At 37.7% G+C, this 49,404-nt stretch carries 51 protein-coding genes and 1 pseudogene; 36 read left to right on the forward strand and 16 right to left on the reverse strand.

Annotated elements, in window-relative coordinates:
• The 7 genes from BUC45_RS01620 to BUC45_RS01650 form a co-directional block, all read left to right on the forward strand.
• Positions 1-676 (forward strand): phage/plasmid primase, P4 family (locus tag BUC45_RS01620; RefSeq protein WP_296969825.1); only part of this gene is annotated, 676 nt, incomplete at its 5' end.
• A 273-nt stretch (positions 677-949) separates the two neighbouring features.
• A complete protein-coding gene (locus tag BUC45_RS01625) occupies positions 950-1,849 on the forward strand; it encodes a phage major capsid protein (RefSeq protein ID WP_296969827.1) in 900 nt (299 codons plus the stop codon).
• Between the two features lie 75 nt (positions 1,850-1,924).
• On the forward strand, positions 1,925-2,128 hold the full coding sequence (locus tag BUC45_RS01630; protein ID WP_071441617.1) for a transposon-encoded TnpW family protein: 204 nt from the start codon (positions 1,925-1,927) through the stop codon (positions 2,126-2,128).
• A gap of 57 nt (positions 2,129-2,185) precedes the next feature.
• Positions 2,186-3,838 (forward strand): DUF4368 domain-containing protein, encoded by a 1,653-nt coding sequence (locus BUC45_RS01635; RefSeq protein ID WP_296969830.1) that lies wholly within the window; start codon positions 2,186-2,188, stop codon positions 3,836-3,838.
• A gap of 353 nt (positions 3,839-4,191) precedes the next feature.
• Positions 4,192-6,045: a sigma 54-interacting transcriptional regulator gene (locus tag BUC45_RS01640; RefSeq protein WP_296969832.1), complete on the forward strand. Its 1,854-nt coding sequence runs from the start codon at positions 4,192-4,194 to the stop codon at positions 6,043-6,045.
• A 104-nt stretch (positions 6,046-6,149) separates the two neighbouring features.
• Positions 6,150-8,267, forward strand: coding sequence for a DUF3794 domain-containing protein (locus tag BUC45_RS01645; RefSeq protein WP_296969834.1), 2,118 nt, complete (start codon positions 6,150-6,152; stop codon positions 8,265-8,267).
• On the forward strand, positions 8,239-8,706 hold the full coding sequence (locus BUC45_RS01650) for a hypothetical protein (protein ID WP_296969836.1): 468 nt from the start codon (positions 8,239-8,241) through the stop codon (positions 8,704-8,706). Before BUC45_RS01645 ends, BUC45_RS01650 begins: the two co-directional genes overlap by 29 nt.
• Before the next feature lie 51 nt (positions 8,707-8,757).
• Here BUC45_RS01650 and BUC45_RS01655 read toward each other — a convergent pair whose 3' ends face one another.
• The 7 genes from BUC45_RS01655 to BUC45_RS01685 all read right to left on the reverse strand — a co-directional run bounded on the left by BUC45_RS01655 (position 8,758) and on the right by BUC45_RS01685 (position 15,842).
• The gene (locus BUC45_RS01655; protein WP_296969838.1) at positions 8,758-10,674 is read right to left on the reverse strand and encodes a DUF3794 domain-containing protein; all 1,917 of its coding nucleotides are present in this window, start codon (positions 10,672-10,674) and stop codon (positions 8,758-8,760) included.
• Between the two features lie 95 nt (positions 10,675-10,769).
• The gene (locus BUC45_RS01660) at positions 10,770-11,225 is read right to left on the reverse strand and encodes a hypothetical protein (RefSeq protein WP_296969840.1); all 456 of its coding nucleotides are present in this window, start codon (positions 11,223-11,225) and stop codon (positions 10,770-10,772) included.
• 12 nt (positions 11,226-11,237) lie between these two features.
• Entirely contained in the window at positions 11,238-12,350 is a 1,113-nt protein-coding gene (locus BUC45_RS01665) for a glycosyltransferase family 4 protein (RefSeq protein WP_013777896.1), read from the reverse strand.
• Between the two features lie 16 nt (positions 12,351-12,366).
• Positions 12,367-12,603, reverse strand: a complete 237-nt coding sequence (locus BUC45_RS01670) for a hypothetical protein (RefSeq protein WP_296969843.1) — start codon at positions 12,601-12,603, stop codon at positions 12,367-12,369.
• Complete coding sequence (locus BUC45_RS01675; protein ID WP_296969847.1) at positions 12,604-13,353, reverse strand: glycosyltransferase family 2 protein; 750 nt, start codon at positions 13,351-13,353, stop codon at positions 12,604-12,606.
• A gap of 45 nt (positions 13,354-13,398) precedes the next feature.
• Positions 13,399-13,848, reverse strand: a complete 450-nt coding sequence (locus BUC45_RS01680; RefSeq protein ID WP_296969849.1) for a hypothetical protein — start codon at positions 13,846-13,848, stop codon at positions 13,399-13,401.
• A gap of 347 nt (positions 13,849-14,195) precedes the next feature.
• Entirely contained in the window at positions 14,196-15,842 is a 1,647-nt protein-coding gene (locus BUC45_RS01685; protein WP_296969850.1) for a DUF3794 domain-containing protein, read from the reverse strand.
• 248 nt (positions 15,843-16,090) lie between these two features.
• Between BUC45_RS01685 and BUC45_RS01690 the strand changes: the two genes are divergently transcribed.
• The 6 genes from BUC45_RS01690 (at position 16,091) to BUC45_RS01715 (ending at position 21,928) form a co-directional block, all read left to right on the forward strand.
• Complete coding sequence (locus BUC45_RS01690) at positions 16,091-17,194, forward strand: ABC transporter substrate-binding protein (protein WP_366749489.1); 1,104 nt, start codon at positions 16,091-16,093, stop codon at positions 17,192-17,194.
• 66 nt (positions 17,195-17,260) lie between these two features.
• Positions 17,261-18,115, forward strand: coding sequence for an ABC transporter permease (locus BUC45_RS01695; RefSeq protein ID WP_296969854.1), 855 nt, complete (start codon positions 17,261-17,263; stop codon positions 18,113-18,115).
• A 5-nt stretch (positions 18,116-18,120) separates the two neighbouring features.
• On the forward strand, positions 18,121-18,915 hold the full coding sequence (locus BUC45_RS01700; RefSeq protein ID WP_366749492.1) for an ABC transporter ATP-binding protein: 795 nt from the start codon (positions 18,121-18,123) through the stop codon (positions 18,913-18,915).
• 55 nt (positions 18,916-18,970) lie between these two features.
• Entirely contained in the window at positions 18,971-19,597 is a 627-nt protein-coding gene (gene ytaF, locus BUC45_RS01705) for a sporulation membrane protein YtaF (protein WP_296969857.1), read from the forward strand.
• Between the two features lie 179 nt (positions 19,598-19,776).
• Complete coding sequence (locus BUC45_RS01710) at positions 19,777-21,087, forward strand: sensor histidine kinase (protein ID WP_296969860.1); 1,311 nt, start codon at positions 19,777-19,779, stop codon at positions 21,085-21,087.
• Positions 21,059-21,928 (forward strand): response regulator, encoded by an 870-nt coding sequence (locus BUC45_RS01715; RefSeq protein ID WP_296969861.1) that lies wholly within the window; start codon positions 21,059-21,061, stop codon positions 21,926-21,928. Before BUC45_RS01710 ends, BUC45_RS01715 begins: the two co-directional genes overlap by 29 nt.
• 167 nt (positions 21,929-22,095) lie before the next feature.
• Here the strand turns inward: BUC45_RS01715 and BUC45_RS01720 are convergent, their stop codons facing one another.
• From BUC45_RS01720 to BUC45_RS01730, 3 genes are all read right to left on the reverse strand, one after another.
• Positions 22,096-24,042, reverse strand: a complete 1,947-nt coding sequence (locus BUC45_RS01720; RefSeq protein ID WP_296969862.1) for a TRAP transporter permease — start codon at positions 24,040-24,042, stop codon at positions 22,096-22,098.
• Positions 24,035-24,499 (reverse strand): DUF1850 domain-containing protein, encoded by a 465-nt coding sequence (locus tag BUC45_RS01725; protein ID WP_296969863.1) that lies wholly within the window; start codon positions 24,497-24,499, stop codon positions 24,035-24,037. The genes BUC45_RS01720 and BUC45_RS01725 overlap by 8 nt, the downstream gene beginning before the upstream one ends.
• A 95-nt stretch (positions 24,500-24,594) precedes the next feature.
• Positions 24,595-25,593 carry a TAXI family TRAP transporter solute-binding subunit gene (locus BUC45_RS01730; RefSeq protein ID WP_296969865.1) on the reverse strand — a complete coding sequence of 333 codons (999 nt, stop codon included), beginning with the start codon at positions 25,591-25,593 and terminating at the stop codon, positions 24,595-24,597.
• A 246-nt stretch (positions 25,594-25,839) separates the two neighbouring features.
• On the opposite strand from BUC45_RS01730, the gene BUC45_RS01735 reads away from it, so the two are divergent.
• The 8 genes and pseudogenes from BUC45_RS01735 to BUC45_RS01770 form a co-directional block, all read left to right on the forward strand.
• The gene (locus tag BUC45_RS01735) at positions 25,840-26,418 is read left to right on the forward strand and encodes a LemA family protein (protein WP_013777911.1); all 579 of its coding nucleotides are present in this window, start codon (positions 25,840-25,842) and stop codon (positions 26,416-26,418) included.
• Between the two features lie 43 nt (positions 26,419-26,461).
• Complete coding sequence (locus BUC45_RS01740; protein WP_296969866.1) at positions 26,462-27,328, forward strand: YgcG family protein; 867 nt, start codon at positions 26,462-26,464, stop codon at positions 27,326-27,328.
• Positions 27,329-27,386: 58 nt separating this feature from the next.
• Complete coding sequence (locus BUC45_RS01745) at positions 27,387-29,039, forward strand: nucleoside kinase (protein ID WP_296969868.1); 1,653 nt, start codon at positions 27,387-27,389, stop codon at positions 29,037-29,039.
• Between the two features lie 118 nt (positions 29,040-29,157).
• Complete coding sequence (locus BUC45_RS01750; RefSeq protein ID WP_013777914.1) at positions 29,158-29,358, forward strand: cold-shock protein; 201 nt, start codon at positions 29,158-29,160, stop codon at positions 29,356-29,358.
• A 185-nt stretch (positions 29,359-29,543) separates the two neighbouring features.
• Positions 29,544-30,071 (forward strand): ribosome-associated translation inhibitor RaiA, encoded by a 528-nt coding sequence (raiA, locus tag BUC45_RS01755; RefSeq protein WP_013777915.1) that lies wholly within the window; start codon positions 29,544-29,546, stop codon positions 30,069-30,071.
• A 136-nt stretch (positions 30,072-30,207) separates the two neighbouring features.
• Positions 30,208-30,564 (forward strand): hypothetical protein, encoded by a 357-nt coding sequence (locus BUC45_RS01760; RefSeq protein WP_296969870.1) that lies wholly within the window; start codon positions 30,208-30,210, stop codon positions 30,562-30,564.
• A gap of 15 nt (positions 30,565-30,579) precedes the next feature.
• Positions 30,580-30,852, forward strand: coding sequence for a hypothetical protein (locus BUC45_RS01765; RefSeq protein ID WP_296969872.1), 273 nt, complete (start codon positions 30,580-30,582; stop codon positions 30,850-30,852).
• A gap of 11 nt (positions 30,853-30,863) precedes the next feature.
• Positions 30,864-31,057: pseudogene (locus tag BUC45_RS01770) on the forward strand (S-adenosylmethionine:tRNA ribosyltransferase-isomerase); the annotation flags it as partial.
• 1 nt (position 31,058) lies between these two features.
• On the opposite strand, the gene BUC45_RS01775 reads toward BUC45_RS01770, so the two are convergent.
• The 5 genes from BUC45_RS01775 to BUC45_RS01790 all read right to left on the reverse strand — a co-directional run bounded on the left by BUC45_RS01775 (position 31,059) and on the right by BUC45_RS01790 (position 35,669).
• Positions 31,059-31,997 (reverse strand): hypothetical protein, encoded by a 939-nt coding sequence (locus tag BUC45_RS01775; RefSeq protein ID WP_296969874.1) that lies wholly within the window; start codon positions 31,995-31,997, stop codon positions 31,059-31,061.
• A 501-nt stretch (positions 31,998-32,498) separates the two neighbouring features.
• A complete protein-coding gene (locus tag BUC45_RS11950) occupies positions 32,499-32,798 on the reverse strand; it encodes a VanZ family protein (protein WP_366749506.1) in 300 nt (99 codons plus the stop codon).
• 283 nt (positions 32,799-33,081) lie between these two features.
• On the reverse strand, positions 33,082-34,572 hold the full coding sequence (locus BUC45_RS01780) for a hypothetical protein (RefSeq protein WP_296969877.1): 1,491 nt from the start codon (positions 34,570-34,572) through the stop codon (positions 33,082-33,084).
• Positions 34,573-34,828: 256 nt separating this feature from the next.
• The gene (locus tag BUC45_RS01785; protein ID WP_296969914.1) at positions 34,829-35,191 is read right to left on the reverse strand and encodes a hypothetical protein; all 363 of its coding nucleotides are present in this window, start codon (positions 35,189-35,191) and stop codon (positions 34,829-34,831) included.
• Positions 35,133-35,669 carry an RNA polymerase sigma factor gene (locus tag BUC45_RS01790; protein ID WP_296969880.1) on the reverse strand — a complete coding sequence of 179 codons (537 nt, stop codon included), beginning with the start codon at positions 35,667-35,669 and terminating at the stop codon, positions 35,133-35,135. The genes BUC45_RS01785 and BUC45_RS01790 overlap by 59 nt, the downstream gene beginning before the upstream one ends.
• 91 nt (positions 35,670-35,760) lie before the next feature.
• On the opposite strand from BUC45_RS01790, the gene BUC45_RS01795 reads away from it, so the two are divergent.
• The 15 genes from BUC45_RS01795 to BUC45_RS01865 all read left to right on the forward strand — a co-directional run bounded on the left by BUC45_RS01795 (position 35,761) and on the right by BUC45_RS01865 (position 48,868).
• Positions 35,761-36,000: a hypothetical protein gene (locus BUC45_RS01795; protein ID WP_296969883.1), complete on the forward strand. Its 240-nt coding sequence runs from the start codon at positions 35,761-35,763 to the stop codon at positions 35,998-36,000.
• Positions 36,001-36,228: 228 nt separating this feature from the next.
• Entirely contained in the window at positions 36,229-38,739 is a 2,511-nt protein-coding gene (secA, locus tag BUC45_RS01800; RefSeq protein ID WP_296969886.1) for a preprotein translocase subunit SecA, read from the forward strand.
• Between the two features lie 44 nt (positions 38,740-38,783).
• A protein-coding gene (gene prfB, locus BUC45_RS01805; RefSeq protein ID WP_296969889.1) for a peptide chain release factor 2 occupies positions 38,784-39,882 on the forward strand; the annotation gives its coding sequence in 2 pieces (ribosomal slippage) (positions 38,784-38,852 and positions 38,854-39,882; 1,098 coding nt in all).
• 293 nt (positions 39,883-40,175) lie between these two features.
• The gene (locus tag BUC45_RS01810) at positions 40,176-40,919 is read left to right on the forward strand and encodes a ZIP family metal transporter (RefSeq protein WP_296969892.1); all 744 of its coding nucleotides are present in this window, start codon (positions 40,176-40,178) and stop codon (positions 40,917-40,919) included.
• Between the two features lie 229 nt (positions 40,920-41,148).
• A complete protein-coding gene (locus tag BUC45_RS01815; protein WP_296969893.1) occupies positions 41,149-41,865 on the forward strand; it encodes a ComF family protein in 717 nt (238 codons plus the stop codon).
• Between the two features lie 57 nt (positions 41,866-41,922).
• Positions 41,923-42,327 carry a TIGR03826 family flagellar region protein gene (locus BUC45_RS01820; protein WP_296969894.1) on the forward strand — a complete coding sequence of 135 codons (405 nt, stop codon included), beginning with the start codon at positions 41,923-41,925 and terminating at the stop codon, positions 42,325-42,327.
• A gap of 152 nt (positions 42,328-42,479) precedes the next feature.
• Complete coding sequence (flgM, locus tag BUC45_RS01825) at positions 42,480-42,776, forward strand: flagellar biosynthesis anti-sigma factor FlgM (protein WP_296969896.1); 297 nt, start codon at positions 42,480-42,482, stop codon at positions 42,774-42,776.
• Between the two features lie 21 nt (positions 42,777-42,797).
• Complete coding sequence (locus BUC45_RS01830; RefSeq protein WP_296969898.1) at positions 42,798-43,301, forward strand: flagellar protein FlgN; 504 nt, start codon at positions 42,798-42,800, stop codon at positions 43,299-43,301.
• A gap of 14 nt (positions 43,302-43,315) precedes the next feature.
• Positions 43,316-44,695, forward strand: a complete 1,380-nt coding sequence (flgK, locus tag BUC45_RS01835) for a flagellar hook-associated protein FlgK (protein ID WP_296969900.1) — start codon at positions 43,316-43,318, stop codon at positions 44,693-44,695.
• 20 nt (positions 44,696-44,715) lie between these two features.
• Entirely contained in the window at positions 44,716-45,606 is an 891-nt protein-coding gene (gene flgL, locus BUC45_RS01840) for a flagellar hook-associated protein FlgL (RefSeq protein WP_296969902.1), read from the forward strand.
• A 162-nt stretch (positions 45,607-45,768) separates the two neighbouring features.
• Positions 45,769-46,353 (forward strand): DUF6470 family protein, encoded by a 585-nt coding sequence (locus BUC45_RS01845; RefSeq protein ID WP_296969904.1) that lies wholly within the window; start codon positions 45,769-45,771, stop codon positions 46,351-46,353.
• A 13-nt stretch (positions 46,354-46,366) separates the two neighbouring features.
• Positions 46,367-46,822, forward strand: coding sequence for a flagellar assembly protein FliW (locus BUC45_RS01850; RefSeq protein ID WP_296969906.1), 456 nt, complete (start codon positions 46,367-46,369; stop codon positions 46,820-46,822).
• The gene (csrA, locus tag BUC45_RS01855) at positions 46,816-47,037 is read left to right on the forward strand and encodes a carbon storage regulator CsrA (protein WP_276791816.1); all 222 of its coding nucleotides are present in this window, start codon (positions 46,816-46,818) and stop codon (positions 47,035-47,037) included. The genes BUC45_RS01850 and csrA overlap by 7 nt, the downstream gene beginning before the upstream one ends.
• Before the next feature lie 117 nt (positions 47,038-47,154).
• Positions 47,155-48,414, forward strand: coding sequence for a DNA methyltransferase (locus BUC45_RS01860; RefSeq protein WP_296969908.1), 1,260 nt, complete (start codon positions 47,155-47,157; stop codon positions 48,412-48,414).
• A 79-nt stretch (positions 48,415-48,493) separates the two neighbouring features.
• Positions 48,494-48,868 (forward strand): hydrolase, encoded by a 375-nt coding sequence (locus BUC45_RS01865; protein WP_213973705.1) that lies wholly within the window; start codon positions 48,494-48,496, stop codon positions 48,866-48,868.
• Between the two features lie 234 nt (positions 48,869-49,102).
• On the opposite strand, the gene BUC45_RS11955 is transcribed toward BUC45_RS01865, so the two are convergent.
• Positions 49,103-49,255, reverse strand: a complete 153-nt coding sequence (locus BUC45_RS11955; protein WP_366749504.1) for a type II toxin-antitoxin system HicA family toxin — start codon at positions 49,253-49,255, stop codon at positions 49,103-49,105.
• Positions 49,256-49,404: the final 149 nt, after the last annotated feature.

Below are 49,404 nucleotides of genomic sequence, written 5' to 3' on the forward strand. Positions count from 1 at the left end.
AAGTGAAGATATTGCCCGGCTTGCAGGAGTACGCTTTGTGAATATCTCCGAACCTAGCAGAGGACTTGTCCTAAATGCTGCACAGGTAAAAAGCATGACGGGTGGTGACACCATCAACGCAAGGTTTCTACACGAAAACTCTTTTGATTTTTCACCTAAGTTTAAGCTTTATATCAACACCAATTATCTGCCCGTTATTACGGATATGACGCTGTTTTCCAGTGGCAGAGTGGTGATTATCCCTTTTGAACGACACTTCGATGAAAGCGAGCAGGATAAAAACTTAAAACGCGAATTCGCCAAACCGAAGAATCAGAGTGCTATCCTCAACTGGCTAATTGAAGGCTATCAGCTGTTAAAAAAGGAAGGCTTGACTTTACCTGATTCCGTTAAGACAGCAACGGAGGCTTATAAACGTGACAGCGATAAAATAGCATTATTTTTCGAGGATGCCTTGGAGGAAAGTCCTAACAGTGAGGTGCGGACATCCGAAGTGTATGCCCGGTATCAGCGGTGGTGTAGTGCCAATGGATGTTATTCGGAGAATGCAAGAAACTTTAAACAGGCATTAACAGCTATCGCTCGTGTAGAACGGAAACGACCACGTTCTGGTGGTGGAATGACCACAATGCTAATCGGATACAAGCTGACGGAAGAAGAATTTTTTCTTATTTAAACACAGTGTAGCAGCTTGTAGCAAGAAAAACAGGTTATATAAAAAATCGCTCTCGTATAGAGAGTTTAGTTTTTACCTGCTACATCTTGCTACAAAGCTTAAAACCACTGAAAACACTGGATACAACTCCATGTGTTAATACCTCCCCCTAGGGGAGGTTAAATCTCCACACCTTTTCATCTGGACAACGGGCGTGGGGCAACGCGTAAAAAAACGCAGTTTCAAACGGGGTATATACCCCACAATCCATTTTAATTTAGGAGGTAAACGATTATGGCAACATCAACAACTTATAATAGAGCGTTTTGGAATGTTATGAAAGGAAAAGAAGAAAACAATCAAAATCTAAGCGAGGGTTTTGATAATGCAGGAGCCTATGTCGCACCAGATGAGTTCAGAGAAGGCTTTAACACTGCTTTGGCAAAGGAAAATATATTCCGCAGATTTGCTACTGTTATCAATCTATCTTCTGCAGAAGGTAAAATTCAAGCGGTATTCTCAACGGGGACAGCAGATTGGGTTGAAGACGGAGATCCAATCCCCGAAAGTGCCGATACATTTACGCAGTTTCAGGTGAAATCATACAAGCTGGCATCTCTTGTCAAGCTAAACCGCTCATTCGTCACTGATATGAACTTTAATCTTGAAAAATATCTGATGGGTGATTTTGCGAAGCGTTTTGGCAAGGCTGAGGAAAATGCATTGCTTAATGGAAATGGCACAACACAGCCAACAGGTATCCTTACGGCAGACGCAGATGTAACAACAGCAGATAGTGCTACCATCTCTTTTGACGAGATTATCTCTCTGTATTTTTCATTAAAAGATAAATACCGCAATAACGCTGTGTTTATCATGCACGATAATACAGCCATGCTTCTTAGAACCCTTAAAGATACAAGCGGCAGTTATCTGTGGAATTCTTCAGATAACACCATCTTCGGAAAGCCTGTAGTTACCTCTCCATATATGCCTACAGTATCAGCAGGAGCAAAAAGCATAGTATTCGGAGATTTATCATACTACTGGCTGATTGAACGTCAACCAATAACAATAAAAAAATTAAGTGAATTATACGCATTGCAGGGGCAAATCGGATTTTCTGCTTACGAGAGATTGGATGGGAAGTTGATTCAACCGGATGCTCTGAAAATATTACAAATAAAAGCTTAAATAATGGATTAGGCACTGAGTCATCAATTCGGCTCAGTGCCAGTTCCATCAAAACATCGGACAGGAGGTCACGATATGGAAAATCAAAGTAACAGCCGCACAACCAAATCCGATATCGGAGGTACGGTCTATGTGGTGGAATCACGAGTAAGTGATTCAGCAAAGGAAAGTGCATATTCCAAGCTGAAACGACTGATTACAGTCAACGCAAAAAACCTTTCAAAGTTATCTGATAGTTCATATAAACCCACGGAAATCAACTCGACTTCTTCAAGGTAGTACGGTAATATACATAGTGCTAAACCGCTTGAAGACTGTCGGAAATGGAGGATAAAAATGAATAGACAGTCAACATTTAGCACTATACGTAAATCAACATTAGCATTTGAAGAAGCAAAAATTACTGCTCTGTACTGCAGGCTCTCACGTGATGATGAGCTTGCAGGAGACAGCAACAGCATAGTGAACCAGAAGGCAATTCTAAAAAAGTATGCTGAGGACAACGGTTTTCGCAACATCGAATTTTATGTGGATGATGGGGTCAGCGGTACAACTTTTGATAGACCAGACTTTAACCGCATGATTGCTGATGTAGAGTCCGGTAGAATCGGAACGATTATCATCAAGGATATGTCACGATTCGGCAGGGATTACCTTAAAGTAGGATATTATACCGAGATTATGTTTCCTGAAGCAGATGTACGATTCATTGCTATTAACAACGGTATTGATAGTGCAAACCAAGCAGACAGTGACTTTACACCGTTTCTTAACATTATTAATGAATGGTACGCTAAGGATACTAGCAAGAAAATCCGTGCTGTGTTCAAATCCAAGGGACAGTCCGGTAAGCCACTCTGCACCAATCCGCCTTACGGTTATATTAAAGACCCTGAAGATAAGTTGCACTGGATTATAGATGAGAAAGCCGCCGAAGTGGTCAGAGATATTTTCCGACTGTGCATGGCTGGCTTTGGACCCACGCAGATAGCAAAGCAACTTGAAAAGCGATGCATTGATACACCTACGGTGCATCTTCGCAAAATGGGTATTAACACTCCAGCAAGACCACCTGAAAACCCATATGCTTGGTCGGCTCGTACCGTAGCAGATATTCTGGCTAAAATGGAATATCTAGGTCACACGGTGAATTTCAAGACTTCTAAAAAGTCATATAAGAGCAAAGTCAAGATAATGAACAATCCAGAAGATTGGCTGGTTTTCAAAAATACCCATGAAGCAATTATTGATGAGGGGACTTGGGAAACAGTGCAGAAAATCAGAGATGGCAAGCGAAGACCATCACGATTAGGTGAAATGGGAATGCTTTCTGGCATGATGTTTTGTGCCGACTGTGGTGCAAAGCTGTATCAGGTTAGAGGCAAGGGATGGACACACGATAAGGAATATTTCGTTTGTGCGACTTACCGCAAGAAAAAGGGTATGTGCAGTTCACATCAGATACGCAATGTTGTAGTGGAACAGCTTTTGCTAGAAGACTTAAGGCGTGTAACCTCCTTTGCCAAAGACCATGAACAGGAATTCATCCGTATAGTTATGAATAATTCAGAAAAGGAACTTGCCAAAGAACTCCGCCAAAGTCAAAAGGAGTACGAACAAGCACAGACTCGCATTGCTGACATAGACAAAATCATTCGAAAGCTATATGAGGACAATGTGATGGGCAAAATTCCCGAAGAGCGTTTTTACAAGATGTCGGCTGAATATGAAGCCGAGCAGAAGACACTGGAAGAAAGGATAATCAAATTAAAGCATACCATTGATGCAGCAAATGAACAGTCCATCAATACCGACCGCTTTTTAGCACTGGTTAAAAAGTACACAGAAATTACAGAATTGGATGCAGAGATTATTCGAGAGTTCATTGACAAAATTATAGTATTTAAGGCTGAAAAGGTAGATGGCCGCAGAACCCAGCGGATTCAAATTTTCTATAACTGCATTGGCGCTATTGATTTGCCAAACTAAACGAAAAACGGCATAGCCGCAAATCAACGACTATGCCGAATTTTTCAGGAATTATAAATCCCTATCTGACCGCTCCTAATAGGGGCTTTTTTTTATGTGGAACACGTCGGACAAACAAAAGTTATTATCAGCTGTCCAGTTATCTTATATTCCGATTTACCTGCGCAGCTATCCACCAATGTGATCGCAAATATGACAAAGCCATATAAAATGTGATGTAACTGATTTAGTCATAGTCATTTATAGTTTTTTCAAAATATTTGTATTAATATGTTACATTGCATAATTTCATTGTAATGATATAATTTATTTAGTTAAAACTTTACAAATCATATATTATTAAGGGTGAGTTTATGTTCAACAGCGAAGAGCATTTGGAACTTTTTACAGATATGATGTCGGAAGGCTTTATAGTTATTGATAATAATGGCACTATACAAATTTATAACACTAAAGCCAAGGAGATATTTGGCATTTTGCACAACCAGCAGATAAGCCATTTGCGAGGGAAGATTGAAGCTGGAGATATAGTTATTATCGGTGATAATGCAGTAGGGAGAGATGACGGAAACCTTGATGCCGAAACCTTAGAGTACATTGGAATTCACGATAAAAAAATCAATCAGGACGACATACTTATTGCTGTAGGTGTATATAAAGACAATAACATAAAACCCGTATATATTTGTAAAAGAAATAATGAAGTAACAGATGCGTTAAAGATGAAAACCAGGTTCCTCGGAATAGATATCAGAGTAATCATCGATTTGATAAATAAAATCATTACGATTGAAGCAAACGGTGAAAAGTTCAGCATGAATTACGTAAGATATATCGGTCATCTTGTTATTTTAGATAGAGAAACGAAAAAAATGAAATTCTATCAGGCTCAAGGCTATACGGCTAGGGGAGAAGGACTAAAAGATATACTTGATGGAAAAGCATATATGGCAAAAGGCGAAAATCCCGAGTACCTCAATGTTATAGGCAAAAATATTTTTGAAATTCATAAAGGATGCAAGACCATTAAAGAGTTTTATGATGTAGCAAAAGGAGAAAACATAAGTTATATAGATGAATTTAAGGAAATAAACGGCTTTCCAACCATGTGTACACTAATACCTGTGGATAAGGATGGCAAAAGAATTGGTGCAGCCCTTAAAGTCGAGGATATTTCCGAAATAAAAAGAGTTATAAGGGAAAGAGATGAAGCACTTTTTAATCTTGAGAAAATTGAAAAACAGCTAGATGAAGAAAAAATGCTAAAAGAACTATTCCCAAATATTGCCGGTGAAAGCAGAAAAATGAATTATGTAAAAAAGTTAGCTTTAAAGGCTTCTAATACAAACTCTACGGTCCTTATACTCGGCGAAAGTGGTACAGGTAAAACACTTATAGCAAAAGCTATTCATGAACACAGCAAAGGTGATGGACCATTTGTTCATGTAAACTGCGGCACTATACCGGAGACTCTTTTAGAAAGCGAATTATTCGGATATGAAAAAGGAGCCTTTACAGGAGCTAGAACTGACGGGAAAAAGGGCTTTTTTGAGATGGCAAATGGAGGAACTATACTTTTGGATGAGATTGGAGAAATATCTCCAGCCGTACAGGTAAAGTTACTGCAAGTTCTTCAGGATAAAAGCTTCTATAAAGTAGGCGGCCAAGAAAAAATAAAGGTCGATGTAAGGGTTATAGCTGCATCAAATAGAAATTTAGAAGAGGAGATACTCAAAGGCAATTTTAGAGAAGATTTGTATTATAGGATAAATGTTTTTCCAATATGGATTCCGCCCTTGAGAGAAAGAAAAGAGGATATCTATTCACTAGTGGAAATCCTGCTACCTGCAATATGCGATAAAATTGGCTGCAGCAGAAAAAACATATCTGTCGAAGCTCTAAATATACTTTTAAACTATGACTGGCCCGGGAATGTAAGAGAATTAGAAAACATATTGGAAAGGGCAATAAATTTATGCGATGGAAACACAATTTTTTCCAAACACCTAATCTTAAAACCAAATGTCAGTGAAAAATTTGAAACCAAGGATATAATTCCGCTTAAAAAATCTGTTGAAGAATTTGAGAAAAAGACTATTGAAAAAGTTTTAAAGCTGCACAAAGGAAATAAAAATAAAACGATGAAAAGTCTCGGGATAAGCAAAACAACCTTTTATGAAAAACTAAAAAAATATGATATAAATTAGTTTGAGTAAGCGAATCACAGAGAATACCAAGTAATTTAAGGACTAAACCCTTCATAAATCAATTGCTAATATCATAAAAATTATAGGAGAAGAAGGTGAGACAGATGGAATTATTCAGGACGGAAGAAGTGATCTGGGAGAAAAATTATCAAAAAGATGTCCAAGTATCTGTCGATTTAAAACCTGCTCCTATAAAAATTACAGATATTATTTCCCGCGTCATAAATGTAAATTATACACTAAATGAAGGTGCCATAATAATCTCTGCAATTCTAGAGATTGATTTATATTTTTTAGATAAAGAAGGCAAGATACATTTTTGCAATATTGAAAAACCGTTGGAATATGGAATACTCCCGGAAAAGATTATAAAAGATATGAATTTTTATATAATATGTCACAGTGAACAACAGAGCCAACATTTATCAGGGAATTTACTTACCTTAAACCTATTTGTTAATATAGGGTTGCAAGGTGTTATTGAAAAGAATTGTTCCCCTTTCCCGCCTAAAAGGTTTGAAAAAGAAAAAATAACGACATTTAAAGTCATGGGAGAAAAAAGAGAGCATGCAACATTGAAAAGCACGTTCGAAAAACAGGATTGCCAACATATAATAATTATGAAACCTCATCTAAGCGAAGCTAATTTCAGAGTGCTGCGCAGTGCTGCAATGCTTGAAGGTGAAGTAACTGTTGAAGTGTTTTATTTGAGTACTCAAGGGATAGAAAAATACGGCACTATTGCCGTCCCGATAGAGAAAATAGTATCATTTGCCGAAGCTGAACCCAATCAAACGGCCAGAATAACTGTGGATTATATAGATATTTATTACAAGCCCTGCGGGAAAAACAATTGTTATGATGTAATAATTACTCTGGAATATATGATTAAGATTCTAAAAAAAGCAGAGAGTCAGGTTATTACAGACTTCAATGAACCGGGATATGAGGTTGTAAAAGAAGAATTTTTATTAAAAGAGGTTATAACTGAAGGTGAGTTTGCTTTTTTGGAACAAAAGTCTTTTTTATTCGAATCCAGCATTAAGTGTATTGTGGACTTACAGGGAAAAATAGAGAGCATATCTCATACCGTCGAGGGAGGCAGATTAGTAGTAGATGGCATTATTGGTTTGGAAATTATCTATGCGGATGAACGGCTAAAGCATATGTATAAGTACATTCAAATTGACTTTAGTAATAGTTATCTACTGGCACAAATTGTTGAAGGAACCATGTTTGATATAAATGTAAATATAATCCATCTTTCAGGAGCATTAAAAGATGAAACTATTATGATAAAAGCTCTGATAGAAGTCGCCTTTTCCGGCAGCATTAGACGGCAGGCAACTGTGGTGACGGATGTGCTTCCCCGGGATCAGATATTACAAGAACTTGTAAGTGTAGAAAAGATATTAGAGTCAAAGACTATTGATTTTACTGAAAAATATGAAATAAATATTGACAGGGATTTAAAGGAAATAGAAGATGTGAAATCAGAAATAGATTTTTTAGATGTTGTTATATTAGATTACAGATTCCTGATTCAAGGAACGCTTAATGTAGATATATATTACATCGGAACAGATGATATAGTACACTGCCAAAAAAGCATAGTACCTGTCGGAATATTGGGCAGTGTTGTTAATGGTGATACCGGTATGCAAATAAGAGTAAACCCCAAAATTTGTCAGGTATCAATAGGAGCTAAGAACTCATCATCTGTTCAACTGTTTTTTTCTTTAAGTTTTGCCATAGAAGCAACCAAACAGGAAGATATTTATTTAGTTACAGGGGTAAGAACTGAGTCTGTAGGAAATTATCGGCAAGTTTATTTTAACAAATATGTATTCAATATTAACCATACTATGCCGCTTATCTCACCTGCACTTTTTATTAGAGATATCAAGGTTATCCCAAACAAAAAGCGATATGAACAACATGCTGATGGCTTATGGGCGGTTGGAAAGCTTTATTTTGATATAATGTATACAGGCAAGGATAAGTATGTGTACCAGGATTTTGACGAATTAGATTTTAGGTTTCATATCAAAGACGAATTAAACATTTATAAAGGCGGCTTCGATTTAGAAATCTTACCTTCTAAAGTTTTTCTGACCTCTGAAGGCCAAATGCTAGAATCAGAATTTCAATTGACAATAAAAACATATCACTGGGAAAATTGTGATATAGGGAGTGACTCGATTGATACAAAAAGCTCGTGATGGTATCGTAAAGTTTTTTAAAGATTTTTCCAATCTGGACGTAGAAGTGATAGATATTACCGAAGGGGCTAAGGACTTATCCGCTCTTTGTAAGTTTCCGGATGGAGAGTATCAAGTGTTTTTAAATGATGATTTTACAATAAAAGCATATTATCGGAAGAAACCATACAAGCATGATTTAAATACAAATGATAAGACTTCGGGAAATAATGATATTTTTAATAATTCAAAGCCGGCAAATCCAAGTATTTCAGACGTAAAAAAACCGGAACTATCCAATAGCGAACAAGCCGTTGCTCTTATAGTCAAAAAAAACCCCGGGATAAATGCTTATGAAATAAGAAAAGAAATAAACATGAGATTTGTCATGCTTATTCCTATATTGCAAAAGCTACTAAGTTTTGGGGTTATAAAAAAGGATGGTGAAAAATACTACTAAATATTGAACGCCCCACAGTTTGAAAATATCAATAATCAAATTCTTTACATATCAACTTATAACATCTACCACAACATCTACCGGCTTAAAGCCTTCATCTACTACATTTAACATAAATGTTCGTTTTACAACGACCAAATCGGTATCATAAACCTCAGTTACCACATACATCTGTTTTATTTCATGTGTAGGCAACTCGGCCAGTATGAGTATTTTGTTTGTAGTAATATCAGGACCTGTTACATCGGTTACAACATATACAATTTCCTTTTTAAAACCTCTTACAGTAGCCCTGATAGTTACAAGCATTCTAATTTGATTGCCTCCCGGTAATATTGAAAGATCTACATGCTCAACCTCAGCTTTAACTTCAATGATGTCACTGGGGAGAATTCCTTCTAAGGGCACCAATACAGCAAAGTGTTTTTGCTTTTCTATTTTGTGAATCAAACCTTCTGAGTCAACATAAGAAATGTAGCATTTGAAATAACCGGATACAATGATTTCATTTTCTAGTATTGATGTAGTTGTACTTTCAATGATACATTTATACTTACCAATGCTTGCTGCAGGCGGATAAACGTCAATAGTATTTGATACTAGAGTTTGTTTGCTGACCGTTGATTCTGTACATACTATAATCGGGTCTTTTGTGACAATTATATTCTCTATTATTTCAATCGGTTCAATATCATGCACCATAACCTGTGCAGAAGTTTCTCCCACAATCAACGGTAACCTCACCCTAAGGTCTTGCGCTGTTCCTTGAGCTACAGGCAATATGTCCTTTTCTACAATAGTCACATCAAAACGAATTATATTATGCTCAGTGAGTTTTCTGCTGCCGGTTAAGTCATATTTAGTATATTCTACAACCGGTACAATCACAGCATTTAGACCAGGCCTAGCACCGGGATAATCAGTGAAAGCGGTAAAGGGAATGTCTGCCGATTGATGGTAATTGACATTATCTGTCCCGACATAATATATTTGTTTATGAATTATGCCTTGAATTATCACTTTATCCATAACAACTAATGATGAGATATTATGAAGATTTACTTTTATATCTCTTATTTTAATGGCTTCATGCTCTAAAATTTCTACAGACTCTACCATATGCTGAAATGCTGTGCTTTCGCCTATTAAACCGTTTATAACATATTCTTGCCCATCTTGTGCTACGCCAATGTTTGCTGTAATCTCTTGTGTCACGGTTACATTGCATTGAATGATTGCTTTTAATTTTAGCTCACTTGGGGAAAGAACGTCTACTTTATTCATTTCTATGACCGGTTCTGCATATACATTCATTTCAGGCAATGCACCTTCAACTTGTGCAAAACAGCTTACAGGAATGTCAAAAGACTGATGATAGGATATATTATCTTCCCCAATATAAAATATTTGATTATGCAAGATAGCTTGAATTAAGACCTTATTATCTAATACGTCTGCATTATTGATAGTTACTGTGGCCCGACACTCCTCCACTTTTTGTATTGACCTATCCAGAACCAAGATATCTTCGACCAAAACCTGCTCTGAGCTTTCTTTGATTACTGTTTCGGCGATAACACTTTTATCGGTGCCTGCTACGAGAAAAATATAAGAAACATCCTCTGCAGTGGCAGTTATTTTTACAATTGCTTTACAAAAAACCTGTTCACCAGAAGGTGCAAGTTTCGCCTCAATGCTTTCTAAATCAGCGAAAATATTTACATTCATCCCCGGGGCTATACTGGGGATGTCTAATATGGCACTGAATGGAATATTACCTGAGATATGATGTACCTTGTCGTCAATTCCTACAAAAAAGACCTGTTTATGAACGATGCCTTGTATGATTAACTTATCGTTAAGTGTTATATAATTTAATGATCTTATTTCCCCGACAACCTTTTTGAGCTTTCGAGCTATTGTTGGCTGCTGCCTTTTTAAATTAAGAGCCTTTAGCTGTTCGAGCATATTGAATCCCCCTGACTTAATCATACTTACTAGTTTATTATATTCAGCACGAGGAGGTAATGATATTAAGATTTAGCCTAAAAAAATGATAGGTTTTAAATAAATATATTGCGATATTCAATAAGTTCAATGTACATGTTGACCACTATCTGTTTTAAAATATCTTTCTCAAAAGTCTTATATGTCAAGTGGGTATCTATATTATATATAACCTCCATATGAGATTTTGCCTCAGGAATGGAAACAGAATCAGAAAACATCTCATGGAAAGCAGCATTTTTTACTATGCCATTATAAACGTAGTAAATATCTTCTAAAAACTCTATATCAAACATAACCAAGCCCTTTACTATATCAAAACTTACTTTTTCTACCAAAAAATCAACTTTTTTTATCTTTTCAGGAATATCCGGCAGAGAATTCCTAATGGGTAAAAGAAATGAAATATTCTTTTTAGCTACTACCACCGGCAGGCGTACCTCGATAGGGCCGACTGGCCTTGGCGGAACTCTTATGAAATTGTCAGTGCACTTTGCAACATGTGTAAACATTCTTACCACACCTTATCTAAAGACTTGCTTAATTACTTTTTCCCATTTTTGCTTCCAACGCTCAATATCAAAAGCTTCAGCTACTTTTTTTGCATTTTTGCCCATCCGCTGTCTTTCATCTTCATTGTTAAGGAGATACTCAATGGCTTCTATTAGATTGCTTGAGGTTGGTTTTATCAATATTCCATTATAACCGTCGATTATTAAATCAGTTAGGCCTCCAACAGGTGTGGCAATGACGGCACACCCTGAAGCCATAGCTTCCAGGCACGAAAGGGAAGTCCCTTCAGTTGCTTTAGTAGGAATTAAAGCAATGTCCATTTGTGAGTAAATCTCATACATAATATGCGGGGGCTGCCAGTAGTAATATATGTTTTTGTTTTCCGATGCCCATTTGAGAGCCTCAGCTTCCAACAAATCAGAATGGCCTCTTCCTACAAAATGAAACTCTATTTTATCGGGATACCTTGATGTCAGTACTTTGGCGGCATGGCACGCTTCGTTTAAACCTCGTACGGATGTAAGCCGACGAGGGAATATCACTTTTATTTTGTTGCTAGCGTTTCCCCTAGGTTTCAAACTATTAATATCTGCGAAATTCGGTATATACTCCAGCTTATGAGAGAGGCCGGGCCATGTGGCATTTATCCAATTTATAGTATTTGTATCTACAGAAACCACTTTTTGAGGACCACTTAACGCAATATGGTATCTTCTAAGCCATTCTTTTTTAGCAGATTCTGTAGGAAGCTGTGAATCAAATTCGGGATAATCCCAAAAAACCCCGTGGGAAATTGATATACTTTTCTCTAAAACTTGCGGATATGCTAAAAAGGTTACAAAATAAATAGCATAATCTAATTCCATTGCCTGTTCATGAAAGTGCTGATTTAGGCGTGGGAAAGTCATGAATTCGTTTTTGGTTTCTCGGATTGAATTTATTTGGACACCATGTAAAAGCTCTTTTTGCCATCCGCTTCCGATCTGCCACCAAGCTACTTTATAACCTAAATCCATCAAAAGCTTAGTTAATTCAAATCCGTACCGTTCTGCTCCACCATATATCATTCTTAGGCCATCTGGGCTATAAAAATTGGTAGTTAAGATTCCAATCCGCTTTGACACATTATTTCCCCCTATTCTAAGATTCTAAAATTAATTCTTTTATTTTTTCAGCTATACATATAGCTCGCATTTTCCAAGTGCTTTGTTTTGCTATTTCCATTCGTAATTTTATTTTTTCTTGGCTTTTTCCATTATAAACTGCCCAATCAAGGCATGATACAAAGTCCTCTGGTGTTCTTGCAAGCCTAACATCTGCCAATCCTTCCAACTGGGGCAGATTTGTAGATACCACCAGGTATAGAATATCATACATTTACGAGTACACCTCTTTCAAAAAACTAAGCCGCTTTGCTTCTTGCCATGTTTCTAAATCATTAGACTTTGGTGTTATCATTATGCTTTGAGTATGTGGCCTGATTTGCCCAAAAATTTTTATATCCTTATCTCGATAAAACAAAAACTTCTTATAATGCTCCTTTGCATCAGCCCAACCAAAATGTTTTATTCTAATATCTGAGTAATAAGGTATAAAATTTTCACAGGGCTGTGGGAATCTGCCGCAGTGAATTTCTCTGTTGGGCCAATAATAACTTATATCGGGGTTGTATCTTATTAAAAAAGGCCAGAATGTAGTCCATGGATTCCAACCTCCGTCTATTCTGTAACAGATTTTGGATGACCAGAAATCAAATACTCTAAAATAAATTGCATCATAATATTCTTGGTTTATTAACAAAAGTATTTCATCAATAATTCTGTCTTCAAAAATTTCATCGGCATCAATAGCTAAAATCCAGTTGGGATTTTGCGCTATTGTTAGTTCCCATAGCTTTGATCTTAAAGCCGACTCATTTTCTTCAAAGATACAATGCTCATTTTTATAAGCTATAACCTTTTCATTTCTGTTGACAATTTCAAAGGTATCATCTTCTGACGCATCGTCAAGGACTACTATTTTATCAACCCATTGCGAAAGATGATTTAACACTTCACATAGATGCCGACCCGATTCATTTCTTGCAGGCATCATCGCTACAATATTATTCTCACGATGTTTTCCCATTCAAATCTCTCCTTGCAATAAGGGCCTTCTCATGAAGGCCCTTTTTTATGAAGTTGCTACAAAAACAAAATCTATTGCCAGGTCAATATCTTGCACAGCATTACCGGCATCTGTAGGTAAAGTAAAATTAAAGCTTACGTCTTCATTAGCAGTTGTTAAAGTCAACTCCCTGCCGGGGCTGTCTGGCCTATCTATCAGGTCTTCCAGTTTGCCGGCAAACAAATCTGTGCCCCCAACAGCAACACTTACATTTAAATTATAGGCTAACAGTGCTGCTAAAGAAGGTGTTGTATCATCATCAGCAGCTTTCCAATCAGCCGTAATAAAATAATATTCGTCAACGGTACCCGTATTTGATACATTTATTGTGCCAGAAACTGAATCTCCGGGCAACATTGTGGCTGCGATTACTCCGCTGGCGGGCGATACTTCAATTGAAACAGTTTCAGTCTGAAGTGTACTGCCTGTAGAACTTGCTGTATAGGTAAAAGCCATGTCATTATCACCTCCTAATAAATTATATTCAATTTAGAATGAAGTGTTACAGAGTTAAATTTCTGTTTTTATCAACGGTTAGATTAATATTGAATACAATGAAATAAAAATAGATTTAGGAGGAGCGATAAGATGAGGGGAACATATATAGGGGGTCAAAGAATGTTGGTTGTGACAGTATATGGTGGTAAGCTAATAATACCTTCAATGGATTTGAGCCTTATACCTATTAGGCTCTATATTTTCAACTGAGGTTTTTTCTTTATGAATTATAAAAAAAGCGGCAATTCTGCTTTATAAAAAGCAGCTGTAGCCGCTTGCTTTTAACATTTGCTATTGTTATATTGTTATGGCACAGGCACAGCCCCAATGTTTAATCTTACTGTTGACAATACTAACACATCTACCTTCAGCACGACTTTTTCCAACATTTCGGTTTCACTCAGCAATTCCGTTATTACGCTTTCTATAGTCGGCACCAAGGCTGCATGCATCCCTGGTTCGGCATCGGGTAAATCCACAAAGAAACTGAATTCTACGTCTTCGCCCATTTCATATTCAATATCGTCGGTGCCGATATAATATATTTGCTTGTGGATTATACCTTGGATGATTACCTTATTTGCAATTATTTGAGCAGTAATTGATGTAACCTCTGCATCAACATCCCTTATTTTTTGAGTCGGTTTATCCATTGTTATAATATCTTGCAAAAGAGTTTGACCGGTAGTCTCACCCACCACTTCATCCACAAGAATGATTGGCTCTTCTGTTCCTTCGACAATGTTTAGGCTGGTGCTTTGTGTAACTACAACGGAAAATTGAATAACTACTTTTTGCGTTAAATCATTACTGTTTTCAAGAGTATAACTAATTGTTTCAATGGTTGATTCTACTTGAACATGCATGCCGGGAGCGGCTCCTTCCACATCTACAAAGAGACTGAAAGGTATATCTTCCGCTTGGTGATATTCTATATTGTCAAGTCCTACATAGAATATTTGTTTATGGAGAATTCCTTGAATAATTACCTTATCTGTTATCACATCAGTTAATATATCTTGCACTACGGCCGTTATTTCGTCAACTTTAAGTGCCGGTTGATTCAGTGTTACCGTTGTTTCAACTATAAGTTGTTGCGAGTTTTGCCCCTCAATTTCAGATACATAATAAAGCGGTGTTTCTTCTTCTCCTGTTTCAACTTCAAGATTTTGAACATCTGTTACTGTAACAGAAAAAGACAATATGACCTTCTGGTGCAGAGTTGTTGCATCTAAAAGCGTGAAGGCTACATGTTCCACCACAGGTGTTACGGTTGTGTTCATTCCAGGTAATGCTCCATCTATATCAATAAAGTAGCTGATAGGTATAAGTTCTGTCTGATGGTGAACAACTGCGTCCTCTCCAACATAGAATATCTGCTTGTGAAGTGTTCCTTGAATAATGACTTTATCCTGTATAACAGTAGTGTTCAGGCTTTCTACCAAAGCTCTTATTTCCTTTACCTTAATTGCACTTTCTTCCAACGTTACGGTGGATTCTACCATTTTCTGTATAGAACCTTCACCGATTAAAACGGGAACCTTAATTAAAGCCATTTTTTTATCCTCCCTTTTTCCTCCTGTTTGATTAATTCCCAAAACATCTGATATATCTTGTGACACACTGTCATGCGAAGATTCTTCACATAAATCCAATTTTTCATCTTCTGTTTTATTAAAGGACTCTTCTTCGTCATAGTGTGAGCATTGTTCTTGAATTTCTTCTTGAAATTTTGAACATGATTCTAAATTTTTGTCCTCATCACCTCTTTCTGTATGAATTTCATCGCTCTTGTCAAATACCGTTAAACAGTCTAAATTGTCGACGGATTTTGATTGTTGAATCTTAAATTTGCGAAATCCGCCTATAAAATTTTTTGGTTTTACCATGTAATAATAAACTACAAGAAACAGTAAAAAAATTATTACAGCAAAGCCTATTAAAATCACCACCTTCCCAAAATGCTTTAAAAACGATTAGTCTATGTATTTAATACTTAAAACACTTGTTAAAAATATTAATTAATTCCGGGTTAATTCCATTATATGAATTCAACTATCTTCCTGTTCCTATTATGCGAATAATTTTCGGAACAGTTATTTTAATAATGTTATTTTCAATAAATTGTTTTATAAGTCGTAACCGATTTATGTCCACAAGAATAATATAAAGAAAGTTATTTTTTAAAGGGGTGGTTTTTTTGAGACGTATAGCACTGCTTTTAGTTGCGGTTATGCTGTTTTCGGTACTTGCTGCAGGATGTGGAGGGCAGGCGGTAAAAGAGAAAACCGATAATGTGACATATGAAGAAGTACAAAAAGAACAAACTGCTGGAAAAAAACCTGAACTTGAACCTCTTTCCCCGCCCGTAAAAGTGACAGTGGGCATGAAGGAGGTTGTTTCCGACGCAGGAGTGCTCATAGGCATGGCCAAAGGTTATTACGAGGAACTTGGCATTGAAATTGAATCTGTTGCTTTCAATACCGGTCAAGACATGATAAATGCCTTGGGAGCCGGCCAGCTTGATGTAGGATGTACTGTTACGGCATCTGGGCTATTTAACGCCATTCTCCGAGATATACCGATAAAAATTGTCGGAGACAAAGGTATTAATGTCGAAGGCCAGGGATATTATCGTTTAATGATACGAAAAGACTTGGTAGATGAGATAAAAGACTTTAAGGATTTAAGAGGGCGTAAACTTGCTGTAGTAGGCACCGCTTCTCTTGATGAAATTGCCCTGGACCGAGTACTGAATCAGGGAGGGATGACTACAAATGATGTAGATTTACAAGTCATCAGAAGTTTTCCTGATATCGTGGCTGCTATGAGCAATAAAAGCATCGATGGAGGCATGGTAATCGAACCCTTTGTAGCTGCCGCTATCGCCAAAGATATTGCGGATCCGTGGAAAGACCCTTCAGAGTATGATCCTGATGCTCAAACCGCGCTTTTGGTCTATGGAAAGAGCATGCTTGACCGGCCGGAAGTTGCTAACCGTTTCATGGTTGCTTATATTAAAGCCATAAGAGATTACAATGATGCCTTTTTTAAAAACATAAACAAAGACGAAATCATATCAATTCTTGCAGAGTATTCAGTTGTAAAAGAGAAGGAGCTCTATGAAAAAATGTACCCTGTTGGTTTTAATCCCGATGGTTTCGTAAGAATGAAAGGTATCCAAATGGATCTTGACTGGTATAAACAAAGAGATTTGTTAAAAGGAGAATTAGAGGCCGAAGATGTAGTAGACAACAGCTATGCCGAATATGCTGTTGAAATATTGGGAAGATACTCCGAATAGGTAATATATGCGGCCGAAAATCGAATACCGGTTTTCGGCCAACTTGATGAAAAGAGGAGAAATACCATGAGCTTATTGGAAGAACATGTTTATAAAAACATTGAACAGATGAATATTGTTATTAAAGAAGAAGAGCGCAAACCCAAGACAAAATTGATAAATAAAGCGATTATATTAAAATTCCTGACTTTTTTATCCCCGTCATTGCTCTTGGTATTATGGGAGTTGTTCGCACGATGGGGGCTTATTGATGTTCGATTGTTTTCAAGCCCTGTAATGATTTTTAAAACTATGATTCCAATGCTTTATTCCGGGGAACTTTTGTATCACACTCTTATCAGTGCTCAAAGAATACTGCTGGGATTTATAGCCGGAGCTGTGCCTGGGGTAGTCCTAGGTTTATCAATGGGACTTTTTCCACCGGTAAGGGCCAGTCTTATGCCTATGGTAGCAGTCACCTTCCCAATTCCGAAACTGGCGATTATGCCGCTGATTCTTATTATTTTTGGCCTAGGTGAAACGTCGAAAATATTTACCATAGCCATTGGTGTATTCTACCTAGTCCTAATAAATACAATGGCGGGTGTATTAAATATTGATGAAATATATCTTGACATAGCAAAAAACTTTGGAGCAAGCCCTTTTCAGTTTTACACAACGGTGGCTTTTCCCGGAGCACTGCCCATGATATTTGCAGGCTTTAAGCTAGGCATGGGTACTGCATTGCTGCTGATAGTAGCAGCAGAGCTTTCGGCAGCAAAAGCGGGAGTTGGGTGGATGGTCTGGCGAGCATATGACATGTTCGATATTGAGAAAATGTTTGTAGCTCTTATTACAATGGCTTTCTTAGGATATATTTTCTCATGTCTTTTAGATATTGCGGAAAAAATTGTTATACCTTGGGCAAACAACAGGAGGTGAGCGTATTGTATCCCACCGAGGTTATACGCATAGAAAAACTAAATAAAGAATTTTATACACGCAAGGAAAAGGTTGTTGCGATTAAAGACTTAGATTTATCGGTAAGTGAAGGAGAATTTTTATGCATTTTGGGTCCTAGCGGCTGTGGCAAGACCACATTGCTTAGGATTTTGGCCGGTTTGGAAAAGCAAACCAAAGGAAAGGTGTTTATGAGGTCGAAAAATCCTGAAAAACCCTTGACATCAATGGTGTTTCAGGGCGATTCCGTATTTCCATGGATGACGGTTGCGGAAAACGTAGCTTACAGTTTGAGAATTAGAGGTTTTCCAAGTGATAAAAGATTGGATATAGTCGAGCATTATTTAAAATTAATGGGTCTGGATAAATTTGCAAATGCCTTTCCCTATCAATTATCCGGTGGGATGAAACAGAGAATCAATGTTGCACGGGCTTTTGTAAGTGACCCTGAAATTTTGCTTATGGATGAGCCTTTTGGAGCTCTTGACGAACAAAATCGGCTGATTTTACAGCAAGAACTCTTAAAAATATGGGATGGCACCGGCAAAACTTCTATTTTTATAACACACAGTATTGACGAAGCGCTTCTTTTGGCTGACAGGATAATGGTAATGACAGCACATCCCGGAAAAGTTAAAGCAATAGTTCCGGTGGATATTCCAAGACCGAGAGATATTCTATCATTACGTTCATCGCCCAGATTTGCAACATTATTTAGAGAGATATGGCAGCTGCTGCAAGAAGAAGTATTAAAAGCTAAAACCACAGAGTTTAAAGCATAAACCGGAACAACCAAAAAACAATGATGAATTCGCATAAATAAAGGGGAGATGTCGATTGAACATTTTTACCGGAGTCATACTTGCAATTGCCGTAAGTATGGATGGTTTATCTGCCGGAATAATTTACGGAATGAAAGATATAAAAATTCCCTGGTTTTCACAACTGGTGATAGTAGCGGCTACTTCCTGTGCATTTTTGACGGCTATGGCTTTTGGAAATATCGCAATAGGATTTTTTTATCCCATCGAAACCAAATTCATAGGGTCTATACTGCTGTCGATTTTAGGTATCTGGTCGCTTTTAGAGACATACGCAAGAGAAAACAGCAGCATAAGCACGAAAACTATCGCCAGTTTTCAAATAAAGCCACTGGGTCTTGTCATAAAAATATTAAGAGAACCGATTGCTGCCGATACAGATACTTCAGGGATTATTGATATCGGAGAAGCTTTACTACTAGGAGCTGCCCTTGCCATGGATTCCTTTGGAGCAGGCTTCGGTGCTGCAGCGGCAGGTTTTGGAATAATATGGACTACAACCTTGGTTAGCATAGCAAGCCTCATTTTTTTATCAATAGGACTGTATATAGGTCGTAAGAAACTAGTATTTCTAAATCAAAAACTAACTAAGTACCTGCCGGGAACTTTATTACTTGTCCTAGCCTTCATAAAATCATCCTAAAAGTAGGGGCGACCACTGGTCGCCCGCTCGCTCGCTTTTTTATAGCAAAAACATTAATAAATACTTTTTACAGCAAAACTGACTTTCTGCAGTGGAATCAAAGATAGATTTTGGTATAATATTATTTAGCAAGGGTATTTGAAACCAAACAACTCTCCTATCAGGAGGGAGATGAAAGCTTGTCCATTAAAAGCTATTATAAGGAAATGCTGATAACCGCAGCCTTAGCAGCCCTGACAGGGGAGCTGTATTTTTATCCTTTTGGAACTAATTTCCGATTTACCGTGGGAGTTGTTACTTTATCTTTTTTGGTATTATATTTTGATTATATACCTGAAATGGTATTGGTTCCCTTTTCCGGGCTGTTTATTATGATTTTTCGCATATTGTTGAGCTGCCTTATCGGCAAAAGCACTTTTATTTATGCAGTTAATCTTCATTATCCTGCTTTCTTTTTTTATGCAGCATATGGAATATTTTTAAGAATAGGGAATATAAAAGCCCTTTTAAAGATGCCTGTAAACTTTATTGCTGTAATGACCTTAGCAGATATCGGAGCTAATTTTGTCGAGCTTACCGCAAGAGGCGAAATGAACTTGATTTACTTCCAGGAAATATTCAATAGGGTTCTTGCCGTAGGCTTGATTCGCAGCATTATTACATTTACTGCTTATTGGATAATAGAGCGGTACAGGCTTGTTATAATGCGTGAAGAACATGAAAAACGTTATGCCGAACTACTTAAACTGCTGTCGGATTTGAAGGCTGAGTTTTTTTATATAAAAAAATCCTCAAAAGACTTGGAAGATGCGATGAGGGAAGGTTACGAGATATATCAATCTTTAGTTTCGGATATTACCGATAATGATGTTATAAGATTAAAGAAAAAAGCCTTGAACCTCGCTAAAGATATTCACGAAATAAAAAAGGATTACCTTAGAATTTTGGCGGGAGTAAAAGAACTGCTGCCCGAAGAAATAGGCGGTATGCAGCTAAAGGCCGTACTAGATATAATTAAATCAAGTACACAAAGATTGATAAGCGCAATTGAAAAAGATGTAAAATTAAAAATCCATACGGTACCAAATTTGGTTGTAATTAATTACTTTTCGATTTTCTCTATTTTCAACAACTTGGTTTCTAATGCTCTGGATGCTATAGACGATAAAGGAGTTATTGAGATAAATATATGTTTAGACGAAGAATCTGTTATAATAACTGTTTCTGATGATGGGAAGGGCATCAACACTAAAGACCTTCCCTATATCTTTGAACCGGGCTTTTCCACGAAATACAACGAAGATGGCTCAATTTCTACAGGGCTTGGTTTAGTTAATGTGAAAAATCTCGTAGAGGATATGGGAGGCAGCCTTTCAGTGACTTCAACTCCTGCTAAGGGCACAAAATTTGAAATACACTTGCCCTTAGAGGGAAATTTCACAATTGTGCAGGGGGATGAACATGAACTTTCGAATCATGATAGTAGATGATGATAGAGCAGTAAGGCGAATTCTTGCGGGAATTATTGAAAACAACAATCTTGGAGAAATTATCGGGGACAGCGGAGATGGTGAAGAAGCTGAGAAAAAAATATCCGTCTTGAAGCCGGATATAGTGCTTATGGATTTTCTTCTTCCAAGTAAAGACGGGCTGGAAATAATAAAGAGTCTGAAAAAAAGAGGTGTTAATACACATTTTATTATGATTTCGCAAGTTGAGGACCAGGCAATGATTTCCCAGGCTTATCAAGCTGGAATCGAGTTTTTCATACATAAGCCAATCAATGCCATAGAAACCGTAAGCGTGATTTCCAAAGTACAGGAAATCATAAAACTGAAAGACACCGTTGATAAAATACGAAAGACGGTAATTAATCTGGATGATATGCCGCAGCTTGAGGCAAATATAAAAAAAGGCCTAAACAAAGTAGAATTTTTCCTGGCAGACCTAGGAATACTTGGTGAAACCGGCAGCGAAGATATAAAGGTCATTATCGAAAATCACGAAAACTTCTGGCAGAATATAAATAATTTGCAGGATATATATCAACATCTCAAACAATACTATGAAAATTATGATGAAAAAAAATCAACCGACACAAAGGCTATTGAAATGAGAATACGCCGAGCTATAGATAAAGCACTTAAGAATGTGGCATCAATGGGACTTGAAGATTATAACAATGAGCAATTTATAAGGTTTGCTTCTACGCTTTTCGATTTTATAGAAGTAAAAAAAGAAATGGATTTTTTACGCGGTAAAAGCCCAATTAGTGGTAAAATTAATATAAAAAAATTTTTAGAAGGGAGTATTCTTCTATGTAAAGCATAACATAACAAAAAATTGCTTATAAAAACGGCATAAAGATCGGATGTATTTTTTTATGTATATAATTAAGGTCGTCAGGTTATGCCTTATGAAGGCAAATCGGTTTACCTAACGACCTTATATGAAACGACTATTTCTATATCTATAAACCATATAGATTATATTATATTTTAGTTTTCGCTACCTTTTACAACATGTTTTGAGATTTTGCGCTGCTGTATAATATAGCCTAATATCAGTAGCACCAAGCCGGCAAGGTCGGTTTTTAAGCCGGGCGTTACCAGCAGTATTCCGCCGATAAAAAATATAATACGTTCTATAAACGATTCATCAGTTATTAAGTAGCCTGCTACTGCGGAACCCACGCCGATAATGCCGATTATGGAAGTGATGATAATTTGTATGATTCCCCATGCAGTTACATCTATTAAAAGCATGGATGGATTGTATACAAAGATATATGGTACCAGGAAAGCCGCAATGGCAAGCTTGGAAGCTTCAAGCCCTGTTTTTAAAGGGTTTGCCTTGGCTATGCCGGCACCGGCAAAAGCGGCTAATGCTACCGGAGGGGTAATATCAGCAATAATGCCGAAATAAAAGACGAACATATGAGCGGCAAGCACCGGTACATTCATCATTAAAAGCGCAGGTGCCGCTATTGTCGATGTAATAACATAGTTAGCCGTAGTAGGAACCCCCATGCCTAATATGATGGATGTTAGCATTGTAAAGAACAGTGTAAGTAACAGATTGCCTTTAGCAAGACCGACTAAGGTAGAGCCCATTTTTAAACCAAGTCCTGTTTGAGTTACAACACCTATAATTATACCTGCACAGGCAGTGGCCGCAATAACGCCCAGAGCACTTCTGGCTCCTTGCTCAAGACCGTTTATGATATCTGCTAAACTTATTCTTGTATTTTTTCTAAGCAAGGAAGCTACTATTGATGAAATAATAGCAAAAAGAGCAGCCTTCATTGGGGAAAATCCCTTTACTAAAAGATATATTATGGCTACAAGCGGCAGCAGCAAATGCCCTCTTTCCAAGAGAATTGTTTTAATTTTGGGGAGCTCATCCTTATTTAATCCTTTAAGTCCAAGACGCTTAGCTTCCAAGTGAACTCCGGTCCAAACTCCAAAATAATAGAGAAGAGCCGGAATAACCGCAGCACCGATTATTTTTACATAAGATATCTGTGTAAATTCGGACATGAGAAAAGCTGCAGCGCCCATAATAGGGGGCATCAACTGACCGCCTGTAGATGCAGTTGCCTCTACAGCCCCTGCAAATTCAGGTTTGTAGCCCAGCCTTTTCATCATCGGTATTGTGAAACTTCCGGTTCCAACCACATTGGCTACGGAACTGCCGGAAACGGTGCCCATAAGACCGCTGGAAAGCACCGCAACTTTAGCCGGGCCGCCAGATGCCCAGCCGGCTACGGCATTGGCTAAATCGATAAAGAATTCTCCCATGCCGGTTTTTTCAAGAAAAGCCCCAAACAGTATAAAAAGGAATATAAAAGTGGAAGAAACCCCAATAGGTATTCCAAAAATGCCTTCAGTAGTATAAAAAAGATGCCCGACAAGACTGGGCAGAGCAATTCCACGATGTGCCAGTTGACCGGGAATTTGACGCCCAAACAGTGCATATAAGATGAATAAAGATGCGATAGTCACAATAGGCCAGCCAACCACGCGCCTGGCGGCCTCTAAGACCAATAGTATTGCAATAAGACCTACGACATAATCCGTGGTTGTAACGGTTCCTGCACGCAAGACCAGATCCTGATAAAAAATTATTATATACATAGGTGCTGCGGCGCCTAAAATGGCGAAAACCACATCTACCGGATGAACTTTATTTCTAGGCCATTCTTTTCTGGCAGGATATAGCAAAAAGATTAAGCATAATCCGAAGGAAAGATGAATAGACCTTTGAATCATGGCATCCAGCACTCCGCAAACAGCTGTATAAAGATGAAAAACAGAAAAAGCAATAGCAATAGCTGCCACTATTTTAGCGGAAAATCCTGAAAGTACTCGATAATCCGATTCTTTATCAAATTTTCTCAATATATCCTCATGATTTTGAGAAGTTTCCTGGTATTTATCACTCATTTTCCCTCTCCTTGTGTAATGTATTTTTTATTAGCAACCTATCTTTTGCCCGTATGGTGAGCAGGCCCTCGGGTTCAACAAAATCAAGAAGGGGATAGTCTTTGCCGCCAACGGTTATAGAATGTTGCGGGATAGGTGAAACTCTTATAGGTATTGATTCAAATTCCCTGTGCATATTAAGGACGAATTCACCCTCTTTATTTAAAAATTCACCGTTTTCATCTGAAAAAGGAAGACCGACTCCTAAAGAGTGGTAAGTAGTTTTTTCCAGAATAAGTTTATTATCATTGCTGATTAAAAAAAATTCATGTACCGGAGTTTTCTGCACGGAATGTATGAAGTTCAGTGCAAATCTTCTGTTTGGAACAGCTATAACCGTAACGGTCTTTTGTTGTTCATCCTCTAATATGAGAGTTTTTTCTTTAACTATCCGATAATTGGAGAAAAATATAGCCATGCAAAAAATAATAAGAAATATAAAAATTTCTAACCGCAGTTTCATAAAATCTGAGCATTGGAGTTAATTTCCAATGCTCAGCATCCTCCCTGAATTTATTTTCCTTCTTTAAAATATTTGTCAGCACCCGGATGAAGGTCGATTGACATACCATCACGACCTGTTTCAGCCTTGATTAAAGCACCCATTGAGTGGGCAACTTTTAATCTGTCTGGGTTTTCATACATTGTCTTGAGTAAGTTGTAAGCAATTTCTTCGTCAAGATTTGAACTTACTGCGAGCATTGACATAACGGAAACAGCCTTTACGTCTTCTGTCATACCGTTGTAAGTATCGGCAGGTATGACTGTTTTAACGTAGAATGGATATTTTTCTATAAGTTTGTCTGCCAGCGCATCATCAACGGCTAATAGTTTTACCTTATGCTGTGCGGCAATATCCTGGACGGCTGCTGTTGGAAATCCGGCAGTAACGAAGGCTGCATCGACATTGCCGTCCTTTAGATTATTTGCAGCTTCAGAAAAGGATAGGTACTGGATACTAATATCGTCATAAGTAATTCCGGCAGCTTCCAGTATCTGTCTGGCATTAGCTTCGGTGCCGCTTCCTGCCGCACCTACGGCAACCTTTTTACCCTTTAAGTCTGCAAGTGAATCTATTTTTTTGCCTTCTAGAGTAATAATTTGAATAGTTTCCGGATAGAGAGTGGCAAGCCCCTTGATGTCTTCATACTTATTGTCCTGGAACATCTCGATGCCGTTAGCTGCATAATATGCGATATCATTCTGAACAAAAATTACTTCCACTTCGCCATTTCGAAGGAGATTGACATTGGCTACCGATGCACCGGTTGTCTGTGCTGTTGAATTAACATTGCTGATATTATTTGTCCAAATCTCAGCAAGAGCTCCGCCAAGCGGGAAATAAGTTCCGGCTGTGCCTCCGGTTGCAATTGTTACAAAAACATTTTCGGCTTTCTGTTCCTTGTCCTTGACAGACTCATTCGCATCACCATCGGTTTTACCACCACAGCCGACTATAAGCCCTGTTAATAATAAGGCAGTTAACAAAACAGCAATAAGCTTTTTACTCATCTTTTTCCCTCCAAATTATATATTATAATTCATTACATGGTATTTGTATTATATGTTTAATATAACCAAAACCAACAGATAACTACTGAATACAACAAAAAACAAATACTTGTATACAGTATAATATATTTACAAAATTCGGCAAATAAACATTTTACTATTTATTATAAATTATAGGTTGCTGTTTTTTCAGAGATTTTCGTGTATAATATATAAGATACACATCTAACATGGGAGGGGACTTCATTGAAAAACGTATTTAAAATAGTAATAGCCGTACTATTAATAATCGCTATTTTGGTAATGCCTGTTTTTTTGACATACAACAGCTTGGTAGCAGCCGATGAGGCGGTTGACAGTGCATGGAGTCAAGTAGAAAATCAACTGCAAAGGCGGATGGATTTAATACCTAATTTAGTAAATACGGTAAAAGGTTATGCCGCACATGAAGAAAAAATATTAACAGAGGTTACTAGAGCCAGGGAGAAACTCATGGCCGCAGGTTCTGTAACTGAAAAGGCTGAGGCTGACAAGGAACTTACAACGGCTCTGTCAAGGCTCATTGCAATAGCGGAGAACTATCCTGAACTGAAGGCCGATGCCAATTTTCGACAACTGGCAGATGAACTGGCAGGAACAGAGAATCGTATAGCAGTATCTCGCATGGATTATAATAATGCTGTACAGGATTACAATACAAAAATAAGAAGATTTCCAACCGTAATTGTTGCAAAACTTTTTGGCTTTGAAAAGAAGGACTACTTTAAAGCTGCGGAAAATGCGAAGGAAACTCCGATTGTAGATTTTAACGATGATAGTAAATAGCTGTAATTTGCAGGCTGATTGGTTGCGAAAGCGGTGACATAAATTGATTAAAAAATTAAAATCTCATGAATTAAAAAAGCCCGTAAAAACCAAACCATTATCTTTTGTCGTTGCGGTTCTGGTTTTTAGCCTCATGCTTATAAACTCGGGTTTTGCTTCGGCTGAACCTGTGCCTGCCAAACCTGATACAAATATTTATGTATTTGATTATGCCAACCTTATAGATGAAGCTGACAAACTGGAAATGCAAAAAATTGCAAAGACCCTAGATGATAAGACTGAGGCCGAAATAGTTGTTGTCACTGTAAATGACTTATCGCATATGGAGATAGAAGATTATGCCCTCAAATTATTTAGGAGCTGGGGAATAGGCGATAAGGAAAAAAATAATGGTATATTAATCATTGTAAATAAAGAAAGTATCTTAAATAATCAAAGGGGACGCATTCGGATAGAGGTAGGGTATGGCCTTGAAGGTGCAATAAATGACGGTAAGGCGGGGGCTATTCTTGACAATTTTGCACTGCCCGCTTTTGAAATAGGAGAATATTCCAAAGGAATCCGAGATACCTTTATGGCAGTTTGTTCTGAAGTTGCCAAGGAATATGGTTTGGATTTAGCAAATGAAGAATTATCGGACCTGCAAAATTATTCAGTGGCGGAAGCTGATGACATAACTTCTTGGGAAGTGCTTCTTGCCGTAATAATTTTCATAATTATCCTGATCTTGCTAACTAAAAAACACAGCCGCCGGTACTACCGCAGGAATCCCTTTGACGGTCCTTTTGGGGGCGGCTTTGGCGGTGGCGGTTTTAGAGGTGGAGGTTTTGGCGGAGGCGGCTTTGGTGGTGGTAGCAGCGGCGGAGGTTTTGGCGGCGGCAGAAGCGGCGGAGCAGGAGCAAGCCGATAGTTTCTTTATAACTTGAAATATGCTGCAATAAGAGTTTTTGCAGGAAAAGAGGTGTACCATGAATATAACTATTAAGGGTTTTGAAGAGATAAGTATTGATAAGACAATAAAGCTAATGGAATTAACAGAAGATTACCAGCATAATTTTAATTCTCCTATTATTGCTGCCATAGTTGATGGGAAACTTAGAGAACTGACATATGTGCTTGATAAAGATTGTGAAGTAGAGTTTATCGATATGTCGACAGAGACCGGGATGAAAATATATCTAAGGTCATTGATATTTTTATTTGTAAAGGCTTGCCATGATGTTATACCGAACTGTCAGGTTCGTGTTGAACATTCTCTTGGCGACGGATTGTATTCCGAGCTCATGGCTGAAGAACCGATAGATGAGGAAGAAGTAGAGGCCATAGAGAACAGAATGCGGCAGTTAGTTGAAAAGGATGTGCCTATTAAAAAATATAAAATGCCTATTGAAGATGCTCTGGACATATTTAAAAAAGCCGGCATGCAAGACAAAGTAAGGCTTCTAAAGTATCGGAAAGAGGAATATATCAATATATATGAATTAGATGGCATGAAAAACTACTTTTACGGGTATATGGTGCCATCCACAGGTTATTTAAGGTGGTTTAAACTAAGGTTCTATTTGCCGGGTATTATTTTACAGCATCCAAGTAAAACAAATCCCACTTATATAGCACCATATCGCGAGCAGCCAAAACTTTCAAGTATCTTTAGAGAATCAAATAGATGGGCGCAGATTCTGGGGATTCCCGATGTAGGAGCTTTGAATGACTGCATAAGATCAGGTAAAAGCGGTGAAGTCATAAGAATAGCCGAGGCCCTCCATGAAAAAAAGATAGCCCAGATTGCAGATATTATTTATAAAGACAGCGAGCAGTTAAGAATAATTCTTATAGCCGGTCCTTCTTCATCAGGCAAAACCACTTTTGCTCAGCGGCTAATAGTGCAGCTTATGGTAAACGGCCTCAAACCAATTTCCATTTCTTTAGACGATTATTTTCTAGACAGAGATAAGACTCCGCTAGGTGAGGATGGAAAACCGAATTTTGAAGCATTAGAGGCTATTGACCTCAAGCTCTTTAATCAGCAATTGACAAGACTTATTCAGGGAAAGGAAGTCATTCTGCCGAAATTCAATTTCCAAACAGGGAAAAGAGAGTATAGAAATTATCCCATAAAAATTGAAAAAGACCAGCCCATTATTATCGAAGGTATTCACGGATTGAATGAGCATTTAACGGCATCAATTCCGAAAGAAAATAAATTTAAAATATATGTAAGTGCTTTGACTCAAATCAATCTTGACAATCACAACCGTATTTCTACCACAGATACAAGATTATTAAGGCGCATTGTTCGCGACAGCTGGAGCAGAGCAGCTGATGCCAAAAAAACCATATCTATATGGCCGTCTGTTATGAAAGGTGCACAAGAAAATATTTTTCCATATCAGGAAGAAGCAGATATAATGTTTAATTCTGCATTAGTTTATGAAATACCCGTACTAAAAAAATATGCGGTTCCACTTTTGAAACAAATTAAAATTCAAGAACCAGAGTATATAAAGGCAAACCACCTCTTAAAATTTCTTGAGTATGTGGAGCCGATTGAGTATGAGAGGGATATTCCACTTACATCCATTATAAGGGAGTTTATAGGCGGTAGCTGCTTTTATGAGTAGGAGTTGCTCAAAACTGAACATTTAAGTCGGAACTTAAATTTGACTTTGTTTTTTGAGTGTGATATATTGAAACCAGATAGACATATATTTTTATTGAGTTTTTAGGAGGAATGAATAATTGCAAGGTAAAGTTAAGTGGTTTAACCAAGAAAAAGGCTATGGTTTCATCGAAGTCGAAGGAGACAAAGATGTCTTTGTTCACTATTCGGCAATTCAGCAGGAAGGCTTTAAGACCTTAAAAGAAGGAGATAGCGTAGAATTTGACGTTGTAGAAGGCCAAAAAGGTCCTCAAGCCGAAAATGTAACATTGGTTCAATAGCTGAAAATAAGCCTGGGCTATCCCCCAGGCTTTTTATGTTCTTACCGTTTATTAGCGGAAATATAATTTGAATAAACCTGGGATATTATATATAATATAGTTACATATAGCAATAATTGCAATTTCGGATAAAATGCATCAATCGATGCATTTTATAAAAAATTCCCAGAAGGGAGTTGAGCTTTATGAAATTAAACATCAGCGGTAAAAATTTTACTGTAACAAAAGCTTTAAAGGACTATGCAGAAAAGAAATTAGGAAAGCTCGAAAGATTCTTCGACAGTGAGGTAGAAGCTCAAGTAACATTAAGTGTCGAAAAGAATCGGCACATTGTGGAAGTGACTATGCCTATTAATGGCATGTTACTGCGCGGTGAAACGGAAACCTATGATATGTATTCTTCCATCGACGCTGTAGTGGATAAACTCGAAAAACAAATAGAAAAGTATAAGACTAAAACAGCTCGAAACATCAAAAAGAAGTCTTTTGACTACAGCGGAAATGGCAAGAAAGCATCAAATGAAAATGAGCCCAGAATTGTAAGAATCAAGAAATTTGCCTTAAAACCCATGGATTTGGAAGAAGCCGTAATGCAGATGGATTTATTGGGTCATGACTTCTTTGTTTTCTCTAATGCTGAAACTGACGAAGTCAACGTGGTTTATAAGCGCCGCGACGGCAACTATGGTTTGATAGAACCTGAACTTTTGTAAACTTAAGAATGAATCAAAGCCCGCCTAAACAGCGGGCTTTTTAATATTATTTATATATTTTAATCATTATATTTGCAATAGGAGGAATTGCCAATTAAAAGTCGAATTTAAACCATATGAAATGTGGGGTGATATCATGGATTGTTTTTTAGAGGAAAATATGCTTATTTCCCATTGCGAGGACCTGATAAAAAAAATAAAGGACATTGTTTCGGCGAAAATTATAACAGGACCTGATGGTAAAATAGCGGAAATTCATGTCATATCAAAGGCCGGCAGAAGCCCTAAGCAGATAGCAAGAGATGTGGAATCAACACTGATAGCATTTCTGGGCTCTGAAATCGACCACAAAAAAATAAGTATTGCACAGATAAATGATGAAAAAAATGTGATGCAGCCGAGATTGAAAATATCGAAAATCGCAACAAGCAAAACCCGTAATAATCTTGAAGTAAAGGTTTTACTGGCTGATCCCGAAGGAAAAATCTTATAAGGATCAGCAACAGGTTTGACATCACTTCAAAATCGCATGAGAACCACAGCTTGTGCTGCGTTAAATGCTGTGCGGCTTTTTTTGGCTGAGGACTTTGCTCTTTTATTAGATGATATATATACATATAGAATTGGCAACTATCAAGCCATATCTGTCCTTATTCTTCTTTCAATGGACGAAAAAGAAGAATATCTTTTAGGCAGTGCTTTAATCAAGCAGGACATCTATGAAGGGGTAGTATCGGCAGTGTTAGGTGCTATAAATAGAAGAATAGGCCTGCTGATTTAAATAACACCAACGACATATTTATCTATCCAGGCTATAACTTTAAAGCCGTAGACGGCCTTATAACCAACTTTCACCTTCCTAAATCTACCCTTATAATGCTTGTCAGTGCTTTCGCGGGAAGGGAAAAGATTTTAAACGCGTACAAAGAGGCAGTAAATAAGCGATATAAGTTTCTTAGTTTGGTGATGCAATGTTAATCGTTTAGTTTAGTATAAATCTGCAAGCTCAATATTCAGCACATAGGTATTGCTGTTTGTTGTAAGATACACCATACCGCCTGATGCAGCGCTGATATTAGAGATATCCTGCTCTGCGGTAATTCCGAGTGAAGAACTTGCGGCATATGTGACAACAGCCGTTTGACTGGCCCTTATTTTGGACAAAGTCTGTTCAATATTAAATTCCCCGCCGACTATTGCTGATATGCCGGCATCCGGAATGTAGATGACAGGGGCCACAATATTATCGATTTCAAGCGGCTTTTTATGTGTATTACTCCAAAGATACCTTACTTCTGTAGACATGTTGACTTCGAATATTTTTTTATTACTGCGGATATCTCCAGCATGTTTGTCGACTGTCTTATATCTTATTTCTTCATCTGCAGGTCTACCTTTAAGTAATAAAGACACTTCCGTATCATTTATTTTTTTTGCTTCTTCAAAAGTAATTCCCTTTTGCCTGGCAATACTTGCGATATACCGGTCTTTAGTATCCGGTGCATAATTAGTCGTAAACCATGGGGACGTACCCCTTGGTTCTGCATCCACTTGATGCACCAAGGTCAAGGAAATGCCGTCAGGTGTAGTCTTCCACAACCTAAAATACTTCAAGAATTCTTCACTGCCAATACTAATGGTCATATTCACCGGCTTTTTATATTTTTGAAAAACATAACCTTCACCATATCTGCCTCTGTATTTCCACCCCTTGTTTTCCACAAATGAAATCATTAAATCGGCACCGTCCTCATTTCTTGTGATATACCTTGCCGAATCAATAGGCACCACAATATCATTAGACAATGCGAGCCTTACGGTTCCTTTAATTACCGGTATAGTACTGCCTTCCCGAAATAAGGCAGGCGTCAATATTACCAGGACAAGGACTGCCGTGATGCAAATAAATAAAAGCTTATTTTTCATTTGATTCCTCCTCACTTTATGAAGCTATTTTATAGAACCAAGGGGACGTACCCCCTGGTTCAGCATCTCTTGGTGCATACGTTTTGATTCTTATTCTATCTGAAGTAAAAAAATCAAGATTACGATTTGTAAAACTTTAACTATGCTTAAAGATTTTATATGTAAAAGAAAGAATCCTATAGTAATCATTGTTCTAATAAACGTAGTAATTAAAAGTAGAGTAAAATAATGCGATTATTCATGGCACCAGAAAACATGAAATTAGCTTAATTATCCATTTTCAATAATCAATACCCTCCAATAAGATTTTATGAGAACTGGTGTACCACCTGTTTTATGGTGCCATTCTGCAGACACCTCTACTTTTATTAGTCCCATTCAGGTATGTATGGCAATAGTAATGGAGGTTAATGTATTCTTTAGAATACATTTTTCCCATTTTTGGACTAGAGATTATGTTACTTCAGGTATTACTAGGAGGCCTATCCCACTGGCACATGTTTAATCTGTATAGTATCGCTTTATACAAAGGTCATGATATAAATGAAATAGAACAAAACCAATTACAGACCCGATAATGTTTGAAATAATATCATCTATATCGGTTATCCTGTATGTACCGATGATAAAAGATATAAAAAATTGGAGAAATTCCACAGTAAAAGATGAAATAAAACCAACTAGAACTATCTCATGAAAAGCGGATATTTCTCTAAACAACAGCGGAGTTAAAAAACCCATTGAAACAAATAGAATAATATTGCCAAAGACTTGTCGAAAAAGATGATCTGGACTTGGGATTTCTTATTAGTTGAATAATACTTTTAAAAGGAACAAAATTATTTTTAGGGGAATTTGGGACAGCGTTATAAACAGAAAGCTGACTATATACACAAAAAATAAAAAAATCAAGATATGTTTTGACAGTGATATTTTCTTTTTAATCCCTAAATCAAAACGGCTATATAACCTATCGACGATATAAATTGAAACAATACAGAATTTATCGTTTGCAAATCCTCCAAGTCAAATAACCTTATATAAGATTACCGGGAGGCCTGCCCATCCGTATTACAGATCGCCCCTAGTTGGGAATTTTATTTAATTCTTCATCGGTTAAAGGTTCAATATCATCTTCAGATACCATTTCATAATAAAAATATTTAAAGATTCTTGAAGAACTGCCATGCTCATCTGAAATCTGCTCTCCGGTTCCGATAAGGTATATGACTTTTTCCTTCGGATCGGTTTGAAATATGCGTGCGTGAATTTTTTCATCTATGATGATATCATGCGTATCGATCAAATTTCCATCTATATCAAACTTTTTCAAGCCATCATCGGACCCGACGTAAATATAATCTCCATCCACTAATATATTATCCTCACTCTTACGTGCCAATACTTCCATTGACATATTAACAGATCTGCCTTTTATAATATTTCCTTCATAATCAATAATAAATAAAAAGTATGGAGACAATAAATTTTCCTCTTTTACATAGGTACTGCATATTGCTATTAGCCGTTTATGTGACGGATCCGGTTTAACTAATTCTATATTCACCTCGTTAGGTATTTCCAATATGCTTTTTTCGTTCCCGTTTGAATCCAGGAGTATTATAGAACCACCTATTATCGTATTTATCTTATCAAAGGGAGGATCCGGAGCGTTGGGATCAGCAGAGAACCATATATCACTTTGCTTGGGATCATTGGCTGCCAGTATGATATTGTTGAATCTATCTTTGGTTATATAAGAAACATATTTAAACTTTGGATTTATATACTCCCATTTAATTTCCCCGGTGAGGGCATCTATCCCATATACTGGGTTATATTCGGTAAAGCTGCTGACCGCTATTATGAGACCTTCATCGTTTGAAATGCAGATTTCCGTCACCGGTTGGTTAGTGTTTGTTACTTTATTTTCTCCGATTAATACATTCCATATTATGTCGCCTTTTTCATTAACACAATAAACTTTTCCATCCTGACCGCCAAAATATGCAAAACTGTTTTTGGTAAAAACAAATTTCGGAACGGTCATTATAAAGTTTTCATTGTATTCGAAAGGAATAGTATACTCTAATTTGCCATTGGGATTTATTATCAAAACCTTAGAATTACCAAAATCATAGGCATATATGTTTCCGTTGGGATGTAATCCCAACTCAACTATTTCCACGGAATTTAGTCCCATGTCAAAAAACTTATATTCGCCGGCGACTTCTCCGCTTGAAGCATGGATGGCAGTTAAACCTTCTTCAAAATTTGTGGTATAGAGAATGTTCTTTTCGGAGTCTAATGCTATATTTGAATGCTGAGCAAGAGTGCGATGTATGTCCAATTCAGGAGGAAATACCCATTCAATTGATTTTGACAGATTTTGAGATTTTATTCTATCGGAATTATCATTTGTGGTATTTTTTGCACCGATTTCATTCGAGTGGCTTTTGTTATCATATGTAATCGGTAATGAGTTATCTTCTTTTATTTCGGCATTTTTGCATCCAATGATAAATAAAGATAACGCTATTAGCATTGTTACCAATAATATACATGCTTTTTTCAAACGAAATCCTCCTATAAATTATATATTATATAGTAAAGATTGTCTCTCATCTCAGATGAGAGACAATTCATGGATGATTGTTAATACACTACTATTCGACTAATGTCTTCAAGTTCAGCGTCTTTAAGATTATCAGTGAAATTAATATTTTTCCCATTTTTCATTCCGGGATCATGAATATAGAAATATTTATCATAGCTGTTGGAACTAACACTATATTTGTTATTTTTAGGAATTTTGTTTAATTCTTCATCGGTTAAAGGTTCGATTTCATCTTCCGAGAATCTCCCTTGTCATTTTCATAGGTTATGATGCATTCATATTTATTGTCGATGACACGAACCGGTTTATATGAGTCGGGTATAAAGCTCGGCAGGTATAATTCTTTATAATTGGTCAGGTGCACATGGGGTTCAGTGCCTTCGTCCTGAATCACTATCCTGGTGAATTCATCCTTAATGTCCAGATAAAAATTCATCACCGGAACTCTGACGGCTTCAACCTTGGCTACCAAGAACCATGTAGCTATGATAAATACGGCTGCCGTTTTGCTCAGAATCCTACCATATTTGTTCCGGTTTTCCGCTCTTTTTTGCTTTGTGCAATCTATATCGAACATTTTCATTGCTTATATTAAGCATTTGTGCGATTTCAGCATTACTGTAATCATAAAAATATCTCAGAATTATAACATCGGAGTATTTTTGCGGCAATTTTGATATATTGCTTTTCATCAATTCCGCAGATTCTTCGGATATGACAAATTCCGGCGGTGCCATGTTGGTGTCAATTGGTTCAATTGCCAATTCTTCCAAGGAAACGGCATAATTTTTCTTTCGTCGGCGGTATATATCAATAGATGTGTTCTTAACAATAATAACGATTAGAGCTCTGGTTTTGTTAGAAAAAACATCATCGATTTTATGTAAATTTTTAATAATTTTCATGAAGGATTGCTGGACAGCATCTTCTGCCAAATCTACATTTTTCAAGATGGCATTTGCTATTTTAAACATAGATGCCTTATAATTCTTGTAAAGCAGTTCAAATTTGCTGCTGTCAGCATTGCTGCCGCACATTGTCAAATATATGAGCATATATACCAGTCCTCAATTATGTAGGTGAATCTAATATATTTTCGGACAATTAACTCTTGTTTTATTGTATCATCTGCATATGGTTTACTCAATGAAATTTCCATATGAGTTTTTAAAAAAATATTTACTGTTGATAGAAAAGGCCACGGCAAAAACATGTGAAACAAGATATTACCTATGTAGCATAGAACCTGATGCCACAAAATTTGCAGTAAACATTCTTAAACTGGAAAAGTCAAAAAAGAGAAGAAGTTTGAAGGCTAAACGTTTTAAAGCATCAGGGAGTTTAAGTTACCTTGAAAAAGTATTGTCTTGTACCAGTGTTGATTAAATTTGGAGCACCACAAACATACTGCATCTCTCATATTTTTTGCCGCAACGGCATTTTTTTAAAAATCCTTTTGGGATTGTTGTGTTAGAATAATTTTTCATGCGTTTGCCGTGTGTAAAAAGGCAGTATAAGATGACACAAACAATAAAATGTAATATAATTAATACTATGATTCAACTATAAAAAGTCAATTTTGACCTATGCTTTTAAGCAGATTGAGGTGGTAGTATGTTAAATATACTTAATAAAATATTAGGCAACGGCAATGAAAAGGAAATCAAAAAACTTCAAAAAACGGTTGACGTGATTAATGCTTTGGAACCTTCCATCGAAAAGCTTTCCGACAGTGAACTTCGCAGTAAAACCGATGAGTTTAAAGAACGGCTTTCCAAAGGGGAAACCCTGGATGACATCTTGCCGGAGGCCTTTGCTGTGGTAAGAGAGGCATCCAAGAGAACGCTGAATATGAGGCCTTTTGACGTTCAAGTTATGGGCGGCATTGTCCTTCATCAAGGTCGCATAGCCGAGATGAAGACCGGTGAAGGCAAAACATTAGTCGCTACAATGCCGGTGTATCTAAATGCTCTTACTGGACAAGGCGTTCATATAGTCACAGTTAACGATTACCTGGCAAAAAGAGATAGTGAATGGATGGGCAAGATATATAATTTTTTAGGGCTTGAGGTGGGCCTGATAGTTCATGATTTGGATTTTGAGGAGCGTAAAAAAGCTTATAATGCCGACATAACTTACGGCACCAACAATGAATTCGGCTTTGACTATCTGAGAGATAATATGGTACTCTACAAAGAGCATATGGTTCAACGACCTTTAAACTATGCCATCGTTGATGAAGTTGACAGTATACTCATTGACGAGGCTCGGACTCCGCTTATAATTTCAGGGCAAGCCGAAGAGTCTACGGATATATATTATAAATTTGCCCGATTTGTTCCCCGACTTGTGCCAGATGAAGATTATACGGTGGACGAAAAAGCTCACAGCGTCATGCCGACGGAAAAGGGAATCAAAAAAGCTGAAAGTTTTCTAGGTATTGAAAACCTGTATGACGAAGAAAATATGGAATTATTACACCATCTGCAGCAAGCCTTGAAGGCACATGCGCTAATGAAATTAGACAGGGATTATGTTGTAAAAGACGGACAGGTAATAATCGTTGACGAATTCACAGGTAGACTTATGTTCGGCCGAAGATACAGCGATGGTTTGCACCAAGCCATTGAAGCAAAGGAAGGCGTCAAAGTAGAAAACGAGAGCAAGACATTAGCAACCATAACATTTCAGAATTATTTCCGCATGTATAAGAAACTTGCAGGCATGACAGGTACTGCAGCTACGGAGGAGGAAGAATTCCGCGGGATTTACGGCCTTGACGTAGTAGTTATACCTACGAATAAACCTATGATAAGAACAGATTATCCTGATGCTGTCTATAAGACGGAAAAGGGTAAATTCAATGCTGTAGTGGAAGAAATCCAAGAATGTCATAGAAAAGGGCGTCCGGTGCTTGTAGGCACAATCTCCATTGAGAAATCCGAACTTTTAAGCAGCATGCTGAAACGCAAGGGCATCCCCCATCAGGTGTTAAATGCCAAGTACCATGAAAAGGAAGCGCAAATAATAGCACAGGCAGGGCAAAAGGGTGCTGTGACTATTGCGACCAATATGGCCGGTAGAGGTACCGATATAGTATTGGGAGAAGGAGTGGCAGAGCTTGGAGGTCTTCACATAATAGGTACCGAAAGACATGAGTCCCGCCGAATTGACAACCAGCTCAGAGGCCGGTCCGGACGGCAGGGAGATCCAGGTTCTTCAAGATTTTATATATCCCTGGAAGATGATTTAATGCGGCTTTTCGGAGCAGATAATATAAAAGGCATAATGGATAAGTTAGGCTTAGAAGAGGATCAGCCTATTGAACATCCGCTTATAACAAAGTCTATCGAGAATGCTCAAAAGAAGGTTGAAGCCCACAATTTTGATATAAGAAAACATGTTTTAGAATATGATGATGTGATGAATACCCAGCGTGAAGTCATATATTCCCAGAGACGGCATGTGCTGGAAAGCGAAAACCTAAAAGACAGTATAATGGAAATGATTGCCCAGGTTGTAGATAGATTGATGGATATATATGCTTCAAAGGAAATTCATCCGGAAGAGTGGGATATAAGCGGTCTTTCAGAGTATTTGAAGGATATATTTCAAATAAGCTGCGATATTGACGAAAGCAAACTTGAGGATATGTCAAGGGAGGATATTTGCAGTATACTCATCGAAAAGGCTCAAGCTGCTTATGAGAAAAAGGAAGCAGAGCTAGGCAGTGATACCATGCGTGAACTGGAACGGTATATTATGCTCAAGACCGTTGACCAAAAATGGATGGATCATATTGATGCCATGGATCAATTGCGAGAAGGCATAGGCCTTAGAGCATACGGTCAAAGAGATCCGGTAATAGAGTATAAATTCGAAGGTTATGAGATGTTTCAGGATATGATAAAAAATATCCAGGAAGATACCCTGCGATATCTTTTCCGAGTTCGGATAAAGGCAGCTCCGGAAAGGCGGGAAAAGACTTACAATATGTCCTATTCTCATAGTGAAACTGGAGAAAAATCTCAACCGATAAGGAAACAAAAGAAAATAGGCCGCAATGATCCTTGCCCCTGCGGCAGCGGCAAGAAATATAAAAAATGCTGCGGTAGAACGGTTTAAGGGGAAAGCAGATATTTATTTATGAAATGAGATGAGGGATAAACATGCTTGATGAATATAGAATTGAGATAGAGGCGGCAAAGCCTGTTTTAACTGAACTGAGGGATTCACTTTGAAATCGATAAAATTAAACTGGAGATAAATCAGTTAGAAGAGAAAACCCTTGCTGCAGATTTTTGGAACGACCAAGAATTGGCTCAGAAAACCTTGCAGCAGTTAAATGACCTTAAGGAAAAATTTAATAATTTCACATTACTTGAAAAAAAATATGATGATCTTTTGACCCTAATCGAGCTATGCACCGAAACCGATGATGAAGAACTTCGAACGGAACTGCTTAATGAAGTGAAAGACTTTAAAAAGCAGTTAGAAAAAATGAAATTACAAACCCTTCTTTCAGGTAAATATGATAGTAGAAATGCCATTCTTACTCTTCATGCGGGTGCGGGAGGTACCGAAGCCCAGGATTGGGTGAGTATGCTGCTTCGCATGTATACCCGATGGGCTGAAGATAAGGGGTATAAGGTAAGCATACTTGATATGCTGCCGGGTGATGAAGCCGGAATAAAAAGTGCCACCATTTTGGTGGAGGGACCAAATGCTTACGGGTATTTAAAGTCGGAAAAAGGAGTGCACCGCTTAGTCAGGATTTCCCCCTTTGATGCTGCCGGCAGGCGACATACATCTTTTGCGTCAGTAGATGTTATGCCTGAAATTGATGATGATATTGAAATAGACATTAAACCTGAAGACCTTAAAATAGATACTTTCCGATCGGGAGGAGCAGGCGGCCAGCATGTAAATAAAACCGAGTCTGCAGTCCGCATAACTCATATTCCAACAGGAACAGTAGTATCGTGCCAAAATGAGCGCTCACAGCAAAGCAACCGCAATACGGCAATGAAGATTTTGAGGGCAAAACTCTTTGATATTTATCAGGAAGAACAGCAAAAGGAACTTGATAAAATAAGGGGCAGCCAGAAAGAGATAGCTTGGGGAAGTCAAATACGGTCCTATATTTTTCATCCTTACAGCCTTGTGAAAGACCATAGAACCGATGTAGAAGTAGGCAATGTTCAAGCGGTAATGGACGGTGAATTGGATGAGTTTATAAATGCATATTTAAAATCAATAGCAAGGTAGAGATATACGGTTGTTTATTAGGGAGTATCGCAAATATTTTAAAATATTTGCGATACTCCCTAATTTTAATTGACAAGTAAAACCTATGCGTATAATATAAAACAGAGGCTAAAACCAAATTGATGTTGACCTTAAAAGTTTATTATAGTAAAAATATTGGGCATTATATATGATATGATTGATAGTAATAGTCAAAATCAGGGTATATAATTTCTGTTAATGCAGCAGAATTTGAACATCATAAACATAATCATTAAGAGAAAATTAATTTTAAAAAGCAGGTGGTCTATTTCATGGAAGTCTTGAACATTACATTAAAAGGAACTTTAGCTGGTGTATTTGGAACGGGTTTGGGCGGGTTGCTAATTGTTTTACTTGGAAAGCCTAGAAAAACAGTTTTAAGTTCTGTTATTGCTTTATCCGGAGGGATAATGCTATCGGTGGTCTTTTCTGATTTACTTCCTGAAGCTATTAGAATGGGAGGACCTTTCTCTGCCTTCATAGGTTTATTGATGGGTGTTGTATTTCTTTTGCTTTTGGATTTATACTTACCTCACTGCCACTTTCAAAGCGGAACAGATGGCGACTGTAAACAGGTTCGCTATATGCGCGCAAGCATTCTTATAGGTTTAGGTATAGCGATGCACAACTTTCCTGAGGGTTTAGCCATAGGAGCAGGATATGCTGCATCAGATGAGTTAGGTTTATCATTGACGTTTATTATAGGCTTACAAAATATACCCGAAGGTATGGCTATGGCAGGGCCTATGAAAGCCGGATTTTTAAGTAATTTAAGCATATTAATGTGGACTGCATTAGCAGGTGTTCCCATGGGCATAGGAGCATTTTGCGGTGCATTGGCCGGAGGAGTATCAAGCTTGATTTTATCCCTATCTCTTGGCTTTGCGGCTGGGGCAATGCTTTACGTAGTCTTTGACGAACTGCTGCCTGAAGCTGATGAATTATCCGAGGGCCACTCAGCTACATTCGGAGCTATTTTAGGTGTAATTATAGGTCTTATGGTTTCGCTGTTTTAAGATATTTTATACCATGCCGTAAATGACTATGATATGATATAAGGCAATAAAAGCGGGCGGTCGATGACTTCTCGCTTTTATTGTTTTATAGGGCATTTAAAAAGCCGATATTTTGACTAAGAAGGAATCTGACAGAATACTGTAGAATTATAATTACATCTTAGTATAAAATAACACATGTGAGTATTTAAAGCTTGAGTGTGTTGTATCTGCGAAATGAGTTGGTTTTATGAGCGAAAAGGAAATCGTAACGAGATTTTTTTTAGATATACTGTTTCCTCCAAAGCCCTACTGTCTGCTATGTGGTAATAGACTTGCGAATACCGAGTCGATCATATGTGAAAATTGCAAGAATAAGATTGAGCCACTTACCGAGCCTTTATGCGGTAAATGCGGAAAGCCGTTAAAAACCGGGTTTCTTTTCTGCAATGACTGCCAAAACGAACACCATGCTTTTGTGCAAGCCCGCTCTTATGGCCGATATGATGGGGTATTAAAGCAATTAATTTATGAGTTTAAATATAATGGAAGGCAAGAACTGGCAGAAATTTTAGGTCAAATGATGTTTAGTCTTTTAAAGGAAATTTCATGGCCTGATTTTGACTACCTGGTTCCGCTTCCTCTTCATGCAGCAAGACAGAGGGAAAGAGGTTTCAATCAAGCATATTTACTGACGAAAATTTTGGCTCGAAAAAGCAGTATACCGGTATTTAATGGCTTAAAAAGAGTAAAACCAACTGAACATCAGACCTTTCTTGATAAATCTTTCCGCAAGAAAAATCTTGAAGGTGCCTTTAAAGTTGTAAAAAATAGTAAAATCCATGATAAGACTGTGCTTTTGATAGATGATGTGTATACTACTGGTGCTACGACCGGAGAGTGCTCCAAAAGCCTTCTTGAAGCCGGAGCTAAAGCTGTTTATGTAATGACTTGTGCAAGAGGATAATAGGCTAAAGAAAAAATACAAAGATTTCGAATATATATGTAAAGGAGTGGAACCGATATGGATCTTAGAAACTGCCCGGAGTGTGGGAAACTTTTCGTCTATAATCATCGAAACTTGTGCCCTGAGTGTTTAAAAAAAGATGAAGAAGGTTTTGATCGCGTGAGAGATTTTCTTTACGATAATCCTCAAGCTACAGTAGAAGAAATATCTGAGGCTACCGGGGTGCCTACTAAAAGTATTTTGGAGTATTTAAAAGAAGGCAGATTGATGCTGAGCAGCAAAAATGTCAATATTGTTTTGAGCTGTGAGACCTGTGGAGCACCAATTTTATATGGCAGATTTTGTGAAAAATGTACAGGCAAATTAAAAGGCGGTTTTACCTCAGGCCAAAAATCAATGTTTGTTGATGAAGATATGAAAGGGAAACTGCATTTGTCAAAACTGAGAAAAGATAAAAAATGAGATATATATAGCAAATAAAGAGCGGAAAAAGGAGATAAATCCTCATCAGCGGTGTATATGCTCGTTTTATAGACTTATATATATATAAAATCTATCCGAAATATATTAAGAAGAGGTTAGCTTTAAGACTCTTATAAGGGGGCTTTTTTAACATGAATATCTCAAAAAGTCAATTAGATGGGGTAATAAGAACTTACCTGAAAAATCCGGAGCAAATCAAAAGCAAAACTGATATAAAATCTAAAGAAATGCAAGCTGATGAGTTGAGTATTTCTGAGGATGTGCAGGAATTTGCCAGGTTGGTCAAACTTGCCTCTAAGGCAGATGATATAAGAATTGAAAAAGTAAAAGAGTTAAAAACTATGATAAATGCCGGAACCTACAATATAGACGGTAAATTGGTGGCAGATAAGATTATTGAAGAACATTCTACAGAGAAATTGATTTAAGAGGCAATGGGGGCTTTGAATATGAAACAAGAGTTAGTCGGATCCATCCTTATAAATGTCATGAGAGAACAGCTTGAGATATATAAAGAATTATCGAATCTCGCTGAAGAAAAAACAAATATACTTATTAAGGGCGATCTTGCACTGCTCAACGAAATAACTGAAATAGAACAGGCATTAATCTTCAAATTGGGTAAATTAGAAGAAGAAAGAGTTGAGTTGGTAAAACAGATTGCCGAAGAGCATGGTAAAGATACTTCCGAAGTAAAAGCGGATTTTCTTAAAAGTATTTTCCCGGATCAACAAGAAGCCGAAACTTTTTCCGGTATTTACAGTGAACTTAAATCGGTTTTACTCGAAGTTGATACAAAAAATGAGACAAATGCAAAGCTGATTAAAAGTGCATTGGATTACATTGATTTTTCAATCAAACTCTTGACTGATTCCGGAGAAATAAAAACTAATTACAGTCCTGATGGAGTCAATACACAGAAAGCGTTTCATTTTATTGATAAAAAAGCATAAGGCGGTGAAAGCTATTGCAATCAAGTTTTTTAGGAATCGAAATCGCAAAAACGGCTTTGTTTGCCAATCAACGAGCTCAGCAAACCGTAGCTCATAACGTGTCAAATGCCAACACTCCGGGCTATTCCCGGCAAAGAGTAATTTTAGAGGCTACTCATACTGCTTATGGAATGGGAGCTAATTGGCAAATAGGAACAGGTGTAAAGGTATCTGATGTGGATCGCATACGCGATGAATTTACCGACAGGCAGTATAGAAATGAAAACTCCAGTCTTGGGCAGTGGAATATTCAAAGTGATATTTTAAAACAGGTGGAGGCAGTTTTTAATGAACCGTCGGACATCGGCATAGCCTCGGTGTTAAATGAATTTTGGGCAGGGCTTGAAACACTTTCCAAAGATGCGGCTTCACAGGAAGCGCGTGAAACGGTCAAAGAAAAAGCCATTACATTGGCCAATACCATTAATCACGCCGTAACTCAGCTAAATGACATAGTAAGCGACATAAATTATAGGATTTCCATACAGGTAAACGAAGTCAACAGTATTGCCAGCCAGATTGCTCAACTAAACCTTCAGATACGGCAGGCGGAAACCGGCGGCGCTTCTGCGGCAGATCTAAAGGACAGTCGCGATCTCCTTTTAGATCAGCTGTCGAACTTGGTACAATTTGAATCCTACGAAGATGAGAACGGAATTTTTTCTGTAAATGTCGGTGGCGCTATTTTAGTAAAAGGACCGGATAGTGCCAATATGGAATTTGACACTTCGGTTCCCAATGGAAAAATAAAATGGAAAGAGTATACTTCGGATGTGCGGATTTTAAAAGGCGAACTCAAAGGCCTTATAGAATTAAGAGATGATAAACTGGAGAACTACTTAGACCAATTAGATAAGTTTACACAAACATTTGTGGACGAATTTAATGCGATTCATGAAACAGGCTATAACTTAGATGGTGAAACGGCAATAGCATTTTTTGAATATGCCAATGGGGTATTATCGGTAAATCCAGATATAGTTAGCAATCCTTCAAAAATAGCGGCCGCAGAAGAAGAGGATGGTATTCCCAGTGATAATCGGATCGCCCTGGAATTGGCAAACTTTAGATATAAGACTATAGACATAGATGGCAGAAACTGCACTATTGACGACTACTATGGCACCATTATTGCAAAAATCGGAGTAGATTCACAGGAGGCTGCCCGAGCGGCAGACAGTCAGGCTTTTATGGTAAGCCAACTGAACGAACGCAGACAAATGACATCCAGTGTATCCCTGGATGAAGAAATGACCAAGATGATCCAATACCTACATGGTTACAATGCGGCCAGTCGAATTGTAACCACAGTAGATGAAATGCTGGATACCATAATCAATCGCATGGGTGTGTAATCGGAAGGTGGAGATGAAACATGAGAGTAACTCAATCTATGATAAGTGAAAATTTTACGCGAAACCTTATGCAAAACTTAAAACGTTTAAGTGATGTTAATGACAAGATATTATCTGAAAAAAACATAAGACGTCCATCCGATGATCCGGTAGGTGCTGCCATGGCTATCAAACTTCGCCGACAGATTGCAGCTATACAGCAGTATAACAGCAATGCCCAAGATGCCTTGACCTGGATGAAAGATACGGAAACAGCTCTTACTAATACGGGCGATATACTTCAGCGTTTAGATGAACTTACGGTTCAAGTGGCAAACGGCACATTAACCCCCGATGACCGAGAAAAAATACTATATGAAGTTAAGGAATTAAAGGATCAGCTATTTCAAGAAGCAAATTCGACAAGCCTTGACAGATATCTGTTTGGCGGGTATTCTACGGATAAACCCCCGTTTATTAAAAATGATGTTACGGGCGAAATAGAGGAAAACCCCGATACTGTTAATGGGGCTATTGAATATGACTTAGGTCAGTCTGAACGCATATCTATAAATTTGACGGGCTATGACGTATTCAGCGATATATTCAAAGCGGTGGAAAACCTTGAAACTGCTATCGAAACGGATGATACCGAAGCTCTTTCAGGTCAGGTTCTGGCAGATATAAAAAATGCGACGAGCACAGTCTTAAAATATCGTGCCCAGATAGGTGCACGCAGCAACCGCTTAGAGGCTACGGTCTTAAGACTCGATGCCAATGAAGTTGATTATAAAGCACAGCTTTCAAATATCGAAGATATTGATTTAGCTCGGATGATAACTGACTTAAAAATGGAAGAAAGCGTATACAGAGCATCCCTTTCAGTAGGGGCAAGAATCATTCAGCCAAGCCTAGTTGATTTTCTAAGATAATCGTATTCTAACCTATAACAATATCAAGCCTCTTTATAGGAAACGGTCTTGGATCATCCAGACATCACAGTTCTCGATGATAGCCTTATCGAATAATGTATGTTGTTTTATTAAAAATGGCGAAGATATTTTTTGCGCTGCTATCGGTTAGGGGGATTTGTAATGCTCATCTATGATCTTGATATCCAATTTAAGTTTGGGAAAATAGGCATTGATACCTATAATGCTTCTATAGACCCTAAAATGGATATTCAGCAGCAAGGTGTTGAAATAAAAACTCAGTCATCAGAGTTCTCTGTTGAAAATACTTTCCCGATTATCGAAGACATTGATTGTTCCCGCTGCAGGACTGATATGGGTTATCCCCAGCCGCTTGTTGCATCTACCATATGGAGGGATGAAGCTAAACAATATGTTATGGAATATCTGGGCAGCAAATCTGCCGGAGGCGATGCCTTAGGAGCAATCGAAAAGGGTATATCCATCGGCGATATAGTGGAAAGCGAGTCCTTTCAAGAACCGCCGGAAATCAATGTAGATGCAGTACCGAAAACACCTCCGCGCATTACCTTCAGATATGGCGAAATAAGATCACAGCTTCTGCCCGGCAATGTTAAAGTAAATGTTTCGGGAAAACCGGTTGTCATTGACTGCGAAAAGGCAAGAATTAATATTTTTATGGAAGAAAATCCATACATAGCCATTAAAGCAGTTCCGAAAGGTCAAAATATAGATAGCATCGCATAGGAGTTGTATTATTATGACAGTAGATACCAACTTTGAGGATTTGAAAACTGATGAAGAAAAGGTGATAACTTTTATAAACGGCATTATGGGCTTGGAACAGTATAAAAAATACTTATTGCTGAACCATCCTGGCAGTGATACTGTTAAATGGCTGCAGGCCTTAAATGAACCCGGAATTGCCTTACCCGTTGCAGACCCATCGCATTTTTATCCTGATTATGCACCTAAAATTTCAAGAGAAGAACTTCTCAAACTAGACATAACATCGCCCCAAGAGGCGATAGTTTTGTGTGTCCTTACAATTTCCAAAGAGGCAAAAAATATCACAATGAATCTTAAGGCGCCGATAGTTATAAATCCTGCCCAACGCATAGCCGATCAGTTTATTGCCGAAAATCCCGAATACGATATACGCCAACCTATAAACATAACAAAAAACTCCGATGATGGGCGGTGTAAATCTTGTTAGTCCTTACAAGAAAAGCAGGAGAAGGTATATACATAGGCGAAGATGTCCTTATAAAAATCTTTGAAATCGAAGGCGATCGGGTAAAAATAGGCATCGAAGCCCCGAAAACCACAAAAGTTCTCAGACTGGAACTATATGAAGATATCAGCGGAGAAAATATAAAAGCTACAGGTGTCAGCAAAGATGTCATTGATGAGCTTTTCAAAGGCCTGTAAATCAAAGATTTCCAACAACCGCATTATTTGCGGTTTTATAATGTACCTTCCATGTCGGAGCTGGCGGTCGATGACCGCCCCTACTAAAATAAAAAAACAGAATTTCGAGGTGTTAGAATGTCCTTAAATTCCCGCGATATAATCAGATACATAGAAAAATTTACTTTCAAGGATCAGAACATAAGCCTTTTTGATGATAACTCCTCCACAAAAGTTGAATATATTGAAATAAATAAGATGAAGATACCGCGCTTTATAAACGAATTCTGGACATCAAGGCAAAGGCAGGCATCCCCCTTGCATGAAGTATCCTACAGAGCGTGTTTCAAACCGCAATTGCCGAGATTTTTCATAAACCTCCTTACAGAAGAAAAAGATACCGTCTATGACCCCTTTTCCGGGCGAGGGACTACAGTAATTGAAGCCGGAATTCTTGGGAGAAATATCATTTCAAATGATATAAATCCCCTTAGCCGAATCCTAACAATGCCAAGATTTTTTGTTCCCGATATAGATGCCGTAATCGAAAGACTTGATAAAATCCCATATGATAAAAGTGCTCGAGCGGATATAGACCTTTCCATGTTCTACCATATCGATACCGAAACAGAAATAGTATCACTGAAAAATTATCTAAAACAAAGAAGTTGTGAAGGAAAAGAAGATTCATTGGACGCATGGATTAGAATGGTGGCTACGAACCGTCTGACCGGGCACTCACCTGGCTTTTTTTCAGTGTACACCCTTCCTCCCAACCAAGCAGTGACTCCTGACCGACAGCTAATAATAAATGCAAAAAGAAACCAAAAGCCGGAGTATAGAGACACCAAAAAACTCATCATCAAAAAATCAAAAAGCCTTATAAAGAACCTTGAAAAAGCTGAAATAAAGAATCTGCATAATGCCGGTAAGACCGGCCTATTCCTTACAAAGGACGCAAGGAATACATCGGAAATACCCGATGAATCCGTCAGCCTCACGGTAACATCACCGCCGTTTTTGGATGTGGTCCAATACGATAAAGACAATTGGCTAAGATGCTGGTTCAATGATATTGATGCCGAAGAAATCGCAAACAATATTACTATGTCAAGGACCATAGAAGAGTGGTCATCGGTCATGCAGGATGTATATAAAGAGCTTTACCGAATAACAAAAAAAGGCGGTTGGGTTGCCTTTGAAGTAGGCGAGGTAAAAGGCGGTAAAATAAAGCTGGATGAATATGTGGTGCCACTGGGTATAAATGCAGGATTTAGCTGTGCAGGCATTTTAGTAAACCGGCAGGAATTCACAAAGACATCCAATATATGGGGAGTAAAAAACAACAAATCCGGGACAAACACCAATAGAATAGTACTTTTCACTAAAGATTTTTAACCTATTCCTTTATTATGAAAAATATGATAAGCTATAATTGCTTTACTTGAATTTGCAGTGGAGAATGAGGAGGGCCTTTATGGACGATAGTCAGTTTAAAGAATTGGTATTGCAGCAATTAAAAATCTTAACTGATGGCCAAGTCAAAATGGAAACTCGTCTAACTAAACTAGAGCAAGGTCAGGCTCAATTAGTGGAAGGTCAGACTAAGTTGGAACAAAGCCAGATTAGGTTAGAACAAAGCCAGGCTAAGTTAGTAGAAAGTCAGACTAAGTTGGAACAAAGCCAGGCAAAACTAGAACAAAGACAGGCTAAGCTGGAACAAGGTCAGGCTAGACTGGAGAAAGGCCAAAAAGCTATTCACAACGAGTTGAAATACATATGGGACGACATAAAGAAACTGGACAATCGACTATGTGCCCAAGAAGAGAAACTTGCGCGCCAAAGCAGGTGAAATAGAATACATAAGCTTTAAGCCCCGGTGATTTCATCCGGGGCTTAAATATTAAATGAAGGGATTATCCATTAGTAGGTAAAATCTACAGCGAAGGCACCCCTTGTAGAAAATAGCAGAGCAGAAAATATTAAAGAACTAAAAGTCAATAAGAATTTCAAGAACTGTGGAATAAGGTAGGAAGATAAATTTATTGGCAGAGAGGTCAATTAATATTTTTCTTATTAAGCCTCTTCACAGCTCTTCTCCATGGAACGGAAGTATAGTTGTTCTTCCACCTTTGTGTCTAAAGAATTTGTGACTGCCTTTTTGTCGGATCTGCTCAAACCCTAAGATCTTGAGGATTTGTACCATCTCCACTGATGAAATAATAGTTAATTTACTCATATAGAAATCTCTATCTGCTGAACGCCGATGAATTCATTTGCTGTAACTTTGCTGTTATTCACTTCTAGATAAAGCTCTATAGCCTCTTTTATTCTTGGCAGCAATTCTTCAACGGTTTTAGCTTGTGTATGACATCCTCTCAATGCAGG

It is taken from the genome of Tepidanaerobacter sp. EBM-38 (assembly GCA_001896545.1).
Classification (GTDB): Bacteria; Bacillota; Thermosediminibacteria; order Thermosediminibacterales; family Tepidanaerobacteraceae; genus Tepidanaerobacter.

Bases quoted from the DNA above. Each gene is read 5' to 3' on its own strand.
- BUC45_RS01625 (WP_296969827.1), top strand. From the start codon at position 950: ATGGCAACATCAACAACTTATAATAGAGCGTTTTGGAATGTTATGAAA.
- BUC45_RS01630 (WP_071441617.1), top strand. From the start codon at position 1,925: ATGGAAAATCAAAGTAACAGCCGCACAACCAAATCCGATATCGGAGGT.
- BUC45_RS01635 (WP_296969830.1), top strand. From the start codon at position 2,186: ATGAATAGACAGTCAACATTTAGCACTATACGTAAATCAACATTAGCA.
- BUC45_RS01640 (WP_296969832.1), top strand. From the start codon at position 4,192: ATGTTCAACAGCGAAGAGCATTTGGAACTTTTTACAGATATGATGTCG.
- BUC45_RS01645 (WP_296969834.1), top strand. From the start codon at position 6,150: ATGGAATTATTCAGGACGGAAGAAGTGATCTGGGAGAAAAATTATCAA.
- BUC45_RS01655 (WP_296969838.1), bottom strand. From the start codon at position 10,674: ATGCTCGAACAGCTAAAGGCTCTTAATTTAAAAAGGCAGCAGCCAACA.
- BUC45_RS01660 (WP_296969840.1), bottom strand. From the start codon at position 11,225: ATGTTTACACATGTTGCAAAGTGCACTGACAATTTCATAAGAGTTCCG.
- BUC45_RS01670 (WP_296969843.1), bottom strand. From the start codon at position 12,603: ATGTATGATATTCTATACCTGGTGGTATCTACAAATCTGCCCCAGTTG.
- BUC45_RS01675 (WP_296969847.1), bottom strand. From the start codon at position 13,353: ATGGGAAAACATCGTGAGAATAATATTGTAGCGATGATGCCTGCAAGA.
- BUC45_RS01680 (WP_296969849.1), bottom strand. From the start codon at position 13,848: ATGGCTTTTACCTATACAGCAAGTTCTACAGGCAGTACACTTCAGACT.
- BUC45_RS01695 (WP_296969854.1), top strand. From the start codon at position 17,261: ATGAGCTTATTGGAAGAACATGTTTATAAAAACATTGAACAGATGAAT.
- BUC45_RS01715 (WP_296969861.1), top strand. From the start codon at position 21,059: ATGAACTTTCGAATCATGATAGTAGATGATGATAGAGCAGTAAGGCGA.
- BUC45_RS01720 (WP_296969862.1), bottom strand. From the start codon at position 24,042: ATGAGTGATAAATACCAGGAAACTTCTCAAAATCATGAGGATATATTG.
- BUC45_RS01725 (WP_296969863.1), bottom strand. From the start codon at position 24,499: ATGGCTATATTTTTCTCCAATTATCGGATAGTTAAAGAAAAAACTCTC.
- BUC45_RS01730 (WP_296969865.1), bottom strand. From the start codon at position 25,593: ATGAGTAAAAAGCTTATTGCTGTTTTGTTAACTGCCTTATTATTAACA.
- BUC45_RS01745 (WP_296969868.1), top strand. From the start codon at position 27,387: ATGAATATAACTATTAAGGGTTTTGAAGAGATAAGTATTGATAAGACA.
- raiA (WP_013777915.1), top strand. From the start codon at position 29,544: ATGAAATTAAACATCAGCGGTAAAAATTTTACTGTAACAAAAGCTTTA.
- BUC45_RS01760 (WP_296969870.1), top strand. From the start codon at position 30,208: ATGGATTGTTTTTTAGAGGAAAATATGCTTATTTCCCATTGCGAGGAC.
- BUC45_RS01775 (WP_296969874.1), bottom strand. From the start codon at position 31,997: ATGAAAAATAAGCTTTTATTTATTTGCATCACGGCAGTCCTTGTCCTG.
- BUC45_RS01785 (WP_296969914.1), bottom strand. From the start codon at position 35,191: ATGTTCGATATAGATTGCACAAAGCAAAAAAGAGCGGAAAACCGGAAC.
- BUC45_RS01790 (WP_296969880.1), bottom strand. From the start codon at position 35,669: ATGCTCATATATTTGACAATGTGCGGCAGCAATGCTGACAGCAGCAAA.
- BUC45_RS01795 (WP_296969883.1), top strand. From the start codon at position 35,761: ATGAAATTTCCATATGAGTTTTTAAAAAAATATTTACTGTTGATAGAA.
- secA (WP_296969886.1), top strand. From the start codon at position 36,229: ATGTTAAATATACTTAATAAAATATTAGGCAACGGCAATGAAAAGGAA.
- BUC45_RS01810 (WP_296969892.1), top strand. From the start codon at position 40,176: ATGGAAGTCTTGAACATTACATTAAAAGGAACTTTAGCTGGTGTATTT.
- BUC45_RS01815 (WP_296969893.1), top strand. From the start codon at position 41,149: ATGAGCGAAAAGGAAATCGTAACGAGATTTTTTTTAGATATACTGTTT.
- BUC45_RS01820 (WP_296969894.1), top strand. From the start codon at position 41,923: ATGGATCTTAGAAACTGCCCGGAGTGTGGGAAACTTTTCGTCTATAAT.
- flgM (WP_296969896.1), top strand. From the start codon at position 42,480: ATGAATATCTCAAAAAGTCAATTAGATGGGGTAATAAGAACTTACCTG.
- BUC45_RS01830 (WP_296969898.1), top strand. From the start codon at position 42,798: ATGAAACAAGAGTTAGTCGGATCCATCCTTATAAATGTCATGAGAGAA.
- flgL (WP_296969902.1), top strand. From the start codon at position 44,716: ATGAGAGTAACTCAATCTATGATAAGTGAAAATTTTACGCGAAACCTT.
- BUC45_RS01845 (WP_296969904.1), top strand. From the start codon at position 45,769: ATGCTCATCTATGATCTTGATATCCAATTTAAGTTTGGGAAAATAGGC.
- BUC45_RS01850 (WP_296969906.1), top strand. From the start codon at position 46,367: ATGACAGTAGATACCAACTTTGAGGATTTGAAAACTGATGAAGAAAAG.
- BUC45_RS01860 (WP_296969908.1), top strand. From the start codon at position 47,155: ATGTCCTTAAATTCCCGCGATATAATCAGATACATAGAAAAATTTACT.
- BUC45_RS01865 (WP_213973705.1), top strand. From the start codon at position 48,494: ATGGACGATAGTCAGTTTAAAGAATTGGTATTGCAGCAATTAAAAATC.
- BUC45_RS11955 (WP_366749504.1), bottom strand. From the start codon at position 49,255: ATGAGTAAATTAACTATTATTTCATCAGTGGAGATGGTACAAATCCTC.